The sequence below is a fragment of the Vibrio sp. VB16 genome (genome assembly GCF_015594925.2).
Classification (GTDB): Bacteria; Pseudomonadota; Gammaproteobacteria; order Enterobacterales; family Vibrionaceae; genus Vibrio.
Genome location: NZ_CP087590.1, coordinates 688,166 through 745,836, shown reverse-complemented (window position 1 = coordinate 745,836; position 57,671 = coordinate 688,166). Strand labels below are relative to the sequence as shown.

The window sequence follows — 57,671 nt, the reverse complement described above, 5'->3', positions numbered from 1 at the left end:
CAAGACCAAGATTAACGCATCGATCTTTTGTCATGGTTAGACAGATGAGGCCGCGACCATGTGTCGCCATAAAGTTGATAGCTTCAGGTGTGATATGTTCAGCTGCGATAATAATATCACCTTCATTCTCACGATCCTCGTCATCCATAAGGATAACCATTTTTCCTAAACGAATATCTTCGATAATTTCTTTTGGCGTACTAATTGGCATTGTCGTCGTCCTATCTAATTTCCCATACAAAAAAATGGATTTAAGCAAAACCATTTTGTTGTAAAAATTCCATCGTTATTTTGGATTCAGGTTGCTGCTCAGAGTTTCCCTGAAGTAACCGTTCCATATATCTTGCTAATACATCGACTTCTAAGTTTACTTTTCTACCCACTTGAAAGTTATCCATCGTCGTCTCTTCAGAAGTATGAGGCACAATGGTCAATTTAAAGGCATTTTTTCTCAACTCGTTCACCGTCAGGCTAATACCATCAACGGTAATCGAGCCTTTATAGGCAACGTATTTAGTAATATCGTTTGGTATTTCCACCCAAAATTCTATCGCTCTACCCACTTGATTTCGTTCAACTATCGACCCTACGCCATCCACATGACCAGAGACAATATGTCCACCAAAACGCGTCGTTGGTAACATTGCCTTTTCTAAGTTCACTTTGTCTCCCACTTTATATTGGGTAAAACCTGTCAGATTCAAGGTTTCCAATGAGAGATCGGCGGTATAACTGCGCGAACCAAAAGCAACAACGGTTAAACAGACTCCGTTGGTCGCAATACTGTCGCCAAGTTTCACGTCAGACATATCCAATTTACCAGTATCCACCGTAATGGCGATATCTTCGCCTTTGGCAGTAATAGCCGTTAGCTTTCCTACTGCCTCAATAATTCCTGTAAACATGCTTCTCTAACTTTCCTGTTTGATCGTTGCAATAACTCGAATATCTGACCCAACCATACGAATGTCTTTGATATCCAGATTGATGGCCTGCTCCATGCTCTCTAAACCTAGCATATTAATCAATCCACGCCCGTCTGTTCCCATCAATTTAGGGGCTAAATAGATAATAAGCTCATCGACAAGATTCTGCTTAATAAAACTTGCCGCTAAGGTTGCTCCCGCTTCCACCCAAATATGGTTAACTTGATGCTGTTTATTCAACTGCTTCAATACCATTTCGAGGTCTAATTGTGCCTCTTTGAGAACAACGGACAAACCGGTTGGAGCTGAATTAGATTCTGAATCATAAGCCGAAATCTGGACTATTTCACCGTCGGTCTGAAATAATTTTAGGCGCTTTGTGAGTGCTAGGCCTTTGTCCAATATCGCTCTTATGGGTTGACGTAGATCTTCTTGAGGGTAACTATTTTTAATGGCTTTAGGCAGGTCGTCCCAACGAACATTCAGAGATGCGTTGTCATCGATCACGGTTTTACTCGTTGATAATACGGCCCCCGCCTTCGCTCTAAATGATTGAACATCCTTTCGAGCTTCAGGTGACGTTATCCACTGACTGACACCGTTTTTTAGTGCCGTTTTTCCATCCAAACTTGCCGCTAGTTTAAGCTGTACAAATGGCATTCCCGTTTGCATTTGTTTGACAAAAGCAGGGTTAAGTGCCATTGAGTCAGCTTCTAATAGCCCAACCTGAACCTCAATACCGGCGTCTTGTAAGATCTTAATACCTCGACCAGCAACCTGAGGGTTTGGATCTTGCATTGCACAGATTACTTTCGCGACCTTCGCTTTTACCAGTGCTTCGGCACAAGGTGGTGTACGACCATAGTGAGAACACGGCTCCAAAGTCACATAAGCCGTAGCGCCCTGTGCTTTATCCTGTGCTTCTCGAAGCGCAAACACTTCAGCATGTGGCTCTCCAGCTTTATAATGAAAACCTTCACCAATAATTTCACCATCAAGAACAATCACACAACCAACATTAGGGTTGGGTGCCGTGGTATACAAACCTTTCTTAGCTAACTCGATAGCACGGGACATCATTTGATAATCAAAAAGGCGAAATGATGGGTTCATAATAGAACGTTGATTGGGCATTAATCTTCAAGCCTAGCAATTTCTTCACCAAACTCTCTGATGTCTTCAAAGCTTCTATAAACCGAAGCAAAACGAATATAGGCAACCTTGTCTAATTCTCTAAGCTGCTCCATCACGAAATTACCGATCATTTTACTTGGTACTTCACGCTCGCCAGTGGCTCGGAGTTTAGATTTGATATTGCTAATTGCTAGCTCTATAGAATCGGCGCTAACGGGGCGTTTTTCTAACGCTCGCTGTATACCACCAACCATTTTATCTTCATTGAATGGTTCGCGATTGCCATTAGACTTAATGACTTTAGGCATCACTAACTCAGCGCCTTCAAAGGTTGTAAATCGTTCTTTACAGGCTAAACACTGGCGACGGCGACGAACCTGATGGCCATCTGCCACCAACCTAGAGTCGATAACTTTGGTGTCATTTTCAGAACAAAACGGGCAATGCATACCATCTCCAGAATTTCGTTAAACTATTCAGTATCATGTTAGTTTAACGGAATTAAAAAACAGTGGCGAGAGAAACAAAAAGAGGCTCTGTGATAGAGCCCCTATTTTTCTCATTGTTTAACCTAAACAATGCGCTATTTATTTATAATCAACCATCTATTTAAGACGAGCCGTCCGTCACGGACGAACCAAATAGTTCGCCTTACCAACCCACTTATAACTCGTCAGTTCTACCAGACCCATAGGCCCTCTAGCGTGTAGCTTCTGAGTCGATACCGCCACTTCAGCTCCCAAACCAAATTGAGCTCCGTCAGTAAAGCGAGTGGACGCATTAACATAGACGGCAGCAGAACCAACAGAGTTGATAAATATTTCCGCGTTTTCAATACTGTTCGTCATAATTGCATCCGAGTGACTCGCGTTATGAACACGCATGTGGTCAACGGCTTCATGTACGTCCTTAACCACTTTAACCCCTAATGTGAAGGCAAGCCATTCGGTATCAAAATCACCCTCTTGAGCATCTCTCAATGCGTTGGCATTCGTTAGGTATTTCTTGGCTTTAGCTTCTGCCACTAGCGTCGCTTTGCCATTCAGTTTATCGGCAAGCATTGGTAGAAATTCTTTGGCTATTTTTTCGTGTACTAATAAGGTATCTAAAGCGTTGCACGCTGACGGTCTTTGTACTTTTGAGTTTTCAACAACCAAAAGCGACCTTTTTAAATCCGCACTTTCATCAACAAATATATGGCTGATACCAAAGCCACCAATAATCACAGGGATCGTGCTATTCTCTTTACACATCTTGTGCAAACCAGCACCACCGCGTGGAATAATCATATCCACATAGTCATCGAGCTTAAGCAGTTGAGAGACCAATTCACGATCTGGTTTTTCAATGTACTGCACTGACGCTGCTGGCAGCGCCGCTTTCTCTAGCGCAGACTGAATAACCTTAACCAGTTCCATATTGGAAAAGAAGGTTTCCTTGCCACCACGTAAGATACTTGCATTACCGGTTTTCAGACACAGCGCGGCAATATCAATGGTGACATTCGGACGAGCCTCATAGATCACCCCCACAACACCAAGCGGTACACGACGCCGCGACAATGACATGCCATTATCAAGTACCTTGCTGTCTATCTCACTGCCTACGGGGTCATCAAGACCAATCACGTTTCTTACATCGTTCGCGATACCAGTGAGCCGATCTTTATTAAGCAAAAGGCGATCTAATAGGGCCTCTGTCATCCCAGCCAGACGGCCCTTTTCGATATCCTTTGCATTGGCAGCCAGAATCGTTTCTGCCTTCGCTTCTAGCGCATCTGCAATAAAGCCAAGCGCTCTATTCTTTTGTGCTGTTGGTGTCGTCGCGAGATGAAAAGCAGCATCTTTAGCGGCTTGCCCCATTTGAATTAGTTCCACGCCTTCTTCCTTACTTTTAAACCCTAAATAATTGACGGGTTACTCTTTAATAACCACAAGATCGTCGCGATGAATCACTTCTGAGCCGTATTCATAACCTAGGATCGCATTAATATCTTTACTGTGTTTACCAATTATTTTAACCAAATCTTTATTGGAATAGCTAACGATACCTTTGGCAACAAGCTGACCTGCTTTGTTTTTAACTCTTGCGACTTCACCTCGAGCAAACTGCCCTGTCACCTTCACTATCCCTTTACCAAGCAAGCTGCTACCTCTTTCTACTACCGCTTTCACTGCACCATCGTCAATAATAATATCGCCTAAAGCGGCTGGCCCTGCAAGTATCCAACGTTTACGATTTTCCAACGCGTCTGGTAAGGCAACAAATTTCGTGCCCTGTGGGCTATGACTAATGGACGTCGCGACGACATTATCTGCACTACCTGCCGCAATAATGACTTCAATACCTGCTCTTCGCGCAATATCAGCCGCTTGGAGTTTAGTTGCCATCCCGCCGGTTCCGAGCGTTGTTCCACTTCCACCAGCAATTTTGCGCAGCGTTTCATCTATCGTCGTCACTTCACGAATCAATTTAGCATCCGGATTTGATCGAGGATCCGCGGTAAATAAACCCGGCTGATCCGTCAATAGTAGTAATTTGTCTGCACCACATAAAATCCCCACAAGCGCTGACAGATTGTCGTTGTCACCCACCTTTATTTCAGAAGTTGCCACTGCATCGTTTTCGTTCACTATGGGGATAATATCGTTTTCTATCAATGCATTAATGGTATCCCGGGCATTAAGAAAACGCTCACGGTCATCAAGATCAGCTCGAGTAAGCAGCATCTGACCAATCTTTAAGCCGTAAAGAGCAAACAACGACTCCCAAACCTGAATCAATTGGCTTTGGCCTACCGCAGCAAGCATCTGCTTGCTCGCCATTGAATTGGGGAGTGCGGGGTAACCTAAATGCTCACGACCTGCGGCAATGGCTCCCGAAGAAACCATCACAACGGAATGTCCTTGTTGTTTAAGTTGCGCACATTGGCGGACGAGCTCAACCATATGAGCTTTGTCTAGCGCCAAAGTACCACCAGTGAGTACACTGGTTCCAAGCTTCACCACAATTGTCTTGTGACCCACTACCGTTTTTGGTTGCGATGCTTGCCCGCGTTGTTGAGTTGTCATTTGCCTTACTACATAAAGTTTTAATTCGAAGAGATGTTTTAACAATCCATCTTAATTTGTACAAGCATAAAAGGCGCATAAATGCGCCTTTTTATTATTATTTACGGTGAAAGTGCTTTTTTTACATTAAAAATACAAATTAGACAAACTCTTCAGACTCATCATGAAGGGTAAACTCTAAAGCAAAACGCTCTTCAAGTACTTTGCTTAGTTTTGTCAGAAATTCCTCTTGGGTTCGGGCAACTTCTTGTTTGAATTTTTTCGGTACGTTTGCCGTAACCCAATTACCTTCAGTGTTGTACTTACCAACTTGAAATTTTGCGATGAATCCGTTTACAGCGTCGTCTTCCTTGGAGGAATCGAGTTCCATCCACCACCCCCAAAATTCACGTAACTCTGGAGATTTTGTGTCATCAACACAAACAGAAAGACAGTCAAATATATATTTGCCATCGTGCGACTCAGACTCTCTTAGATAAGGGCCTATTGCTCTTAACGCCGTTATCAGTCGAAAATGAGTTGGGCTAACCACCTTGTTCGCCATACGATACTCCATGTCGATATAATTATTATTTATAACTTCCAGTGCCAAATGTTGCGCAACATTTCTATGCTATACAGAAAACAACGAAACTGCTATCAAATTAACTCATCTTCCAACCACTTAATAGCCAAATCGAGTGATTGCTCATACCCAACGGAAATAGAATCCGATGGTATTTGCTTCGCTTTGCCATAATGGCTAAAAATTGCAGCAAGTCGATTATCTGAGTGAGGAGAAACAGGATCGCCCTCTAATGACAAAGCTAATACCGGTACTTTTGTACGTTTACTAGTCAAAAAACCTTGAACTTTCAACGACCAAGCCATCATTTGTCCGGCTAAGCTGTGCACATCTACCGCTGTTTTTCCTAATCGAGAGGCCAGTACATCCAGATACATCTTGGGCATGTTTTTTACTTTTTCAGGTGACGAGAACGTATCGTGAAGCGGCGCCCCCATGACCACACAGGCTTTGATCTTGTCTTGCTCGATAAATGCAAGCCTTAGCATAGCATTGCCACCAAAGCGATAACCCAACAAGCCGACTTTGTGGTGATCGACCCAAGGCAGGTTAGGCAATTCATTCAGAACCGCACGATGCAGCTTGCAGGAATCTTCGGTTAATTGCCAATGACTACTCGACCCAATAGACGGCATATCAATCGTTAGCATACCAATTCCCATCGGAGCCAAATAGTCTTTAAAGATGCGCCACAGGTCGGTCTTTAGACTGTCCAAACCCGCACTCACCATCACCACAGGTTGAGGCTTATCTGTATTAGGGAGATGCAAGTTGGCTTGTATTTTTTTGCCTTGAAAAGAGACTTCGAACTGACGAGTCACGTATTTGCTCATCTTCATCGCTTCATCGTGCGCGGAGTTCGCTAACACTTGAGCTTGAATAGCGAGGTTGTCCCCCTTCAGATGAGGGTAGCCCGCGATACTGTAGCAGAGGCTAGCGTAGAAAAACTCATCGGAAGCTTCCTCTCCCAATAGAGTGGCAGCAAGCTTTTGATGACGCATTCCTAGCTGTGTCCATTCATAAGCCCAGTTACCGGAACGAAACCCAATAACAGTATCCAACCACTTATCTTCCGTTCTTGAATGTTCGGAAGAAGCGATTTTCGACAATACTTCTTCTTGTTCTATTGGGTCTATCCCTTGCCATATCCACTGATAGCGACGAACATTACGATACCAAGCGTAATGGTCTTTCTCTTTTTTTTCCTCGAGAAACTCCACGCTACTGGGCATATAGTTTATCAAGGCCGATGTTTCTTTAGCTTGCTTGTGCTTTTTGAAAAGCGTTTCAGAAAGATTTACATTGGAATCAGACATAGTTCACTACTGTGTTAGGCCATAATTAATTACATCATATAAAAAAAAATGCTCCTATACAGGAGCATTTTCAAATTTGCATAAATAAATGACTATTTTCTGTTGATTGGGTCAACGTAGGCGATTTCCATATCCCACGGTTGTTCAATCCAGGTATCTTGAGCAATATCGACAATATATTCGTCAACTAAGTGAGCGCCTGCTGGTTTAGCGCTTACGGTTACGAATTTTGCTTTAGGATACATCTCACGAATCTTACGAGCGGTGTCTCCGCTATCCACAAGATCATCCACGATCAGATAACCTTCACCGTCACCTTCTGGCGCTTTAACAACCGTCATATCACGTTGGTGATCATGATCATAGCTAGAGATACAGATAGTATCAACATATCGAATACCTAGTTCTCGGGCTAAAATCGCCGCAGGAACCAAACCACCGCGGCTTACACCGAGAATGCCTTTCCACTGTTCAGCAGGCATCTGCTTCTCAGCGAGTTGACGACAATACATATGCATATTGTCCCAAGTAATGATGAACTTGTTACTCATATTATTATTAACCTGTTTGGACTTTTCACACTTATTCAATAATTAAGCGAAAGCAAATTTTAGTACAAAAACGACAGCAAGAACCCAAACACTCACTGGAACTTCCCGACCTTTACCACTCAAACCTTTGATGGCTGCATAAGAAATAAAGCCAAGTGCAATGCCATCTGCAATAGAGTAAGTAAGCGGCATAAGCAAACAGATAACCACCACAGGGGCCGCTTCTGTTAGATCACGCCAATCGATAGATACCAATCCAGACATCATCAAAATGGCGACATAAAATAGAGCGCCTGATGTCGCATATGCTGGGATCATACCTGCTAATGGCGAGAAGAATAATGCAAGTAGGAATAAAATGCCAACGACAACTGCAGTTAATCCTGTACGACCCCCGGCCGCAACACCAGAAACACTTTCAATATAAGAGGTTGTGTTAGAGGTTCCCAATAACGCACCCACCGATGTTGCTGTAGAGTCCGCAAGTAGAGCACGGTTTAGACGAGGTATTTTACCATCTTCTTTTATAAGGTCAGCTTTTGTCGCGACACCAACTAAAGTGCCCGCAGTATCAAACAGGTCAACAAATAAGAAGGCAAACACTACGGAGATCATACCCACTTCAAATATAGAGCTAAAATCAAGCTGCATAAAAGTAGGCGCGATACTCGGTGGCATAGAGAAAACACCGTGATATTGCACATCACCGAAAATAATACCAAGTACCGTTACAATAAGAATGGCGATCATTACTGCTGCTTTAAAACCTCTGTGTACCAAGGCGATAGTAATGAAGAAGCCTATTGCCGCTAAGATGGCTTGCAGAGAAGTCACTGAACCGATAGAAACTAACGTCGCTGGGTTATCACCAACAATGCCGGATCCTTGCAAGGCAATAAATGCGAGAAACAGACCGATACCAGCAGAGATCCCGGTTCTCAAAGACATTGGGATAGAATTAATTATCCACTCACGAATCTTAAAGATACTTAATAGGATGAACAACAGACCAGAAACAAACACTGCCGCGAGAGCAACTTGCCATGTGTAGCCCATTCCAAAAACAACCGAATAGGTAAAGAATGCATTTAAGCCCATTCCTGGAGCCTGAGCAATTGGATAGTTAGCAACAAACCCCATAATGAAGCAACCAATAGCGGCAGCAAGACAGGTAGCAACAAAAACAGCTCCACGATCCATTCCGGTTTCAGACAGAATCGCAGGGTTTACAAAAATGATGTAAGCCATGGTTAAAAAGGTTGTCACACCTGCGATAACTTCAGTCCGAACATTGGTTTTGTTCTCACTGAGTTTAAACAGCTTTTCCAGCATAATTAGTCCCCAAAAGATAATTCAAAAAATTAAGTAAACGATTGCGTAAACGATTGGCGCGAATTATAAAGTTATCAAATGGCAATTTCCAGCAGGATTCGGATATAAAATGGTTTTTTATTCGCGAGCACGAAGACGAACAAGTTGCGACAGATAGGAAATTAAAGTTAAAGCTATGTTTTAAAAGAATTTATATCGATAAAATATGTAATTGTCAATGTGGTGATTTTTTATCCCATTGACTAATTAACTGCTACTTTTATTGCCCTTTTACGTAAATAAGCTGCGAAAAATAGAGAGTAATAATAGTAATCAATACCAATTGATAAAAACACTAATCAATGTAATGGATTACATTGATTAGACAAAAAAAACGCTACTTCAATAAAAGTAGCGCTTGAATCAGAACAACCTAACGGTTGCCAAAAATTCTAATATTGGGGGCGAACATTTAAGTTCAAATCACAATAGCGCGATTACAATTAGTAACCGAAGCTAATAGGATACTGAAAATTCTGGGTATAAACAGAATGTGAAACCCAAAACGTTGAAGAAACTAAACCTTTCATATCTATCACCTTAATTCAATTAAACAATCTATGTTCTCGGTTCCGTGGAGGCGATATTCGGGCTCATCCTTTGAGCAATATGTCTTCATTTTGGAAGACGGGAGTACTATATCATGATGAAATAAAATTACAACAATAAAGGTGATTTGAATCACATTTATTTGGTTTTCATCTCATTTTACGTTATTAAATTACACAAATAGCACGGCGTATTGAAAACCTCTTTTATCTACGTCATATCTCAGAGTGATTCCACTTCTGTAACCAAAGTCTGGGTGATATGATGCGTGCTTTCTTTACTTCGCCAAAGATTGAATCATTCTATAAGATGATTGTTGAATCCGAGTCACCGATGGATTCAGCTATTAACCATGTCTTTGTAGCGCTATTAAGTTGAATTCAAATTAAAGCTTTGGACAAAAATAGGAGTTACCTGTGTCTAAACATCACTCGGAAATCAGTTCTCTGTCACCGAAACTCATTTGGCAGTTTTTTGATAAAATTTGCTCTATACCTCACCCTTCTAAGCACGAAGAAGAACTTGCCCAATACATTATTAATTGGGCACAGGAGCAAAAGCTCGAAGTAAAAAGAGACCCTACTGGTAACGTATTTATAAAAAAACCAGCAACGGGAGGTATGGAAAACCGGAAAGGTGTTGTGCTTCAGGCTCATATCGATATGGTGCCGCAAAAAAATGACGACACAAAACATAACTTCGAGACCGACGCTATTAAACCCTACATTGACGGTGAATGGGTAACAGCAAAAGGAACCACGCTTGGTGCAGACAACGGCATGGGCATGGCCTCTTGTTTGGCTGTACTGGCTTCAGATGACATAAAACATGGTCCTTTAGAAGTGCTTCTTACTATCGATGAAGAAGCAGGGATGACTGGCGCGTTTGGCTTACAAAATGGTTGGCTAGAAGGCGATATTTTACTCAACACGGATTCCGAACAAGAGGGTGAAGTGTACATGGGTTGCGCCGGTGGTGTAGATGGATCGCTGACCTTTGATATTAAAAGAGAAGAGATACCAACAGGCTACGTTACTCGAGAGCTGTCAATAAAAGGGCTTAAAGGTGGCCACTCAGGCTGTGATATTGATACGGGTCGTGGTAACGCCAACAAGCTACTCGCGAGATTCCTTGCGAGCCATGCCCAAGAACTCGAGCTTCAATTGGTCGAATTCAGAGGCGGTAGCCTTCGCAATGCCATTCCTCGTGAAGCCTTTATTACCGTGGCACTGCCTATGGTTAATGAAGGGCAGTTAAATGAACTATTTACTCAGTTCATCGGCATGCTTAGAGCGGAATTAGGCAAAGTGGAAACGGGAATTCTCTCTTACTACGAAGTCGCCGAGACCAACTCTCTGATGATCAGCGTAGAATCTCAAACACGATTTATTCAGGCACTTAATGCCTGTCCAAACGGTGTTATCCGAATGAGTGATGACATTGAAGGCGTAGTCGAGACCTCTTTAAACGTTGGTGTGATTAACACCAAGAAGAATAAGATCACCGTGCTTTGTCTGGTTCGCTCATTAATCGATTCAGGTCGTAGCCAAGTTGAAGGTATGCTGACATCGATCGCGAAACTTGCTGATGCTAAGATCGAATTTAACGGTAGTTATCCCGGTTGGAAACCCGATGCTAGCTCAGAAATCATGAGCGTGTTTAGAGATACTTACGAAGGTATTTACGGTAGAAAACCAAACATCATGGTTATCCACGCAGGTTTAGAATGTGGCCTATTTAAGGAACCATATCCAAATATGGATATGTTATCTTTTGGCCCAACCATTAAATTTCCTCACTCTCCAGACGAGAAAGTGAAGATTGATACCGTTGCGCTCTATTGGGAGCAAATGGTGGCAATTTTGGAAAATATACCGAAGAAGTAATCATGTAATTGGTTAGTAATTACTATTTACATAAACAAAGGGCAGGCTTTCGTCGATACGAAAGCCTGCCCTTTTTGTCTTTATTTACCTTACCAAAAGATAAATTTTATTCTTTTTCTGCTTTACGCCCTGCAGATTTACGTTTGTTTCTCTCAGCTTGCATTGCGATAAATGCTGGTAACTCTCTTTCGCCCCATGCTATCGCTTCTGCTTCAGTCTCAAAACCCATTTCTCGCTTAGATACCGCCGTGCGTTGAGCGGTGACTTGACGAACGATTTCGGCAGCCCAACCATTTCGTTTTTCAATAACTTTATAGCTAAACTTTTTACTGGCACTCATTTTCTTTCCTACTCACTGTACATAAAAGAGCCACTACTCTTTTCAATCCGCGCATTAAACCATATCAGAAGAACAATTGCTGTAATTTTGGCTTGGTAATCTCCAATAAAAAGCGAAGATAATTTCAATTTTACAACTTAACTGAGATAAAGAGTCTCTATCCCCCACTTTCGTGTAATGCTGTTCGGTTAACGCTAAATACTTCGTCATTCCCGTGCAAACGAGAATTTTGGTGATATTAGATCCCCATTTTCATGGGGATGACGCTGGTTTTCGTGAGGATGATGAAATTCGATTACGTTAATCAAACAATATTATATTTTCACAGAAATATGAGTGTCCTAGGAATGGTTATAGATTTGGTTTAGAAAATGAAAACGCCCTTAGTTTTTTGTAAACTAAGGGCGTTTCAATATCCAGTTAACTCTTATTTAGCCAACGTTCACACGAGCATTACGGAACATTCTCATCCATGGGCTATCTTCGCCCCATGAATCAGGGGCCCAGGAGTTAGCAACCGTGCGGAATACTCGCTCAGGGTGCGGCATCATAATGGTAACTCGACCATCCGTCGTCGTTAAACCAGTAATCGCATTAGGTGAACCGTTCGGGTTATTTGGATATTGCTGAGTTGCATTACCCAAGTTATCAACATAACGAACCGCTACCGTACCTGAGTTTTCGATCGCATTTAGGTGTGCAATATCACGCACTTCTACTTGACCTTCGCCATGAGAAACTGCGATAGGCATACGAGATCCTTCCATACCACTAAAGAAAACTGAATCCGATTTCTGAACCTCAACCAAACTAAAGCGAGCTTCAAAACGCTCAGATTCATTGCGAACAAATCGCGGCCACAGCTCTGCACCTGGAATCAGTTCATGTAAATTAGAGAGCATCTGGCAGCCGTTACAAACCCCTAAAGAGAACGTATCTTCACGCTTAAAGAAGCCTTCAAACTGATCTCTCGCTTGGCTGTTAAACAAGATAGATTTCGCCCAACCTTCACCAGCACCGAGTACATCACCATAAGAGAAGCCACCACAAGCGGCTAAACCATGATACTCGTCGAGTACCACTTGGCCGGTTAAGATATCACTCATGTGTATATCTGTTGCTTCAAAGCCCGCGCGATCAAACGCCGCGGCCATTTCCACATGAGAGTTAACCCCTTGCTCGCGTAAGATGGCCATCTTAGGTTTCGCGCCTTTTAGGATATAAGGTGCGGCAATATCTTGATGCACATCGAAGCTAAGGTCGACATTAAGCCCTATATCGCTGTCATCAGATTTGGCGGCAAATTCTTGGTCGGCACATTTAGGGTTGTCACGTAACCCTTGCATTTTGTGCGTCGTTTCAGCCCAGATAGTACGAAGCTCTGTACGAGAACGCTCAAGCACAACGGTATCGTCATGGTTAATAATAATGCTGTCTGACAGCTCGACTTCGCCAATGACATGGCTAAGCTCAGCTAAACCAAAGGAGGCTAAGGTAACGAGAACCGATTCAACAGATTCACTCTGAACCTGAATGACAGCACCAAGCTCTTCATTAAATAGCGTCGATAACGTATCGCTGCCCAACGACGCAATATCAGCACTCAGACCACAATGCCCAGCAAAGGCCATTTCAGTTAGCGTCACAATAAGACCACCATCGCCTTTATCATGATAAGCCATCACCTTGCCTTCACGAACAAGTGTCTGAATGGCGTCGTAGAAGCCCTTCAACTGTTCTGCGCTGTCAACGTCAGCAGGTTTATCACCCAACGCCTTGTATACCTGAGCAAATGCGGTCGCACCCATACGGTTTTTTCCGTTACCCAAATCGATATAGATTAGGCTGGTTTCACCTTTGTCAGTGCGCAGCTGTGGCGTCACAGTTTTACGTATATCTTCAACTCGAGCGAATGCGGTAATAACCAAACTTAATGGTGATGTTACTTCTTTTTGTTCGCCGTTCTCTTCCCATTTTGTCTTCATTGACATCGAATCTTTGCCAACAGGAATGGTTAGTCCAAGCGCAGGGCATAGCTCTTCGCCCACGGCTTTCACCGCTTCGTATAGACCAGCATCTTCACCGGGATGGCCCGATGGCGACATCCAGTTTGCAGACAATTTAATATGCTTAATGTCACCGATATCCGTTGCGGCGATATTGGTCAGTGATTCACCTACGGCTAAGCGTGCAGAAGCGCCAAAGTCTAGTAAGGCCACTGGGGTACGCTCACCCATCGACATTGCTTCACCGTGGTAGGTATCATAACTGGCTGCAGTTACCGCACAGTTTGCAACAGGAACCTGCCAAGGGCCCACCATTTGGTCACGAGCAACAAGCCCCGTCACTGATCGGTCACCGATGGTAATGAGGAAGGTTTTTTCTGCCACAGTTGGCAATCTCAATACACGGTCTAATGCTTCGTTTACTTCGATACCCGCCGTATCCATTGCAGGGTTATTTACTTTCAGTGTTGTCGCATCGCGATGCATCTTTGGCGCTTTGCCAAGAAGAATATCCAATGGCATGTCGATGGGCGTGTTGTCGAAGTGTGAATCTTCTAACGTTAGATGGCGTTCTTCTGTCGCTTCACCAACCACAGCATAGGGTGCGCGCTCACGCTGACAAATGGCGTCGAAACACGCCATGTTTTCTGGCGCAACAGCCATAACATAGCGCTCTTGAGATTCATTACACCAAATCTCTAATGGGCTCATACCCGGCTCATCATTCGGAACGCTACGCAGTTGGAATTTACCACCACGCTCACCGTCGTCTATTAACTCCGGCAATGCGTTAGAAATACCACCCGCACCAACATCATGAATAAAGGCGATTGGGTTCTCTTCACCCATCTGCCAACAGCGATCAATCACTTCCTGACAGCGGCGCTCCATCTCTGGGTTTTCACGCTGAACAGAAGCGAAATCCAAGTCTTCAGCGGACTGGCCAGAAGCCATAGAAGACGCAGCACCGCCCCCCAGACCAATATTCATCGCCGGACCACCGAGAACAATTAAGCTTGCACCAACGGGGATCTCTTTTTTCTGTACATGTTCATCACGAATGTTGCCTAAGCCACCAGCGATCATGATTGGTTTGTGGTACCCACGAACCTCTTCACCATTGTGAGAGTTCACTTTTTCTTCATAGGTACGGAAATAACCAAGCAGGTTTGGTCGGCCAAATTCGTTATTAAAAGCCGCGCCACCGAGAGGACCTTCAAGCATAATATCTAAGGCGTTAACGATACGACCTGGCTTGCCAAAGTCTGTTTCCCAAGGTTGTTCAAAGCCAGGGATACGCAGGTTAGAGACAGCAAAACCCACCAAGCCCGCTTTAGGCTTTCCACCAATGCCCGTCGCTCCTTCATCTCGAATCTCACCACCAGAACCAGTCGCGGCACCCGGCCAAGGAGAAATCGCTGTTGGGTGGTTATGTGTCTCCACCTTTATCAGAATATGCGCGAGTTCTTGATGATAATCATATTGACGGCTATCAGGGTTAGGGAAGAAACGACCGACATGAGAGCCGGTCATAACTGCGGCATTATCTTTATAAGCAGAAAGAACATATTCGCTGTTGGTTTCATACGTATTCTTAATCATTTTGAACAATGATTTTTCTTGTTCTACACCATCAATAGTCCAATCTGCATTGAAAATCTTGTGACGACAGTGCTCAGAGTTTGCCTGAGCAAACATCATCAATTCAATATCATTTGGATTGCGACCTAGCTTTGTAAAGCTCTCGACTAGATAATCAATCTCGTCGTCGGCCAACGCTAGGCCTAGCGCGATATTTGCTTCTTCTAATGCTTGTTGACCACCAGACAAGATATCGACATCGGCAACCGGAGCAGGAACCGCAACCTTAAATAACTGCGCGGCGCTGTCCGTATCGGTAAACACCACTTCCATCATTCGATCGTGAATCAGTGCATGAATTTGAACAAGTTGTGAAGGCGAAAGCGTTGTCGATGACTCAACATAATAAGCGGTACCACGCTCCAATCGCTTAACCTTACTTAGACCACAATTGCGCGCAATATCGGTTGCCTTTGAAGACCAAGGTGAAATCGTACCCGGACGTGGTGTCACCAACAGTAGGTTTCCTGCTGGTTCGTGTTCTTGAATAGTTGGACCGTAAGTAAGTAATTTTTCTACTTTTTCAACCTCTTCGCTATTTAAGTCAGCGGTTAAGTCGGCAAAGTGCATAAACTCGGCGTAAATATCTGTAATTGGCAGATCTTGTTCACGGCAAAGTTCTAGTAACTTGTTAACTCGAAACTCAGATAGAGCTGGGGAGCCACGCAAAATTCTCATGTGCTTAGGTCTCTTATGCAATTGATTTAGGTGATATTGGAATAAATTCAATATGTTACAACAAAAAATCGAACTTATACCAATTTCACCTACCTGTTGCGGCCGTATTATAGAGGAAAAAGTTTTGTGACGTAACACCAAAAGCAACCGTTTGCGCCATTTTCTGATAATCTAGCCAATAAAGCTAGAAATAGCTTATAACCTGCAAATAGTCACTGTTTTCTTTAATGATTCTTTGCCGAACATTGCAGCTCTGCTATAAAGAGCATAGTCAATCTATAAAGAACCCCTTTTAATGCGTAATTTTTTTAACCGTTACTGGCACAAAACATCTCTTATACTTATTTTGGGGCTTTTCTTAGCTGGCTGTCAGATCGAATCTGATCCAAAAAGTGAATTGGATAAAGTTCGTGAAAGAGGCGTATTAAGAGTTGGAACACTGAATAATCAACTCGCCTATTATATTGGTCCCGATGGCCCTACTGGCTTAGATTATGAGCTTGCAAAACGCTTTGCCGACGAACTCGGTGTAAGACTGGAAATGAAACCCGCTTATCGTTTGTCCGGGTTATTCCCTGCATTAAAAAACAGTGAAATCGATATTATTGCGGCAGGTATTAGCCAAACTCCAGACCGCATACAGTCATTTCGTGCTGCACCTGCGTACTATTATGTTAGCCAACAGCTTGTTTACAAGGCCGGAAGTTGGAAACCAAGAAGTATTAAAAACTTGGTCGAAAGACAACAAAAGAACCCTCAAGAAATCTTAACGATCGTTTCAGACTCTCACTTCGTGCCAACATTAGAAAATCTTAAGATTGAATACCCTACGTTGCAATACTCCACCAGTAAGGACTCGGATGTAAAAGACCTACTTCGACAGGTTTCTACCGGGGAGCTTGCTTATACGATTGCCGATTCAGTGGAGATCTCTTTAACCCAACGTTTATACCCAGATATTGCACTCGCACTCGAACTGACCGAAGACCAACCTATTTCTTGGTATATGAGGAAAGCGGATGATGAAAGCCTTTATGCCTTGTTGATAGAATTTTTTGGAGAGATGAAGCAATCGGGTGATCTCGCCACACTCGAAGAAAAGTACTTTGGCCACGTAGAATCCTTTGATTACGTCGATACCCGCGCCTTCGTTCGGGCATTGGATAGCAAGTTGCCGAAATGGGAACCCCTCTTTAAAGAACACGCAGGTAAGTTTGATTGGCGCTTAATAGCCGCCCTCTCTTATCAGGAGTCACACTGGAACCCTAGAGCAACATCACCGACAGGGGTTCGTGGCATGATGATGCTCACGCTGCCTACAGCGAAGCTCGTGGGCGTCAAGAATCGCTTAGACCCAGAGCAAGCGATCATAGGTGGGGTTAAATATTTGCAGCGTATTGTTGAACGGGTACCTGATTCCATACCAGAGCACGAGAAAATTTGGTTCGCCCTCGCCTCTTATAACGTTGGTTACGGACATATGATGGATGCTCGTCGCCTAACACGTTCACAAAAAGGCAACCCCGACTCTTGGGCGGATGTAAAAGAGCGATTACCACTGCTTAAAAAACGAAAATACTATAGTAAAACTCGATACGGCTATGCCCGAGGGGATGAAGCCAGAAACTATGTCGAGAATATTCGACGCTATTATCAATCTATTATTGGTCATGTTGAAGAACAGCTGGCCTTAAGCGCCGATATAGATATTGAGGGCATTCAGGTTATTGACGTTCCGTTGCCTCCAGAAGAGAACGGGGAACTTGTGGGCCCACCAGAGAAGGGGCAATCAATCCTTCTGCCCGCGACAACAGAGAAAGAGTCAACATCAGAACAGAAAGCATCAACACAGGAAGAACCAAAGCAAGAAAAGTCGGTACAGCAATAATCGAAAAGCAGATAATTATTTATCTGCTTTTTTTTCATCTGCGCTATTCATCATTTGGTAATAAACTATCTTTATAAAGAACGCTTACATAAAATGATAAAACGACATAACCTAGATTAGGGTTACATAAAAAGGAGAGTGACAATGCACTCTATTAGAAAGCAGTCAAAAAGCCTCGCGACGAAAACGTCATCGGCGAATCGTCGAAAAAGAATGTTAGCCAACAATAAAAAGAAGGTGATCTGGCGTCACAGAGCTTATGTTCATTGCGAAACATTTGACTAGTTTCTCTACTCCATAAGAAACTCAAACGGTTTGATTTGTTTTTGACTCTTTCTTCTCTTTGCGTCTTCGTTTAAAGAAAGATTGCAGCTGAATTCGGCACTCATCTTCCAACAATCCAGCCTCTACATCGGCATAATGGTAAGCCGCTTGGGTATCAAACAGATTTAGCACGGTTCCGGCAGCCCCAGACTTTAGATCTGGCGCGCCATAAACAATGCGCTTTACTCGACTATGCAACAACGCCCCTGCGCACATAGGGCATGGTTCCAAAGTGACATATAAAGTGGTATCGACTAAACGGTAGTTCTCTAGTACCTTCCCAGCCTGCCTTAACACCTGTATTTCAGCGTGAGCGGTAGCATCGTGTTCACAAATAGAACGATTAAAACCTCGAGCAATAATCTCCCCGTCCTTAACTAAAACAGCACCGACGGGTACTTCTCCTGCCAATTCGGCTTCATGAGCAAGCGATATAGCTTGGCGCATAAAATACGCATCTTGTTCAGAAAATGTTTTCGTGTCGGTCGTCAATGGGGAAGCCCTGTCGCAGTCAATATTGATAACGTATTGTAGCGTAGCTAAGCGTCAAAAAGGAACCTGTTAACGTGATTCATCATCCTTATATCAATTTCATTAATTACGTTATTAAAACCAGTTCATTTGACCCGTTATTTAGTGGCATCGGTATTATATCGCGCACTCTTTAAGATTAAACGACGAATTTCACCCGAGACACCGCGCCAATTGACCTCTACTTCAAGCAGTTTGAGGCCTGGAATGCTCCCCAGGTCCGTAATTGTTGACGTCACCGTAAATCGATGGCTCTCCCTCGTTTTTTGTACTTCGACCATTATTGGAGACTTGGTCATTTTCGCGAATTGAACACGGCTTTCTAAGTCACCACCCTTTAAACGCAATTGCTCTAACGTAGATTCAGCTAGGTACAATGCCTCTTGCTGTCGTTGGGCTAGCCGAGCACTTCTCAGTGTATCGATTTGAAGTTGGGCTAAGCCTAAAATAGAGAAAGAAATAAGGGACATAACGATAAGTACTTCCATCAGCCCAAACCCACGAACCTGCTTAATTAAAATCACGCCAGCTCCCTGCCACCCACTCAACCCGATACTTAGGTTTTTCACTAATCAGTAATTGACGATAAAGTGACAGACTTCCTACCGTCGACGTTATCGAGTACTGTTTTTCACTTTTTCTCATGTCCAAAACCCATGTCACCTCAACAGTAAGTGGTAGGCTGCATTCGCTTACCTGTTTATCCATCGCCATTGATTTCGTTACCAACTGACTCGCGAACAGGGCAAAAGCGCATTCTAGCCCCGCCTCGGCCAGCCAAAACCTTTTACGATACTCAATCTCACTCTGTCCCCTTTTATACTGCGTAAACACACCAGAATAGCCAGCCATAGACAAAGCGAGCGCCGCTAATAGAAAAAAGTGACACAGTATCAATATCACTATTCCTTTCTGTTTCGTTCTCATCGCATTGCCACGCTTATCGTCAGGTTAAATTGCGCCTCTATATCAACCAAGGAAGCCGTCAGCGATAGTTCAAATAGGGCGGGCTCAACACCGCTCATCTGCGTCTCTTTAACCGTAAAGCTAACCAGACGTATCTGAGTCTGATCAAACACCGAATAGAAGGGATGACACTGTCTATTGATGGATGGGTCCGTTACCTTGTAGGAACAATATTTAAGTTTTTGCTCTTTGCTATCGGCTTTAAACACGGAATAGATAACCTCGTCACCCTCTCGATAGGTGTAACTCAGTTCTGACTCTGAACTTATTATCTTACTCGCTCTTCTAAGATCATCCTGAATAAAGCGCAATGAATCAGAAACCGCACTGTGCAGAAGAAGCAATCGAATCTCCTTCTGAGCGGCAGAACTACTCGCAATCGTGATGGAGGTTAAAGTGGTCATCGCTAACGCCGTTAGCGCACTCGTCACAAGCATCTCAACTAAGGTGAACCCACCTACATTGGCGCGTTTTAGTGCCCTTATCCCACTAACATTCTGAATAGCCATAAAATTGCTCCCCAATAGCGCATATCCTCACTCGCCCGGTAACATGGTGTGTGATCAGTTTCAATGAGGTGCCACTCGTCGCTTTATCGCCTATCAACAGATAACCGTTTTCTAATACCCGTCCTGTTCTTCCATCCAGTTTTATTGATGTCCAAGAAGGAGAAAGCGGGGTGCCCTTTCCCACAGTCGACGCAATTTCATTATCGTCACCGGTCACTCGATTTTGCTGCACCAAAGACAAGCGCCAACCATTCACACTCCCTCCTTCACTCACCGAATACCGTATCCAGAGATCTTGCCGTCTTGTCAGTGCTTCTACTCGTGCTTGACTGAAAAACCTTTTCAGCTCCACAGCCAACTGCCTGAGTTGATAGTTTTGATAAAACAGTTGAACGTTAGGCAAGGCGACAAACAACAAAACACTCGATACAGAAAGAACAACAAGAAGTTCGATTAAGGTAAACCCTCGGTTCATCAATAACCCCTAATACTAAGCGAGAAAAGTCGTCGTTCACAAACTGACTTCACTTAGTATGACAATGTGTATGGAGTGATGCTAACAACTAAATTTGAGACGTTAAAACAAAGAAAGCACAATCTGGAGGGAGGTCAGAACTATAGCTGGAACCACTGTATTGTTATCTTAAGGGGTAGAGATTTCACCCGCAAATTCTTACCGAAATTTAGGCACAAAAAAACCACTGCTATGAGTGGCTTTTATCGCGAGTCTTAACGTGATGGTACCTATTGAACCCGGTACCAATGTTAATCTCATTTATTAACCTAGTGGGTTAAGTCATCAAAAAACTTCTTAACACCGTTGAAGAAACCTTCTGATTTAGGCTTGTGCTTATTGGCTGCATCACCAGCACACGTCTCTTCGAACTCTTTTAACAGCTCTTTTTGACGCGAACTGAGTTTCACTGGCGTTTCAATAACCAGCTTAACAATAAGGTCACCAATACCGCCGCCACGAACGCCTTTCACACCTTTTCCACGCATGCGGAATAAGCGATCCGTTTGTGTCTCTTCTGGCACCTTAAGGTTTACACGGCCATCGAGTGTAGGTACTTCAACTTCACCACCGAGTGCGGCTTGAGCAAAACTCACTGGTACTTCGCAATAAAGGTTGTTGCCTTCACGTTCAAAGATGTTGTGCTCGCGTACATGAACCTGAACGTACAAATCACCTGTTGGCGCACCTTGTTCTCCAGCTTCACCTTCGCCTGATAGACGAATGCGATCACCTGTGTCCACACCAGCCGGGATCTTAACGTTAAGTGTTTTAGTTTTCTGCTTACGGCCTTGACCATGACATGAATTACATGGGTCTTTGATTGTTTTGCCTTTACCGTTACAGGTTGGGCACGTTTGTTGAACAGCAAAGAAACCTTGGCGCATCTGCACTTGGCCGTGACCATGACAGGTTGCACATGTATGCGCGCTAGAACCTTTCTTCGCGCCAGAACCATCACAAACTTCACACTCTACAAGAGTAGGAACTTCAATCTCTTTTTCACAACCTCGAACCGCATCTTCTAAAGAGAGTTCCATATTATAGCGAAGATCAGCACCACGTTGAGCGCGCGCTTGACCACCACCACGACGGCCTCCGCCGAAAATGTCACCAAACACATCACCAAAGATATCGCCGAAATCACCACCTTGGCCGCCACCGCCACCCATACCACCTTGTTCAAAAGCAGCATGGCCATATTGATCATAGGCTGCTTTTTTCTGGGGATCGGTTAAGATTTCATACGCTTCTTTTACTTCTTTAAACTTTTCGCCAGCCTGGTCATCATCCTGATTTCTATCGGGATGGAATTTCATCGCAAGACGCTTATACGCCTTTTTAATATCTCGCTCTGAGGCTTCACGGCTTACGCCTAAGACTTCGTAAAGATCACGTTTTGACATGTTTTCAAATACCGTTTACTTGCTTCAAATCTAACTAGAAAATGGTCATATACCATTATCTAGTTAGATTCATTATTTACAAATTTACGGGCGAAAGAGAAAACTCCAACGCCCGCAACATATATTGAGACTACAAATAATCCATTGATTTCTTCCTCCTTACAAGGGGAAGAAATCACTTCAATTATTTTTTGTCGTCTTCTTTAACTTCTTCAAACTCGGCGTCAACAACGTCGTCATCTTGCGCTTGTTGTTGGCCTGCTTCTTCGCCTTCACCAGCTTGCGCTTGTGCTTGCTGTTGAGCGATTTCCATCAGTTTTTGAGCCGCGGTCATTAGGGCTTGAACTTTCGTGTCGATAGCTTCTTTATCGTCGCCATTCTTCACGTCTTCTAGCTCTTTAATTGCCGCTTCAATCTTCTCTTTCTCTTCAGCTGGAAGTGCTTCGCCTGCTTCTTCGATTTGCTTACGAGTACCGTGGATCATTTGATCAGCTTGGTTACGAGTCGTTACAAGCTCTTCAAACTTCTTATCGGCTTCTTTGTTCGCTTCTGCTTCTTGTACCATTTTTTCGATATCTTCGTCGCTTAGGCCACCAGAAGCTTGGATAGTAATCTTCTGCTCTTTACCTGTTGACTTATCTTTCGCAGATACGTGAAGGATACCATCAGCATCAAGGTCAAAGGTAACCTCTACTTGAGGCATACCACGTGGCGCAGGCTGAATACCTTCTAGGTTAAATTGACCTAGAGATTTGTTGTATGTCGCTTGCTTACGCTCACCTTGAAGAACGTGAATGGTTACCGCGTTTTGGTTATCTTCAGCCGTTGAGAATACTTGATTCGCTTTTGTTGGGATAGTCGTGTTCTTTTCAACAAGCTTAGTCATTACACCGCCCATTGTCTCAATACCAAGAGACAGAGGAGTAACGTCTAGAAGTAGAACGTCTTTAACTTCACCAGCAAGTACACCACCTTGAACTGCTGCACCCATGGCAACGGCTTCATCAGGGTTTACATCGCGACGCGCTTCTTTTCCGAAGAACTCAGCAACCTTAGCTTGAACCATAGGCATACGAGTCTGGCCACCAACGATGATTACGTCGTTGATGTCACCAACAGAAAGGTCTGCATCTGCTAGAGCAACTTTTAGAGGCTCCAGAGTACGTTGAACTAGGTCTTCTACTAATGATTCTAGTTTCGCACGAGTCACTTTAATGTTCATGTGCTTAGGACCAGTCGCATCCGCAGTAACGTAAGGTAGGTTTACGTCAGTTTGTTGCGTTGAAGACAGTTCGATCTTCGCTTTTTCAGCCGCTTCTTTAACACGCTGCATTGCAAGTGGATCGTTTTTAAGGTCGATACCTTGGTCTGCTTTAAATTCGTCTACTAAGTAGTTGATCATGCGGTTATCAAAGTCTTCGCCACCTAGGTGAGTATCACCATTCGTTGCCAGTACTTCGAACGTTTTCTCGCCTTCAACTTCATCAATTTCGATGATAGAGATATCAAATGTACCACCACCAAGGTCATAAACAGCAATAGTGCGGTCGCCGCCTTTTTTGTCTAGGCCATAGGCTAGAGCAGCTGCAGTTGGTTCGTTGATGATACGTTTAACTTCTAGACCAGCAATACGGCCTGCGTCTTTTGTCGCTTGACGCTGAGCATCATTAAAGTAAGCAGGAACAGTAATAACCGCGCCAGTAACTTCTTCGCCGAGGAAATCTTCAGCTGTCTTTTTCATTTTCTTCAGAATTTCTGCAGAAATTTGCGGTGCAGCCATTTTTTGGCCTTGCGCTTCAACCCAAGCATCACCGTTATCAGCCTTAACAATCTTAAATGGCATGATTTTGATATCACGCTGAACTTCTTCATCTTCAAAACGACGACCGATCAAACGTTTGATCGCAAATACTGTATTTTGCGGGTTAGTAACCGCTTGACGCTTAGCAGGTTGACCTACTAACGTTTCGCCATCTGTATAAGCGATAACGGAAGCCGTTGTACGCTCACCTTCAGCATTTTCTATTACGCGTGGTGCGTCGCCATCTAATACAGCAACACATGAATTAGTAGTACCTAAATCAATACCAATGATCTTACCCATCAGACTCTCTCCGAAAATTCAGTTATTCAATTTCTATATCCCATTAAATGGGGACGGAGAATAAGGATTCAACCCCCTATCTCCAAATGTTTGTTTTGTGTCTGCACCTTAGATAAGGGCATTGAATCGCTTTTCAAGGGATAGAATAAAAAAAACATCACCATTTTCTATTATTCAAAAAAACGGGTTGCTCAAAAGCACCCCGTTCATCCATTGATTACTATCCAGCTTATCTAAGCTGTATTCAGGACAAGTTGCATCCCGAAGGTAGGTTATTTAGAAACCATGACCATTGCAGGACGAATAACTCGTCCGTTTAACTCGTAACCTTTTTGCATCACAAACATAACGCTGTTTGGTTCATGGTCGGCGCTCTCTTGAATCGACATCGCTTGATGGAATTCAGGGTTAAACGCCTCACCTTCTGGGTTAATCTCTTTAAGACCAAACTTAGCCACAGTGTCAGTAAATGTCTTATGCGTAAGCTCAACACCTTCAACTAAAGGTTTCACCGCTTCATTCTCAACATCGGCGGCTTGAATAGCACGTTCTAGGTTATCGATAACCGGTAATAGTTCTTCAGCAAACTTATTCAAAGCGTATTTACGTGCTTTATCCATTTCCTGTTCAGAACGGCGACGCATGTTCTCTACTTCTGCTTTTGCGCGTAGAACGGATTCTTGCTGTTCTTTCACTCGCATTTCACTTTGAAGTAGTGCGGCTTCTAACTGTGCAATCTTTGATTCTTCTTCATCAATTGCATCGGTTTCATTCCAATCAATATCGCCATCGGTACCCACTGCATCCACATCGGAGTCGAGTTCTTGCTCTACTGCTTCTTGGTTTAGTTCTTCTTGCTCAATTTTGCTTTCTTTGTTACTCATGCTTTCTCCAAACTTCGGAATTTAGTTTCTAACGCAAGTCTTGTTATCAATTTAAGAGACGCGGACATCTAAACTTAAATAAAACACTCGCGTATTTGATTTAGTTGCCTTTATTATGGGGATTGATATTAATGATTCAAGCGCTAAACGCGTCCTTTCATCTTTAATTGGATTATCTTCATGAAAAAGCCTTTTAAAACCATTGGCATAATTGGAAAACCAAGAGATCACAAAGCGGTACAAACTCATAAAGATTTGTTCCATTGGCTTGCCTCTGAGGGTTATAACGCCGTTATTGATGATCGTCTTCGTGATATTCTTGATGATATCGAAGACCATTTTTTTACAAGCTTAGTCGATATTGGGTCAAAAGCGGACCTCGCCATTGCCGTAGGTGGTGACGGAAATATGCTTGGTGCCGCAAGACTTCTCTCCCGTTTTGATATCTCTGTCATCGGTGTCAACCGTGGTAATCTCGGTTTTCTGACCGATCTTGATCCTGAAGAATTTAAAGAACCGTTGCAAAAGGTACTTAACGGACAGTTCGTTGAAGAAGAGCGTTTTCTTCTTGAAGCAGAAGTCTATCGAGATGGTCAACTGAAAAGCCATAATACTGCGTTAAATGAAGTGGTTCTTCACCCGGGTAAGATTGCTCGCATGATAGAATTTGAAGTCTATATCGATGATACCTTTGCCTTTTCTCAGCGTTCTGACGGCCTGATTGTTTCTACACCAACTGGTTCAACAGCCTATTCCCTTTCTGGTGGTGGCCCTATTCTCTCGCCTAGTCTCAACGCCATCTCTATTGTGCCTATGTTTCCACATACTCTGTCTAGCCGCCCCTTGGTTGTCGACGGCAATAGCAAGGTGAAATTGATGGTATCTCCAGACAACAGAGGCATTCAAGAAATAAGCTGTGATGGACAAGTCTCCTTGCCTGTGTCACCGGGTGACGAAGTGATCATATTTCAAAGCCCTGATAAGTTGCGGCTGATACACCCCGAAGACTACAGCTATTACCACGTCCTACGGAATAAACTGGGGTGGTCTAGTAAACTGTTCTAAGGTCTAACGAACAGTTAACACACAATTCAGATCTCAAAAACACAGAATCGCTCACAAAAAAGTCACCTTGATAACTTTACTGTATAAAGAAACAGTATATACTGTTTCTTTATACAGTGTTGTTCATTCATACAGGGTTACTAAAATGCTGGCTCATTTAAGTGTTAATAATTTTGCGATCGTTAAGTCTCTTCAGCTAGAGCTTTCTACTGGAATGACAACCATTACTGGTGAAACAGGCGCAGGTAAATCCATCGCGATTGATGCTCTCGGCTTATGCCTTGGTGACCGAGCAGAAACCGGGATGGTACGTCAAGGTGAAGAAAAAACCGAGGTGTGCGCATCCTTTCAACTCGACAATAACCTTCACGCAACGCGCTGGTTAGAAGACAATGAATTGCTTGACGGAAGTGAGTGCATACTTCGTCGTATTATCACTAAAGACGGTCGATCAAGGGCCTTTATTAACGGCAGCCCTGTCCCCCTTTCTCAGTTAAAATCTCTTGGACAAAACCTGATCAACATCCATGGCCAGCATGCGCATCATCAATTGATGAAGAGCGATTATCAACTGTCTATGTTGGATCAATATGCCGGGCATTCAGAATTAATCAATAAGTCTCGTAGCCATTATCAGGCGTGGCGTCTGGTTAAAAATCAATTAGATGAACTAACACAGAACAGCCAAGAAAACCAAGCGCAGAAACTGCTTTTGGAATACCAAATCAAAGAGTTGAATGAGCTCTCTCTTGGCGAAAATGAGTTTGTAGAACTCGAACAAGAACACAAACGTCTATCCAACAGCGGCGAGCTCGCCTCTAATTGCCAATCGGCGATCCATACGTTATACGAGGGTGAAGAGGTAAATGCGTTACAACTTCTCCAATCAACAAACCAAGTTCTCATCAATCTGGCGGATCTAGATAGCTCATTGAGCGCGCTGCCTTCCATGCTGAACGAGGCCATTATTCAGGTTGAGGAAGCCAGCAGCGAACTACGCCACTACCTAGAAACCGTCGACATCAACCCCGAAAGAATGGTCTATGTTGAAGAGCGCTTTTCAAAAGTGATGTCTATTTCTCGTAAGCACCACGTGTTGGCCGATGACTTATATGCCCACCATCAAGACCTGCTTAAACAGATAGACGATCTTGACTGCTCGGATGAAAAACTAGAAGCCGTAGCAAAAGAAGTAGAGGCTATGCACCAAAGGTTCATTACTAGTGCAGAAAAGCTGAGCAAGTCTAGAAGCCGTTATGCAAAAGAACTCAACAAGCTCATTAGCCATAGCATGCATGAACTCAGTATGGAAAAAGCCAAATTCAATATCAACATAGAGCAAGATCATAGCCGCACCACGCCACTTGGCATCGACTACGTGACATTCTTGGTTTCTACCAACCCAGGTCAACCATTGCAACCTATTGCTAAAGTGGCCTCTGGTGGTGAGTTATCCCGCATTTCATTGGCGATTCAGGTTATCACGGCTCAAAAAGTGGATACACCAAGCCTGATATTTGATGAAGTGGATGTCGGTATAAGCGGACCAACAGCAGCGGTAGTAGGCAAGATGCTGCGTACATTAGGTGAGTCGACCCAAGTCCTTTGTGTTACGCATCTACCGCAGGTCGCCGGTTGTGGTCATCAACAGCTGTTTGTAGCCAAACAGACCAAAGCAGGCAAAACGGAGACGCAGATGAATTCACTCAACGAAGAACAACGCGTCTCTGAATTAGCGCGCTTGCTTGGTGGCAGCCAGATTACAGAATCCACCATTGCAAATGCAAAAGAACTATTAGCGGCTTAATATGCAATGTGATCATTTGTCTGTTTCGTTGCGACCACTTTTTTTGCAACCAATCGCAAATTTCGCGGTCTTATATTCAACTTGAGGTAATACCTCTTTTACTTCTCGGCCAACCTTGTTTATCATCTGGCGAGTTTTAGCGAATATATTTATTAATAAAGAATTTCCCACTATGCGATTTAAGAAATGGTTAGTTGCCGTTCCTCTAGCCTTAACAATGCTTACAGGCTGTTCTCTGGCAGAAAAATTGGTTTACCGGATAGATATCAATCAAGGTAACTACATTGAGCAACAAGCAGTCGATCAATTAAAGTTTGGCATGACGAAAGAACAAGTTCGTTATGTGATGGGCTCACCTATGCTGGTAGAAAATGGATACCCAAATACGTGGTATTACATTTATCACCATCAAAAAGGCCATAGTGATCCTATTCAGAAAAACCTTTTTGTTAACTTTAGTGACACTGGAACTTTGCTTGGCGTTGAAGGAGACTTCCCTACTGGTGAAAAGTTTTTCGAAGGCTTGAACTAGACAATCGGCTACTCATATAAAAAATAATCCCCGCGCAAGTGTAATACCGTTTGGTCATTACTCTAACCTCTCGTCATTCCCGTGCAAACGTAATGTTGTTCGGTTAGTGCTAAATACTTCGTCATTCCCGTGAAAACGGGAATCTGGGTGATTTTAGATCCCCATTTTCATGGGGATGACGTTGATTTTCGTGGAGATGACGTTGGTCTCGTGGAAATGACGTTGGTCTCGTGGAGATGACGCCAGCTTTCGTTAGGGCAACAACTATAAATAACCTTAACCGAACAGCACTACGCGCAAGTGGTTTTTATTTATATCTTCACATCTATCGTAAAATAGCGGTTAGAAGGATTTGCTTACACTGCTTTTTTTCGAGACTCATTTGGCTTACCACCGGTCACAGTATCCGCATTACCTTTCGCTTTTGCCTGTTCAGCCCTTTTACGCCGAATCTCTTTAGGGTCGGCCAATAATGGTCGGTAGATCTCTATTCGGTCCTTATCTCGAACGGTGGCATCCAGTTTTACATTGCGACTATATACGCCCACTTTATTCTTCTTAAGATCGATCTCGGGATACAGCTCCAATATTCCAGAATGATTTATTATCTCTTCTACCGTTAGCTCTTTACTCACTAGTTGAGTAAACACACGCTGTTCGTCTGGTAGGGCATACACCACTTCTACATGAATCACTCGGGATATCTCCTTTTTTAGGTCGACTAATAAACCTGTTTGGCTCTTTGAGTAAAAGAGTTGACCATATTATTCGTTAAATCATTAAATATTTTACCAAATGCGATTTCAATAAGACGACTAGAAAACTCAAAATCCAGCTTAAGCTCTACTTTACAAGCGCACTCATCTAGCATGGTAAAATACCAACCACCTTTTAAAGATTTAAATGGCCCATCGACCAGTTCCATCATAATGACGGTATCCTTGGTTAAACGGTTAATAGTAGTAAAGGTTTTACTAATACCGGCTTTCGATACATCGACCGATGCTTTCATTGCGTCGTCACTCTTCTCAAGTATTTTTGAGCCTGAGCAACCGGGCAAAAACTCTGGGTACCTGTCTACGTCATTGACGAGATCGTACATCTGCTTTGCACTAAAAGAGACTAGTGCTGAGCGTCTAACTTGTGGCATAAATTTTCTCGTAACATCTATTGCTCATCTAACGACAAGGATTATTATTATTTATCAACGCGGAAAGTAAAAATAAGGTTTCCCCAATAGAGGGTCAATCCGTATAATAGCGCCATTATGGCAAAGAAAAATTCAAAATCCAAAACTACGAGCAATACAATTGCTCAAAATAAGAAAGTTCGCCACGAATACTTTATCGATGATGAAGTAGAAGCTGGCTTGGAGCTTCAAGGCTGGGAAGTAAAATCACTCCGTCAAGGTAAAGTTAATATCGCAGAAAGCTATGTCTTTATGCGAGACGGCGAAGCCTTTATCAGCGGAATGACCATTACCCCTTTAAATCAGGCATCAACGCATGTTGTTGCTAACCCGACTCGTGTCCGCAAACTTTTGCTTTCTAGGAAAGAGCTGGACAACCTGTTTGGACGAATCAACAGAGAAGGCATGACACTTGCCGCGTTAACACTCTATTGGTCGCGTTCTTGGGTCAAAATCAAAGTTGGTGTGGCGAAGGGTAAAAAACTTCACGATAAACGCACTGATATGAGAGAAAAAGATTGGGCACGCGATAAAGCTCGGATTATGAAGAGCAAGCTGCGTTAACCATTCTCGTTTTGACGTGAAATAGAGTACCACTCTCCAAGAGCGGCACTCTATTTTTATTCATGCACGTGAATGATTTTTTGATCGCAAATCATGTTCACACATGCACTTATTTTAACCTCGTTCTTATACTCAGCAAGAACGAGTTTATTCTTAAAATACGGTTGATGGTTAACAAACCACCGAACCTCTTTCCTTTCACTGTTTACGGTTAACGGCAAAGACTCCAATTGCGATTGATAATAATGTTGACCCGTTCGCAGGCTGGTAATGGCAATTTTAGCTTGTTGAACGCTATCTACGAGTATTGAGTGCTGCTTTTGCCATGTATTCAGCGCTTCTGGCCACCGATCACCTATAACAAAACTTCCATTAGTCTGCATACTAGGTGGTGTTAAACGATCTATGGTTAAACTTTGCGTCTTTCTTAGACAAGACCCATTCAAATTACTGGCAAAAGACCGTCCACCTGGCCAGCAAGTTAGCACCTTACTCACTAAAGCGGGTTGTTTAATCTTGCTTCTATCCCTTGGTAATAAATCAAACACATCAAACATTATTGGTGCCGCTTGAGTGGCTCCGAGATAGCCAACTAACGGGCTAGCATCAGGTCGCCCAACCCATACCGCCACGGTGTAATCAGAGCTAACCCCTACAGACCAAAAGTCGCGATAACCGTAACTGGTTCCTGTTTTCCATGCTATTTTTCTTCTCGCGCTTGGCACCACTCTATCCGGAGCGCTGAGGTCACTTAACGTATCAAAGATAATCCAACTGCTTGCATCACTGAGTAATGGTTTTGAAATACTCAATGGCTGACCCTTCATCAATCTCAAATCATTCACTTGCCCATGATTGGCTAACGAACGGTACAAGCTCGCTAAGACCATTAAGTTGGTCCCTGTGCCGCCAAGGCCAACACTCAGGTTCGCTTTCTTATGCCTAAGGTGAATACCAGCTTGAGCCAGTCTTTCATCAAACACTTCTGGAGTAACACGGTTGAACACTTGAATCGCCGGAACATTAAGAGAAAGTTTTAGTGCATTACTTACACTCACAGCACCAATAAATTCGCCACTTAAATTGTTCGGTTTATAGCCAGAAAACGACGATGGGATATCACTAAGTAAGCTCTCACTGTGAATAATGCCAAGGTCTAACGCGAGGCCGTAGATAAAAGGTTTGAGTGTTGAGCCCGGTGAACGAATGGCTTGTACCATATCTACGTGTGCGAATCGTTGCTGGTCGGTAAAGTCCACCGAACCTTGATAGGCAATAATCTCTGCGTTCTTATTGTTTACAATCACAACCGCCGATGATGTTTTTCTTGGTAGGCTATGCTTTAAACGTGACATTAACTTGGTCACTTTTTGTTGAAGTTCATAGTCTATGGTTGTCGTGATCACGGTACTTTTTGGGTTTTCTCTTTGCAACTTCCTGCTTAGCAAAGGCGCAAGTAAAGGCAACACATCTTCCTTTACCTCTACCGATTCTTTCGCTAATAGTTGAAATTCCTTTTCCGATATAAGGCCATTTTTAGTCAGGCGCGCAAGCACTTTATTTCTCATTGCTTTAGCGCGCTCAGCGTATTTGTCTGGTCGGTTTAGGGAAGGACGTTGTGGTAATACGACCAAAAGAGCCGCTTCGTTTTTGGTGAGCTTTCTTGCCGATTTATTGAAATAGCGTAGCGATGCTGCCTCTACACCTTGAATATTTCCTCCAAACGGCGCTAGGTTAAGATAGTAATTAAGTATCTCTTCTTTGCTATAGCGCCACTCTATTTGAAAGGCTCGCCATACCTGCTTTATTTTCCCCAAAATAGAACGCGAATGAGGGTCGATGAGTCGCGCGACCTGCATGGTAATGGTTGAACCGCCAGAGACAACATATCCATTGTCAATCCATTGCCATGTCGCTCTAATAAGTGACAATGGATTAACACCTGGATGATAGTAAAACCAGCGGTCTTCGTAATTTAGCAAAGCATCAAGGTAAAACCGATCCACATGATCGGAGGATACTTGATAACTGTGTATACCTTCTCGGTTAGCAAATGACCGCAGTACCTCACCATGTCGAGAAGTCACCACCGTTGAATGGCCGTTGGGATATAACTCTGGCAACGGATACCGTTGGTTCAACATTCTCACCATGACGGTAAATAACACTAGGCCAATAACCAAGCCGTAATATAGGTGCCGTAAACGTGGCATATCCTATTGCGACACCTTAATGCTGACTCTGTGCTGCTGGTGCGAAATGGAAGCGGCTCGCCCACCTATATAATGTTTCTCTGGTTGGTACATAGATTCGATATAAATAGGTGGCACGGTGTATTCCCCCTGCACTTCAGCTCGCATGGTGTAGGCATATCGATACTGTTTCCCTTTAATTAAATGCGTAGAGACAACAAATCGGTCGTGCCTATATTCAGTATGAAGACTATCGCTATGTCGCTCTTGTTCATCCTCTTCGAAAATAGCAATACCTTGTCCAAGGTTTGGGTTCTCTAACACAAAACCAGCGGGGATTCGGTCCACTATCAACGCATTATTGATGGTTTCATCTAGCGTTAACCAAAGGTTGACCGTAACTCTATCGCCTATATTCACTACCTTGTGAAACGGTTTATCTGAATCAGAATCAGCATCATCAACCAAATTGTCATTCACTCGCCAACTTCTGTTCACTTTGTCACTTTGCGTTACCTTGATGGTATTGAACGAATGATCTGGTTCTATAAACTTGATGTTTTGCATATAACCTTGAGCCAACACCTTAAGATAGATAGGATCTTCACCCTGATTAGTTATTTCCATATTTTCGTCAAGCATCTGGCTGATTTTACCGCTTTTTTGTTGTACTTTTTCATCAATTGAAACGGATAATAGCTGGCTGCTGTTTTCTTGTTCTGTAAGCACTGCAGCTCTTAATAACGCCGCACGCTCTTGGGTGCTTAACCAGTTCTTTTCTGCAGAACTCGCGGCAACTTCTTCAATGTAGTCCGCCTGAAGCGCGAGTGCTAGACTCCTTAATTCCTCATTTTTAGCGATGTTATTTAGCAGCAATATCGCTAAGGATAAGTCTCTAATATCGGAACCATAATCATTATAATAGAGAGTGTTATTTCGCGACGCTCTGACACTTTCTAATTCAAGTTTGGCGGTATTCGTCGCCCCTACATTATTGAAAGTAGCAATGAGCTGAAGACGAGATAGCTCGGTGTTATATACACTCGTATTGTGCCCGTAGTTTATATCGCTATAGCTGATTAACCCTTGCTCACTCAGTAGATACGCAGCATAAACTTTGGAAAGTAAGTTCGACTCATCATCGTCATCATTAAGGTATTGTTGAATACGTCTGTAGGCATCTTCTAACATCCCTTGTGGCGCAATATTAGGGTAAAGACGCTCGGCTTCTGTCAAAAACTCGGTGATGTAAAGAGTAAGCCAATACTCTTCAGGCCCGTAGCGATCCCACAGCCCAAATCCCCCGTTTTCTTTTTGCATATTCTTCAAACGCCTAATCGCATCGGCAATGAGCTCTCGCTTATCACCCACTTTATTAACCGAGTTCGATTGCTGCTGTAATGCGCTATTTTGAAGGGTTTTCAGCTCAGGGTGATCAAGTAAAAATGGCCATGCTTTACTCGTTGTTTGTTCCGCGCAACCATAAGGGTAACGTAATAGCCCTTTAGCATGTTCTGTCACGCTTAATATGGGTTTCGCACTGATATGAACTTCCCCACTTAGACCTTGGACAACGGACATACCATTCCATAAAGAGGCCGGCACACGGTACGATTGATTGGCAGATAACATCACTGATTTCGCCTGACTCACCCAAGGCATAGCGGCACGAATCGGTATACTCCACTGCCGATCTATATTCGTTGATTGTGATGAATCGCTCACCTTGAGTTGCAGTATCGCTCTCTCTGTTAAATTGTCAGAATCAAGAATAAAGGCGACATTTTGGCTCCATCGTTCACCGTTCTCTAAGCGGAGTTTTTTCTTAAATAACGAACCGTCCGAAAACAAGGAGGTGATATACGACGGAGTGGCTTCACTTACATTTTCGCTTGCCTCAAGCGCCAACGTAAACGTTTTATCTTTGCCACTGTTATTGAAAATATCGATAGTTGTTGTCGTGATATCACCCGGTACCACAAAGCGAGGAACACTCAGCTCGGCAACCACAGGCATACTAATGGTGTTATCTTGAACCAGTTGTCCAACTTGTTCATCGTTAAACGCCGTCACCACGACTTGAGCCTCGCCGTTATAGTCGGGGATGTCTAGCTCAATAACAACTTTGCCGCCGACAAGTTTGTGGGGCTGAGACATTAATACAATGGTTTTACTATCGACTAAATCGTCATTACTATTCTCTAATCTTTTATTGAGATCGCTACCAAAACGAGATTGAGCAAAGGGATCTGGCCTTAACTCGTATAGCCTTGAATAAAGATCCACAATATCAGCACTGTATCGACGCTGGTCAAAAAAGTAATGGTACGGGTCGGTTGGCATAAACCGAGTAAGGTTGGTGATGCCTTTATCAACCAACGAGACAGTTACCCATGTATCACTTAGAGTATCAATGGATAAATTTGTCGCTTCGATAGGGATTGAGAGCTTTTTCATCGGCTCTATGCGCTCTGGCAGATCAATAGAAAGGGCTATTTCTCGCTGATTACGATCTAACTTTAAAGGCACAATACCAAGGTAGCGCTTAGGTATTTCTCCAGAGATTCCGGTTAACGTAGCCGTAAGAAAAATATCGTGTCGCTCAAGTGGCCGACCTTCAATATCTACTAACGGCACTTTTATTTTCACATCGCCTTTTTTAACCTGAACCCGCTGCGACCACAGCATCGTATCGCCTTCAAGGGTGAGCAGTAACGAACCGGCCATTGGACTATTAACCGTGACGTTTGAATACCCATCGCCTTTACTATATACACGTTTATCCGTAGTGATATTGAGATGACCCGGTTTCATTTTAATCTGGCGATGACCCTGATACCAACCCGCGTAAAAGGGATATATCGATTCAGTACCTTGAGCCAGTTCGACCACTTTTAACCGGTAGTCTCCCCACTCCACACCATAATTCACTTTCTGTGCTTCTTGTGCCAACTCTAGTGTTTTCTTAGAAATGTTTACCCATTCTTGCTGTTCTTCACGGCTCCAACCGCTGCCCTCTTCATACACCCAGTAATACGGCCCTTGGTTGTACTCTAAGCTTACCTCTACCCTTCCCTCTCTAAGGCTCTGCCCATCGGCAGCAAGCAAAGCAATTTCAAACTCAGCTTCACTTTGATAAGCGAAAGAATCTGAGGCAGGTTTAATCGCAGGGATAAGGCCATCTCGCCATGTGGTAAAGCGCACTTTTCTCTGTATTGCGGCCCCACCCGACTCTTGTAAAGCAAAATTCACTTCAACTTCAACGGGCCCTTTCAAGGTATATTGCTTTGGTGTTGGCAGATCAACCGTTAACGTACCTTGGTCTGACAGTTTGTTATCATCAAGCTCTTGATAATAATGGTCGAGGCTAAAGCGCTTCCCTACATAAAAATCGCGGTATTTGCCGTTAAAATGTTGTACCGGCTGATACGTTATTTCTGTTTTCAATACATTACCGGCCGCTGGGGTTCCAAACAGATAACGACCTTCTAAGTTCACAGAGTTACTCTGCCCAGCTACAACAAATGGCGCGAAATCAGAGACAAGCAAATCCATTCTCTCTGGCACAAATTCTTCTAGTTGAAAATGGTATTGGCTAATAGGCTTAGGATCACTTGGGTCTATACGCACCTCTACGGTATACCTACCCATTTGCCAATTGGTTGATGTTTGGAGATTATAAGTATAATAACCAGAAAACGTGGATAGTAATGCTTGCTGCAATAACGCATTTTTTTCTGGGTCAATGACGGTTAAAAACAGTTGATCCACGCGCTCTTCAGACGAAACCACTCGCCCGTCACTATCTCTTAATAAGATATTTATCGGTAGGCTCTCACCCGGTTTAACAAGATCTCGGTTACTGTATAAATAGGCTTCGTAATCTCTGTATTGGCGACCACCAATATCGAACTCAGAAAGGTCAAGCGGCACCTCTCGCATAGGCAGCATTGAATACTCTTCGCCTTTAGAAACAATCACCATATCGGTATCGATGATCTCTTTCGAAAAGTGAACGAGCCCTTTCTCGTCCGTCTGTTTTGATTCTATCCATTCACCGGCTTGCATTAGACCAACATCGGCGCCTTCGACTGCTTCTCCAGTTGATAGACGAGTCACACTCAATGTACCTTCATGCTGATTGAGTCTTGCTTGTATGCCAATATCGGTAAGCAACATATGTTTTACTTGAAGGTTACTATAGTCACCTGGCGCTTTGACGACCACCAGATACCACCCGGATGAGAGTGTATGGGGAATAGGGAGCCTTGCGGAAGTTAATACATCTTGTTCTGCTTTTGGTAACTCATAACGATCGGAAAATACGCTGCTATACGCATGCTGAACTTCTCGCAATTCCCATGCGGAGAGACGATCAAGCAGGTAATAGTTTTGTAATAACTCATTAGGGTCGGTCACTTTCAGAATTTCAATATCAACGACGTTCATATTCATGTAACTGATCGGAATGGATTGCCGTGCCGATTGAGGCACTAAAGGGCCATTTCCCACAACCGTAATGCTTGGCGTTTGCTGCGCATAAGATGGCAAAGAAAAAAGAGTAGTGAGCACTATAAGTATAGCAACGAGCCCAGTATTAAATACCTGCTGCAAAGACATAAGCGTTGTGAATAAGGAGCGAAAACGACACCATTTTACATTACTCATTTATTCCTTTCCTTCTGTTATCAATTTTTCAGCTAACCAATGGTTATCTATACGTCCAGTATTGATTATCTGCTTCAACTTTCAAGTATTTATCAAATACTTGAACAATAAGTGCTACACAGTGTTGAATATTTAGCCCACATATACAGGCAGACCGACTGCGTCAATCTGAAATACGAACAAACATTCGACACTTAACCACTGGAAACTAGACAGTGCGTACTTTTCTGTTACTATGCACGTGAACCACTTGGGGCTGATCCAGGATTCGACGGGAATTCTGAAGTCTGAGGTGCATGCCGTGGTGCGGTTTGCCACGTTAAAAAGCCGCAAAAAAATAGTCGCAAACGACGAAAACTACGCACTAGCAGCTTAATAACCTGCCAAGAGCTCTCTTGCCCTAGCTTCCGCTTGTAAGACGGGGAACAACAAGGGATCAAACCCAAACTAGCTAGCCCGGATTTTCCCTCCTGAGAGGAAAAGGGCGAATACTAATTCAGGATAGTCAGTTACTAGCGTGTCGGTTCGCAGGTAGTTGGTGAATTTAAAGATCGACTAAGCATGTAGTACCAATGATGAATGATTTTCGGACGCGGGTTCAACTCCCGCCAGCTCCACCAATCATGATAAAGGCTTGATTTCACTAGAGATTAAGCCTTTTTTCATTTTAGGGAATTGAACGCAAGTGTCACGATTGAGTGTCACGATCATGCACAGATTTCCCCACATCAAGAAGAATCGACACGGCGTTTACTACTTTCGCCTCATTTTTACACATATCGTTCGTTCCATTTCTAACGCTCCACAGGAAATTTCCCTTTCATTAGAGACCAAAGATTTTGCGATTGCCCAAGAGCGATACATGATTTTGTATCCGTGTGCGCGTGCATTTCGTTGGTCATTGCATGAATTCGTAATGAAAGGAAACACTGACGTGAGCACGATGAAGTTAAAGGTAGCGCACTGGAGAAAGACCAACCAACTTCGAGAGTTGATGGAAAAACAAGATGAAAAACTCTTTGAAGCGCGTCGTGAGTTATTGCGTGTCAATAACACCAACAAAGAATTGTCGGAGCACGCTGACCGTATGCGTAGCAGTAACCAACGTCTCAAAGGGGCGTTGAAATCGACAAAAGTGATGATGAACACAACAGCACCAATCAGTGGTTCATCTGTCGCATCTCGCGAAACATTGATTGAAGACGCAGTGATCTCAAACGTATCACCAGACGCGACGAGAGCACGACCAGAAGACGAAGTCGTTTCAACAGTAACAACTGCACCCAAAGCCAAAACTCGCACCAGAAAGCGTGTCAGTAAGAACCAGACACTGCTCGCTTATGTAGAGAAGTTCTTGGCCTACGAGCACTCTCATAGTACGAACGGTAAACACTCTAAAGAAGCGCGTCATACCAATCTGATGCGATTTCTAGATATCGTTGGTTACGGTGTCGCAATCAATGCCCTTAATGCGGATCATGTTCGTCATTACCGCGACATGATGCATGCCATCCCTGCAAACTTTGAGAAACAAGGATTCAACAAGCCGTCTGCTCTATCCTCACGCCCTAAATGGTTTACGAAAACCATCGAAGAGTGGGATGGTAAAACCCTCTCCGGCCCTGGTATTGATACGCACTTTAAGCATGTGCGTATGTTTCTAACATGGGCGCATAATGAACACTATATAAAGCAGAACTTTGTTCCGATGCTCACGGTATCAAAAAAGCGCACATTAGATACGAAAACAGAAGTCGTTAACTTCATGCCTCATGATCTCCAGAAGCTGTTCATTGATGGCTACCTGTACGGCGACATCAAAGCGCCAAGAGATAACGGCCGAGATTGGCAGTTCTGGATACCCTTTATTGCGCTTACTACCGGTATGCGTTCTGAAGAGATTGGGTCTTTGCGCATCAACAGCTTTGTTGAACAGCAAGGCTTGTGGTGTATTAAAGTCATGACCAGTAAGACAAAGGCCGGAACCCGCACCTTCCCTATCCCACAACGACTATTGGATGCAGGACTGCTGCACTATCGACAATCGATATTGGACAAGCATGACGGTGACATGACAGTGAGCCTGTTTCCGGATCTCAATACCAAAGGTGGGGAATACAGCAATCGTATCGGCCAGTTTTTCAATCGGAATCGCAACGGTAAATTAACAGACGGTAGCCCGCGTATCGAAGGGTATATGTTCAAGTGTGGTGTAGAGAATCCATCGGACAAGGAGACGCTCAAGTTCCATAGTTTTCGTCATGGCTTTATTACCTTAATGCGGGATACCAAGTTACTGAACTCTGACGAGCGACTGGCGTTAGATCTGCTCAAGAACATCGTTGGCCACAAAGGTGACTTTACCAAGTATGGGATTGCCGCAGACAACTGGAACGACGTAACTAAGATGACTTACAACCACCACGAGCGTATTTCGTTGATGTCACTTAAGGAGCGGTTTGGTTTAATGAAACAAGCCATGGATGCAATGGACTTTGGCGTGGATTTAAGCGGTATTTCGTATACACGTTTCTTAGAGAGAAAGTAGTGAATAGATAGTATCTAAAACGCGCTGTACGCTATACACAGCGCGTTTTGAGTGTAAATACTAGATGTCATAACCATATCAAAGCTATTGACTCTATAAGCTTAAGAACTGACTATTTTACAACTCATATTTGGACAATTCCGTTTTAGCATGATTGCTAATTTAGCTACTCATGAATTATTCAAAGTATGGAAAAAATCGTTTATGGGAGTGTCCAGTGCCACCGGAGCGGATCAATCAGCGCCTACCACCCTACCTAAACCATTGTGACATAGACACTTAACCCAAAGTAAACTGAAAACGCCATGCATTGCGAATCACTCTTAAGAAAATTGTTATTGGAACTGGTTGAATAGTTCCAATAACTTCATGCACTTACACTTTGTATCTAGTTCATCAAATCGACGAGTAAACCTTTTGTCATTAGTTACAATATAGTCAGCTTCAAGAGCTGCTAAGTCTGCAATTAAAGCGTCAATCGCGTTTTTAGCCTTCGAATTCCCCAAATGCTGTGTATAGAACTTACCACTACCAACTCTAGACACATCAGTAGGTGAGATATCCGCAACAAAAGCACTATTATGAACTCGACGAACCATTAGATCCGCAGGCTCTTTACGATAAGGGCTTTTCTGTAACTCTCGTTCTATAGCAATAGGCATTAAGACTTCAATTTGTTTTTTATTTACAAGTGACACAAGTGAATTTAGCTTTCTTATGTCTTGATGAAGCTCATCATATACATTGTTATCTAAAACTACTTTCTTCATTAACTCTCTCGTTCGCATATCAACTCCCAATTAAGTTGTGAGCAATATTACCACCTTGCCTAAACCATTGTGCCGTAAACACTAAAGCTGAATCAAAACCAAGATTCCAAGCGTTGCGAATTCGTCTTAAACGCTTTTTATAAGCCCATTTCTGTAGTGATATAGCTTACGGTATGACCACCGCTATACATAGACTTAATTAGGTCGTTCATTAACGACAGTTCTACTGGAGATGAGAATCGCTTTGATTCAAAAACTGACAGTACTTCAGTATTAAACGGATCTTCCTTGACCAGAAGTTCAGGGTATCGATCTGCAAACCAGAAGTAGTAGCACATCGTTTCTGGTACCCATTTACCTTTAAACTGATGATACATATACAGCCCTTCAAGTATCGACAGGTGATTAAATAACACTTTAAACTCTAAAATGTCGTCAATATCTTTGGCTGCATGCTTGAAAAAATTTCTACTTTTAAATACGTGATTTCGCCATTCTTTTTTCTTTTCAGGTTTAATCCAATCACTTTCCCTAATTGGACCTTTAATACCTTGTTTCTTACCTAAATCACTGAAAACTTGATTAGCAGCCTCAACAAGCGTATGAACAGATACCTCATCGCCTTCATCAAAGAAAAGTCGAATTGCCTGACGAAACTGACGTTCAGCCGCATCAAATTTACTTAGTCTTATAGTATCCATATTTCCTCGGACTTGGTTGGGCTTATAACGCTTTCTATACGCCGATTAGCCGTACTTCATGGAAATATAATGCGGTTTTTCTTTTAAGCCTTCAACTTTAAATCAATAGCTTAGCGAAAAAGAGATAAGTTAAGTTGCAACGTGAGTCATAACTTTTTGATTTGTTGCACTCGGATAATTTTTAGTAGGGAAAAAGCCCATTAATAGGGTGTGAGTGAGTAAAAGATCTAAGCAACAAAGGGGCATAAACTTCTTAGCCGTACTTCTCATACAACTCGTCTATGGACAAAACCGAGTCAGTTATATTACTGAATTAGGATGTAACGGATTAGCTCGCGTATGGAAAAGTAACGCCTTGCTAAAGTGCAGCTACCCCCTACATAGACCAAGCAAAGCCCCGTAGACACTAAAGCCGACCAAATCAAATATGCCAAAGGTTAGCTGTCACTCTTAAGCAATTTGTTAGCACTTTAACTCTCGACGTGCAAAAAGAACGAATGCTTGATGCAACTGATAACATTCCGCGGCTTTCTCATTGAGCTCTGAAAGTTGTTCATCTACGTGTTTCGGATAGTCCCAAGCTCCCCTGTATGCATCAGGTACACATGAAAACATCGAGCTGCTATTTAAACTATATGAACGAGACGCAAGTAGGTAAACAAAAGCGTGACACTTACTCCACAGTTCAGCTCTCTTCTCTTCAAGCTCACCATTTAAAAAATGACACTCAACGTTATCCCATTCATTTACAAACTTATTGATGTCGTTGAGACTATTATTGTGGTATGAACCACCAAGGTCATGGTCTTTTAGAAATGGTACAGAATAACCATCTGATGGAAAGTCAACGAGAAAGCGGTTAAACAACTCTACATCGACTTGCCTGAGTTTTTGCTTATCTTTTGATGCAAACTCCTGAGACTTACAAGTTAAAAACTTATTTGCCAAATTATGAGCAAGTGCAAATACTATTAAACCAAGCCCAACCACTGGATCGACTGAACCAGATTGAAGCTCTGCAAGTGAGTAGTGCTCTCCACTATTAAGGTTGATCGTATCAACTAAGAAGTTATACACAATTTCTTTCAACGGGGTGGGCGTTGCCAAAATCACGCCACCAAGAGATGCAACAAACCACGTTAATTTGTTTGTAAAATCAGGAAATAGCCAATGGTTTGCGGCTTTTTCAACAAACTTTTTAATTTCTTTTTTTGTAAACACGTACTTAATTACTCCCAATGAGTGCTAACATTCTTAATAACAAGAAGTCTCGTTTTTCTGCCTGCGTAACTTTCCGCCAAGCTACCATAACCCTCTAAAAAATAAAGCATAAACATCGTATTTCGCATTCTGCTATCACATTAAAACAAGATGGCGTGTTATCACTTTTTAAAAAATCGCGTTATCTTAGGGATGAGTAACGCAAACCTTTTGATTACCAATTGATTATCAATTCTTCTACCGACAAAACGAGCCAGTTCTCTCGGTAAAACAAGCTATTTTCATGCTTTACGACCACATAAATCCGACAAACTGTACGCATGAGTAGGTAAAAGGGCTGACATAGCTGCTCCCACACATTAGAAAAGTTTACCTAAATTTGGAGGTATCAAATATGTGGAACAAATGTTCTAAATGGTTTTGAGGCAGAACTTTCTTAGCCAACTTCTCGATACTCACCATTTGCAAACGTTCAACCTACAACCCTAGCTTCGCTTTCACAACAACATTGCATTAAATGACACCTACGAATCGCAATTGCTGTTTTAATGCTATAAAACGATACCACAATGCTACGCTCGATTAGAGGTCATTACTCGGCAGTCAATACACGTTGCTTATGAACGACTAGTTATACCAAGGCTTAATGTTCTAGTTAAGAATTTTTATTCAATAAATTTGGCTAAGTATAAGGGCAAACTCAAAAGCAGACTTACTCAGTGTGAACATCATATAGACCTTACACTTATCTCTAGGACTTCCGTATATAGCATTAGCCCCTGAACATCATCAGGAGCTGCTTTGTCATTATTCAGCTAACAACTCACGCGCAAGACGAGACAACTCTGAGCGTCGTTCTCTGTAACCTTCTAGCCCTATTAATGTATAGTTATTCCCCCGACCAATCGATTTTTGAATCCCCTTGGACATGTAATCAACTCCACGTAAACAAACCGGAAACTCACGGCAGACTTCTTTATAAACCTCACCGGTCGCTCTACTAACCTTCTCTTCTACAAACGCATTCAACCAATACTCAGCACCTGGATCAATCGAATCGATAGGGATGGGACCAAAGTCTTCTTCTTCCCATTCATCATCACTCGTGTATGGCCTTCTATGAAGCCAAGTGTCTTTAACTTGTATTTGCTGACACTTATCTTTCAATAACCCAACCTCAGCCATCCGACGCTCATTTTCGTTCAACGTAGTAACGATATGCAGATGCAAACGACGGTAGGTATCGTTCTCATGCTTTACAACGGATACCGGACACTCTTCTATCACTACAATAGCGTCTGTCATGTAATTATAAGCTCTAAACCATCTAGAGACCGTGCGTATCATCGTTTCTTTATTAACGTCCTTGTCTTGCTTTCTTAGCTTCAGGTTGGTTTCATCGTCCAATGTCACTGTAATGAATAAAGCATCCTTTCTTGTCGCAGCACCTTTCTCTTTAAGAAGGATAAAGGCAGTAGTTAAGGCATCATTGTGTTGATACGCTTTCTTACCAAACGTATCTTTAATCTTATGCTGTCCATTACCCTTCTTAGGGTCTATTAAAGGAGTATCTATAGTAGGTCTATTTGAGGTAATAGTTCGGTACGTAGAGCCATTCAACGCCATCATACGTAATCCCTTGGCTAGCATGGGCTCAACCTTTCCTTCCACCATGGAAACTGAAGCGCCTTCATGGTCAAAGTGCGCCACATCTATTCCCGCTTCTTCTTTGTCACTTTTTAATGGTTCAGGCTCTTTTTCAAGCATGGTAGATTCTCAATTTATCGACAGTAAGAACTAGATTCCGGTTTGAATGAGCATTTTCAACAGTGAAGCAGGGATAGTTAGAGAGGCAGTTTGAATTTATCAGCATTCCGTCACATTTATCTAAACTGCCTACAAAATAAAAATAAGGTGCATATTGACATATGCCCTTAGGTGAAACCCTCATTTTTACATAGCATTAGCATAGCGTTTAAACAGCGTTAGAAATCGATATCAATATGAAATTAAAGGAATAATTGGCATTTACTTTTTATTCCACCAAACGCTGTTTTTTACTCACCAAAAACATCTTATATTCTGTTCGATTAGTCCAAAATCTTCCGAATTCTCTCCCGACTCTCGTACGCATTTAAGTACACTCTAAAGCATACTTGTGACAGACCCCATATCCTGTGTGCATTAGACCCGATTTCCCTTTTTGCACACGCTAGTATGACTACTGTCTAGAGTCAAAAGCATACAGAGAGGGCAACATGGCCGAACTAGCGTACATCAGAGTAAGCAGCGTTGAGCAAAACACAGACCGACAATTAGCCGATTGCAAAATAGGTTTTGATAAGGTCTTTGAAGACAAAGCAAGTGGAGGTAGCACAGATCGTCCTGAGCTTGCCAGATTGATCGAGTACGCACGAGAAGGCGATATTGTTCATGTTCATTCTATCGACCGTCTAGCACGCTCTCTGGACGATTTGAGAAAGCTTGTTACGGATTGGAACAGTGGCGGTGTTACCGTGCGCTTCCACAAAGAGGGACTAAACTTCACCTCAGGAGAAAGCACTCCCATAGCTGAGCTGATGCTGAACATGCTTGGTGCTGTAGCTCAATTCGAACGCTCTATTATTCGAGAACGACAAGCCGAAGGGATTGCAAAGGCTGTATCGAATGGAAAATACAAAGGACGGACACCAAATAGCATTCGAAACAGTAAGATCCTAGAACTTAGAGAAGCAGGTCTTTCCATACGAAAAATAGCCACAGAAGTAGAATGTAATCCATCAACTGTTCAGCGTGTTCTCAAATAGGTTAATACTTAGTACTATACTAATACCTTAGCCAATTGCTTCTAGATTGGTCTGTTATTCATTTTTATCTTAAAAGGTGCAGTCATGTCAAAAAGTCGACCACTCTCTGAGCTTGATAAACTTTTTTCAGAAGAAGAGTTGAAATTATGTGAATCAAAAACATCCCATATGTTGTTTAGCATACAGCTAATGAAATTGATGGAGCACAGCGGAAAAACCAAGGAACAGCTACTTGCTGAGTCGACGCTGACTCAAGACGATTTCGAGCAAATTGAGCACTCAGGATTAGATATTACCGTTTCAGTGCTTAGCCGATATATACAGGCATTGGGTGGCAAATTGACATTGTCTGCAATGAACTCAAATGGTGACAAAGTCTTAAGTTGTAAGCTTTAGAATAGCTGCACACCTTGTTAAACACAGGCTAATAACATCGTTCATGTATAGTTATTCTAGCTAGCAAAACTATTTTTCTTATCCTGATAAATGCACCAAAACTCCACTCAAGAAACAATTATTATTGCGTGTTTTTAAGGAGTATTTGTAACGGTTATCTCTGGGCGGAACTGTAGCCCACCGATGAATAAGCTCGCAAGGGTATAAAGTTTCTATCGGTGCAATTATTTCACAGGAAAAATCATCTTCAGTTTTTCGATACCATGGGCTAATTTTATATTCCATACAATCCGGGACATATAATGAAATCCCTTCTTGAAACAGAATCGACTCTTTCCCATAAAAAAATAGCCCTACCCCCTCTCTTACATTGGCTCTACCTAAACCTAGCTCGTCGATCTTGTCAGCAATCAAAGTCAGGTTTTTTTTGGTTAATTTTTTTGCCGCAATAGAACATCCCCCTGCTCCATATTTTTTTGCTCTCACATGATGTCCATCATCCATGTACCAAATAGCGATGCATATGGGGGTTAATAGCTCAATATATTTCAATGGCAAATCTAGTATTGCTTTATGCTTTGAAATATCGCTATATCTAGAAAATTCTTCACATCTCTCTGAATCTGCGTAGGTAACGCCATTAGGTCGAAGTTTTACATCTAAATTAAGCAACTCCGCCTTATACTTCATGTACTCGGCTTGTTTATAACCATGAGCAAACCTCACGTGACCTCTAGGGCTTTTTTCAAAACGTAAGCTACTATCACCCAATATTCCACCTAAAATAATTTGATGTTGTAGATCTGTATAATACGTTTTTTCTATGCGCGAAACTGTATCACCTAGATCTAATTCAATGACAGTTTTTTCATTTATTCCATCAAACAATTTTTGGGAAGATAAACACTTAAAACCACTTCGACCATTTCTTCCTCCTCTAAATAATACGTGTAACCAATTCTCTTCAACCGGCATCCTATACCAACCTTCTATCAACTGAGATTCGATTTTTTGTGTCTGAAAATTATAAGTTTTGACTGCAAGTTTCTTCCTATTTGAAATAACCCGACCAAGAAGATCAGTAGAGCCATCAGCGAGAAGTAACCTTGCATGATAATCAAAACCACTTTCAGGAAATTTTTTCATCAATCGCTCACCTTAATCTTATTACTTAACAAAAATAGCTCAGATTAAAAATAGATCAATTTCTTTTTTATCAACTAGTTAGTAGTTAGTACTCACTAAAGATCTTTGCTTTTTATTAGTTAGCTCTCACTATTTTCACACTATTAGTTAACATGATATTTATGATAAGTTGATTTAATAAGGAGTTGAACTGGCGTCCGCATTTCGTAATAGGGAGTTGAACCGGCGTCCAACTTTTACTTGAAGACTCCCACAGATTTAGCGTATTTTAATTGCAATAACAATCAAGTAGCGGCTACGCTATGAAATAATGAATTACGAGTAGGTGTCACGATTTTTACGACATTGAACGGATCATTAAAATAGCCCACAGAGCAGTCAGGGCAAGGCTTTTATCTAGATTATCGTGTCACTGGGTTCAATTTTTGGCAGCTCCACCAATGCATTGGAAAGGCCACCTTCGGGTGGCCTTTTTATTGCATGTAACAACCATAAATCAATGATGACAAGCCACATTACCTGAACAACCTACACGCCCTAAATATTATAGGCATTTGTATGTTAGTGAGATTATACCTTAGTGGGGATATACGAACCTTTACCCCCTTGTGAGGATATGCTACCTTATATACCCACTAGGGGATACTTCAACTTATCGAAGGCTGAAACAAATGATATATAGTCCAAAACAGCTAGCAGACATGATGCTCCTGATACGCCAAAAGAACGGCTGGACTCAATCAGAGCTGGCGAAAAAGGTTGGTATAAAGCAAGCAACCATCTCAAACTTTGAGAACAACCCCAACAAAACAACACTTTCGACCTTCTTTAAGCTTATTCAAGCAATGGATCTGACACTTAGCATTCAAGAAAAAACTCTGGTGGCTTCGCTAGATGAAAATGATGAGAGTTGGTAATGCAAAAGCTAATAGCATACATGAATGGTGAACTTGTTGGTGCTTTGGAGAAACGTAAGAATGGAGCCCATACTTTTCAATATGATAAGAGCTGGGTAAATAACGTTAAGACTCGCCCATTATCATTATCTTTAAAGCTTCAATTGCCCCCAATAACTTCAGATGCCGTTATAAACTATTTTGATAACCTCTTGCCAGATAGCCCACAGGTCAGAGATAGGATCGTTTCTAGGTACAAAACTTCATCCAAACAACCCTTCGACCTCCTTAAAGAAGTTGGTAAGGATAGCGTAGGTGCAATTACATTGCTTCCACCCGAGCTTCCCTACAAAAAAGAACCACTCAACTATGAAGTATTGGATGATAAGAAGCTAGAAGCCGTGCTCTCTGGATATAAGTCAGATATTCCACTCGGGATGCTTGAAGAAGAAGAAGACTTTAGAATATCGGTAGCAGGTGCTCAAGAGAAAACTGCGCTCCTGTTCGTAGACGGACAATGGTGTATACCGAAAGGAAACACGCCAACAACCCATATTATCAAACTGCCAATTGGTGAGATACAACAGGCCAATGCAACACTGGATCTCAAAGACAGTGTAGAGAACGAATACCTTTGCATTGAGCTAGCCAGAGCTCTGGGGTTTATAGTTCCCAACGTTAGTATAATCGAAACAGATAGCCTTAAAGCTCTAGCAGTAGAACGATTTGACCGACGCTGGACGAAAGACAAGTCAGGTTTGATTCGCCTTCCTCAAGAAGATATTTGCCAGGTGTTTGGCATGCCATCATCAATCAAATACGAATCTCAGGGTGGCCCTAGCATCGCCCAGATCATGGCGTTACTAATGGGCTCAAGCAATGCCCTAGAAGATCGGTATAACTTCATGAGATTCCAAGTGTTTCAATGGATTATAGGCGCTACAGACGGACACGCTAAAAACTTCTCTATCTACATTGATAAAGGTGGTAGCTATAGCCTAACTCCGTTCTACGATATTTTATCAGCTTACCCACTCTTAGGGGGCAAAGGGCTCAATATTAGAAAGTTAAAACTAGCTATGGGACTAAAAGCGACGAAAGGCAAAAAGTATGAGGTGAATAAAATCTTACCTCGTCACTTTTTAGATACGGCGAAAGCTGTAAACTTTAATCAAGACAAGATGCAAAAGATAATGGATGAAATGAAAGATGCGCTACCTAAAGCGATCTTACAAGTAAAAGCTAATCTACCAAAGGATTTTCCTGAACACATCTCAGACTCAATTTTTGAGAATGCTAAGAAAATAATTAAGAAAATTTAGCTATATAAATGCTCAGATTTTGGATTACCTTATAGACGCGAGTTCAGTTCCTTTTTAGCTAAAACAATGAGGGCACACACCATAAGAAAAGCGCTATAGTCCATTCCAGGTACGAGTAAATCCATTCGCCCAAAACTTGACAAGATAATCGGATTGAATCCCTAATAATTGCGCATCCACCCAAACTTTCTTTTTAAAAGTAGTGACTAACTTACCCATAGCTTCTTGGGTATCTGGAATAGCATATAAGTAGGTCATTTGAAATGCAGCATCTTCTGCACATACATAGGTAAATGATAAAGACAGGCCATCTATAACCGTGGCTTTGTTTTGCGCTTTGACACCTGGAGTACACGACTCACCATATTGAAAATACACTCGTTTATTTTTGTCAGCGTCTCTATCGAGAATAACAAGAAATGTTTTCTTAAATTCCATCAACTCATTTCGAGCTTGTATCGAAAACTCTCTGGCAGCGCTAACTTGCGTCGGGTTCAGTTCTACTCCACCACGTAAAAGATCATGAGTAAGCTCAAGAGGAAAATCATCACGATTTTGTTGATAAAGTTCTTCTATTATTGTCGCTGAAGTATTGGGCCCTAGATTCAAGTGATTAGACTCACCATCTATAATTTTAGTAAAGCCAGCAATTAAAAGGTTAAGGGCATCGCCTAGCTTACTAACGTACTCCGCCTTCTCGGCATTGTTTACATCGAAATATTCAGATTTTGCCGCCGATATTGGACGAAGGTTTAACGAGTGACGACTATTAGAATGATGCTCTGACTCAAGAAAATTTTGGAAATAACTAAAGGAGTCATCAGTCTTTTCAATGTGATTCGTTTTTTGCCATGCTTCATTGCAAGTAAGTTCACTTCCAACTTGTTGTTCAACAAAAACAACACTCTGAATAGAAGTGATCTCTCTGTTATATTTCTTTTTGAACCTTTGAATTTTCTCATTGAAGTCGTCAATGTCCTCTTTCATACCAATAGAAATTCTCATATTATCTCGACCCGATTTATAATCATCATATCGGTCTTCGTCGTAACAATACTCAGCTAATTTACTCCACATATTTTTTGATTTCACCGTGGTTCTTCTAATTTCTATTAGCTTTATCCGAATTACCTCCAAAGCATTACTATTCGACTCTGCGACATATTTTTTTGTTTGTAGTTGTCGATATAACTTCTCATTAGTGGTGCTTTCTGGAATTTGGGAATATATAAAGTCGAATGAATTGTAAATATAAACCTGTTCATTAAACTCGTTGACTTGAACATTGTAGCGATCTTCGACTTTTTTATAGAGTTTTTGGGCTCTGTCCCAATTACTATCTGTACAATACTCAGCATTTGCCGGGGCAATTTGTAACGCGACACATACCAACACAAAGAGAAGTTTGTAAACTATTTTCATCATAATCAATACGCAGCAGCAATGGTTTTATACAGTTTATATATTGATCACCTCTCTTACCCTGTTTTCTATCAATAATACGTTGCGTTATTATCGTGATCCCGTAAACACGCCTACTCGACCTTCTTAAATAAGTGGGTAAAGATAACGTCGGCGCGGTTACTGAAACGAGAATACCTTAGCGTTTCTGCTAGGGTTTTGAATATGACTGTGAATGAAGAGTTTACACAGAGAGCTTACTCCGAACCTTACCCGGTGTAATACCAAAGCGCTTCTTAAAAGCTCGGCTGAAAGCAGCTTCAGATCGATAACCAACCACTTCAGCCACCAGAGCAACGCTGGCGCCTCTGTCTAGCTGGCTCCATGCCAGTTGCATCCGCCACCACGTTATATATTCCATTACCGTCCAGCCACTGATCTGCTTGAAGTTTTGTGCCAACTTAGTTCGTGACATAGCCACCTGCTTTGCCAGCCCTTCCAGTGACCAGTCTGTGTCTGGTTTTTCATGAATAGCAGCCAACGCTTTAGCGAGCCGCGGGTGAGTATAAAGTGCCAAAATACCAACCTTCTCTGGATTTTCCTCTAAGTACTGACGTAAAGCATAAATAAACAACAGCTCAGATAGGCGGCTCATTACAGCCTCTGAGCCCATGCTCCACTCCATACCCTCTTGCATTATCATAGCCATTAACGAATCGCTCCACAGGCTGTTATGGCTCGCCTTTACTATAAATACTCTAGGCAAAGCATCTAACACAAAGTGGCTACCAAAATGCTGGAACTCGACATTGGCACATAACAAACCCGTTGCGGGGCTGCTTGGTTTTGCATTGTATGGCAGATGCTGTTGCTCGCCGCCTTCGGGGCTAATGGGGCGTAACGAATGCGGCAATAAGCGGGGAAAGATAACCAAATCGCCGGGAGCAAGCTCCGTTGTAAGGTGATTTGGTACCTCTAGCCGACACTGGCCTTTCGTTACCATATGAAAGCTGGTTTTACGGGATTCCTGCTTATTAATAAGCCAGTTCCCGCACACTTGAGCATTATGGTATACCTCAACATCCAGCTTAAGCTGCTGTATCAAACTCGAAAATGCTTCCATTTTTGTACTCTGGGGCTGTTTTTATGCACTATTGACTATTCATCGTACTGGCATTAGCCATTACTGTATATGGGTAATTCAATACCACTTCTCAAAACAGTAAAGAGCCCGACTATGAGTACAAACATGAGTGAAAAAGTCACGATTAGAGATGTCCTGAACACAGCCAAGCAGCCGTCTATTCTGAAACGCTCTACTAAAGTTGCTATGATTGTCGGAACCATACTGATGTTTATCAACCACGGCGATGCCATTTTCGCTGGCGAGCTAGAGTCCGCCCGTTTGGGAAAAATAATTATCACCTACTTTGTTCCTTTTCTTGTATCCACTCAGGCCAGTGTGACCGCAACTCTCCATGCAATGAAGCAGCCATCAGCAACACTGCCATCAAATAAAGAGATATTATGATTCGTTTATTTAAGAAAGCCCCTCAACCGGATCAGGTGTTGGTAGAAAAAGAACGCATCCATCAGCTTGAAGCAATTGAAATAAAATATCAGCAGTTACTCAAAAACAACCCCCTACCGCACGCTGAGCAGATAGTTGGCAATGCGCGTAATGTAAATAAAGCCGCCTCAAATCGAATGGATTCCATTACCGAGAGTTCTGAGCTTATAGGACACTTTATTAGTCAGTCGAGTGGTATTGAAACTCTCTCAAATGCCTCTTTTGAATCTGCAAGTATTACCGCAGATACCGCTACTCTTTCCATCGATAAGATGCACGAGCTGCTTAATCAAATTCAGGATTCAAAACTTCAGATATGTGAGTTCACTAAGCTGCTTAATTCACTGGAAGAGAACAACCAAAATATTGACCAATTGGTGGGTTCTATCAAGGGCATTGCATCCCAAACAAACCTGTTAGCACTTAATGCTGCTATTGAAGCGGCCAGAGCTGGTGAACACGGACGCGGTTTTGCCGTAGTAGCCGATGAAGTGAGAACCCTAGCGACAACAGCGACGCATTCTGCTGACAGTATTAGCCATGAAATGAAAAGTATTATGGATACCTCTGCACAGATCATGGGTAAACAGAAAGAAGTTTCTGATGTGATTAATTTCAGCGCAGAAATTGCTGATAAAACAGTAGAGGATATGGAAGGTTTAGTGGCGAAATCACGCGAAAGCCAGTCGTCTGTTGAAGAGGTGATTCAAAGTGTTCGTCGGCAGTTACAAGATTCACATACCATACAAAGTAATATGGAACAGCTGGTTGAAGATACACGAATAGCCACTTCACTTTCTGGTTCAAACTTCGAACTTGCTACGTTGATTACGAAAAAACTGGCCGTATTGAGGTAGATAAGACTATGAGGACACACATCATAAGAAAAGTAAAATAATCAAATTAAAAGACTATGAGGACACACACCATAAGAAAAGCAAAATAATCAAATTTCCCAAATCAAAAAATGCCGTGAAATTAGTTGGTTTTGAAAGAAATGTTCGTATCTCTACGGTTTTAATCGAGCTTTTACTATTGTAAAACCACTATGAGTACAGACGAGAGGCAGAGCGTCTAGTTTGTTTCTGGTTGTTGCGTTCATGTAGGGGAAACGTTCGTCAGTTTAATTGATATCCTCGTATCCGACTTCGTTTAAATTGAGGTAAAGCGCTGTAGAAACTCTTTTTGCAACCAACTAACAAAGCGCGTTTTCTTTCCAGTTGAGTGCAAACTGCTAACCAATCCTTCTGGGTCAGATTAAGCCGCTCTAAGATGGGTGGCAATTGGCTCTTTAGGTTAGCTTTACCATCTCTCAATGTTTTTCCTGTCCAGTCTACCAATTCTATATAGTCTATCAATCTAAACGGTATGCCACAGAGCATCTCGTTGGCTGGGTTCCCAATAAAAGGTAACAAATTAGGTGCGGTTGATTGCTGGTTATTGAGCGCAGTTACACGGTCTTTGAATGAGGTATACTCTGACGATTCTGGTGTCTTCGCTATCCCAGCGCGTACTGGATTAAGGTCGGTATACGCCATAGCCGAAAGTAACGCTTTTTCGTCCAATAAGGCCTGGCTTTTGTAACGGCTTTCCCAAAAATGCCCTTTGCAGTTGTCCTCTTTATTCGCCTTTAACGCTATCTCAAAATTCAACTCACGCATAAACCAACTCAAGCTGTACAAGCGTTCTCGCCATTGTTCGATAATATCGAAAGCGACCTTGAGTTCAGCTTTACTCTTTAATTGACTGGCTAAGAATCGCTGTATGATGACAGGTTTTAAGTGTAATAGAGCCCAACGTTCGATAACTTCCGAATCAGTCAGTAAATCCAACTTACCCTTATTAATATAAACAACTAAATGATAATGGTTGCTCATCACCGCATAGGCGCAGATATCAATACAGTAAATAGCACTAAGTGTTTTGATACGAGCTTCTATCCACCCTCTTCTATGCTCATAGTTTGTATTCGAAAACTTATCATATCCACATAAATATGAGCGACGAACGCACCGAGATACGCAGTGATAATAAGGTGTTGCTTCGATACAAATTTGTTGATTTCGAGCGGTGGTCATAGCTGCCTCCATTTCATATTAGATGCCCTCCTAATATAACGGGATAAATGCTATGGCACTCATGGGATACTTTGTTTTACGAGGCATTAGTGGGTTTTATGTAAACCGACACTATTTTTCATAAGATGACTGTCCTTGTTACTCTTTACTCTTCTTAGATGACTATCCTTGTTACTCTTGTTACTTCTTGATATTCCCGCTACGAAACACCTGTCGTGATACGCCATATTGTGAGTAATATAGTGCACGCCAAAAAATACTACGAATATAACGAGCAACAAAATACGCATTAATTGCATAAAATCAGCTTTAAGTGTAAAGTACTACACATAAAATAATCAGCGGTGCTCAAAATGGAAGAACTGATTTTACAGGCATTTACCAAAGAACAATGGCTAGATGTTGCTACCATCTCATTCCCCAATAGTAGTAAACACAACTTCCGAATTACTGAACTCAATTACCTCGGTAACTATGCTCTAGAGCACCATGACAAAGACGATCTTCACGCAGTTTCCATCAATCATCCTGTATCTTTCTTCTTTGATGATATAGGTAAACCAGGATGGTTAACGTTTCTAGACGATATTATGCCTAGTGGAGCAAGTAGACGATATTGGGTTAAACACCTGGATATTGAGGATCTTACCTATGATGAGCAAGATTATATTTTGCTTAGATTTGGCACCATGTCGCCCGTGGGTAACTTACGGGTAAAAGATTCACTGCCCGAACGTCACGAGGTTTCAGATACCCTCTATTTCTCTGTAGGCGATGTAATAAACAGAGCGGGTGATTTTTTAGACTATGCCCAGCAACGCGGTGCCATCGCAGGTGGTGCAACTGGCGCTGGCGGTGAAGCACCAAAATTGCTTCTACGCTGCTCTGTCGAGAAGGACGCTAGTGATAACAAGATATGGATAGACCCATACCAAGATGATAATACCAACCAAGACTTACACTACTTAGTAAAATACCCCAGAGGTTCAAGAACCACAATTGACTGTAATATTTTACGAGCAGAGTTTTATTTCTACCACGAGTTAACAGAGATGGGATTTGAAACAATTTCTATCGAAAATATGCGTCTAGAAGAAGGGATAAACTACCCTTCTTTATGGCTACCTAGGTTTGATATCAAATTTAACAATCAACAGCATATCGAAAGATTTGGTATGGAGTCTGTTTATTCCATCTTAGGTAAAGGGGCTGGTGTTACTCTCGATCATGAAGCTACGATTAGAGCATTGATAGAAAAAATCACGCAGAGTCACATGGTTAGACGTCAGGGATACGATTTTGATATTCAGGATTTTGTCATCGAGTGGGTAAAACGAGATCTACTCAATATCCTATTTGGTAATAGTGATAATCATGGTCGAAATACATCATTTTTGAAAGGAGATGGCTTTATCAAACTAGCACCCATCTACGACTTTGCTCCAATGAAAGCCGATCCAGAAGGTATACCTAGAACCACAAAATGGCGGGCACCTTTAGAAGTTGGCGGAACCTATGATTTCATCGGAATAGCGGATTTGTTATCCGATCTCGTCGCAAGTGAGATCTTACTTGAAGAGCTTAGGAGTACCGCTAAGCAGTGTATTGATCTTAAAAAAAGACTGGCAGACAAAGGAGTACCAGAACAGATCCTGGAAATGCCTGCAACTGGGCTAAATCATATCTCAGACAAGGTCACTAAATGGGGACTGTTATGATCACAAACAAAACAGTATCTAAGGAATCGATTAAAGGCACAATAGATCGCCTTAGAGCCAGCCGAGAGAAAGCATCAACGACTCGCAGCACGACGACTGAAGCTATTGAAAAAACAGATCAAAGCGTTCAAACGACACAAAGAGTGTCAAAGAATACAACGTCTGTCAGTACAGCCGATCGTAAAAAAGCAGCAAACCACATAATTAAACGCTTATTGTTTAGCGAACTCACTGAAGGTCAAGCCTTAAAAGAACTGCGAATCAATGTGCTGGGGCTCAAGCAAGATGTTTACGCTAAGCTAGTGAACGTCTCACGCAAAACATTATCAGACATAGAAAATGATCGCGGTAACTACAAAACAGATATTTTGAACAAAGTCTTTAAACCTTTCGGTTTGAAAGTCGGCTTACTCCCCTCATCACCTAGTATGTTAAACGCTCTATTAAGAGGCAGTGATACAGAGTAAAAAACCACTATGGTAGATTCTTTAATTAGAACAATTAGATATAGACTCCAAATCAAACTACATTGGAATATCCAGACGCGGGGTCAATTCCTTTTTAAGTAGGACTTCAATGTAACACTGAAGGTAATGCCAAATTCAAAAATCAACTTTAACCAATTGATTAAATTTAATTTGATACACTTAGGTCGACTCCACCAATACATTAAAAAGGCCACATTCATCTACGCCAACGATAATCCACCGTCAACAACGAGCGTATGGTATAAGTCATCCACCGCTATCTTTGAAAATACCCCTCCAGACTTTATCTTTGGTTAGGCATTATTAACGGCAATATCCGCTTCCATGCGATTAAGATTACTTGTGTCCATACTCGACATTATTTTCAACTGAATTTCAGGGTGTGCATCGACAAAAGGCTTTAAAAATGGCGTAAGGTTAAAAACACCGGCGTCTGGTACGCTGATTGTAAGTGGTCCCGTCAATAAAGGCTCTTCTTTTGCTCCTAGAGCCAAATCATGAATACTTTCTTCCACCTTCCGTGTTTTCTCATAAACCGTTTTTCCGATCGTCGTTAAGGTGTACAACCACAACTATATTCCAAATAAGTGAGTACGTAATGATACATCTAATCTGTGGTCCTATTGGCGCGGGAAAGACAACCATCGCACATCAAATCGCTGAACAATATGGTGCCATTCGATTCTCTGAAGATGAATGGTTGAGTAAATTGTTTATACCAGATGCCCCTCAAGATTTGATGTCGTGTTCCGATGACATTATTTCAGCATGGGCGACAGAAAAGTATCAACGTTGCAGGGGTCAAATTTGGCTTTTATGCGAAAGGTTATTATCACTTGAGGTGCCGGTTGTATTAGATGGTGCGGCGGCCACTAAAGAACAACGAGATGCCTTTAGAAAAAAAGCGTCTAAATGTAGTGTTGACTTCCAACTCCACTATGTCACTTCTGATTCAGAGACGAGAAAAAAGAGAGTATTTGAAAGAAACAATGAAAAAGGTAAGACGTATTCTATAGAAGTGACGCTTGGTATGTTCAATATGATGGAAACGTTTTTCCAGCCTCCAGTGTCCGATGAGCTGGCAGAGGCGCGAGTTGTCCACACGTAAATTACTCTCGTAAAAATGTCCACTTCTATACCCTGAAATTTCGCGCGAAGCTTAACGTCGGCGATTATGATATGTTGTCTTTCGTAAGGAAGGGGGCATTGCTCGCTGACTATCAAGGTGTTAATACAAGGGGACAAAATGATAAGTCATATTGATCATGTGGTTCTGACTGTTTCTGATATTGAATTTTCGGTGAAGTTTTATCGCCAAGTTTTGCTTATGGATGAGATTACATTTGCAAACGGGCGCAAGGCACTAAGATTTGGAAACCAGAAAATCAATCTTCAAACGTTAGGGCAAGAACCAAGAAATAATGCTCTCGTT

At 42.4% G+C, this 57,671-nt stretch carries 51 protein-coding genes and 1 other RNA gene (2 of these 52 running past the window's edge); 19 read left to right on the top strand and 33 right to left on the bottom strand.

All coding sequences use genetic code 11. The features are described from left to right. From ribBA to IUZ65_RS03580, 10 genes are all read right to left on the bottom strand, one after another. Nucleotides 1–211: the beginning of a bifunctional 3,4-dihydroxy-2-butanone-4-phosphate synthase/GTP cyclohydrolase II gene (ribBA, locus tag IUZ65_RS03625; RefSeq protein WP_195702439.1), read on the bottom strand. 902 nt of this gene lie to the left of the window's left edge; 211 of the gene's 1,113 nt are visible here — the first part of the coding sequence; it begins with the start codon at nucleotides 209–211; its stop codon lies beyond the left edge, outside the window. A gap of 40 nt (nucleotides 212–251) precedes the next feature. Further along, complete coding sequence (locus IUZ65_RS03620; RefSeq protein WP_195702438.1) at nucleotides 252–905, bottom strand: riboflavin synthase; 654 nt, start codon at nucleotides 903–905, stop codon at nucleotides 252–254. A gap of 6 nt (nucleotides 906–911) precedes the next feature. Beyond that, nucleotides 912–2,060, bottom strand: a complete 1,149-nt coding sequence (gene ribD / locus IUZ65_RS03615) for a bifunctional diaminohydroxyphosphoribosylaminopyrimidine deaminase/5-amino-6-(5-phosphoribosylamino)uracil reductase RibD (RefSeq protein WP_229637973.1) — start codon at nucleotides 2,058–2,060, stop codon at nucleotides 912–914. Beyond that, complete coding sequence (gene nrdR / locus IUZ65_RS03610) at nucleotides 2,060–2,509, bottom strand: transcriptional regulator NrdR (protein WP_195702437.1); 450 nt, start codon at nucleotides 2,507–2,509, stop codon at nucleotides 2,060–2,062. Before nrdR ends, ribD begins: the two co-directional genes overlap by 1 nt. 177 nt (nucleotides 2,510–2,686) lie before the next feature. Next, nucleotides 2,687–3,937, bottom strand: coding sequence for a glutamate-5-semialdehyde dehydrogenase (locus IUZ65_RS03605; protein ID WP_195702436.1), 1,251 nt, complete (start codon nucleotides 3,935–3,937; stop codon nucleotides 2,687–2,689). A gap of 39 nt (nucleotides 3,938–3,976) precedes the next feature. Next, a complete protein-coding gene (gene proB / locus IUZ65_RS03600; protein ID WP_195702435.1) occupies nucleotides 3,977–5,131 on the bottom strand; it encodes a glutamate 5-kinase in 1,155 nt (384 codons plus the stop codon). 139 nt (nucleotides 5,132–5,270) lie between these two features. Then, entirely contained in the window at nucleotides 5,271–5,675 is a 405-nt protein-coding gene (gene crl, locus IUZ65_RS03595) for a sigma factor-binding protein Crl (RefSeq protein ID WP_195702434.1), read from the bottom strand. A 95-nt stretch (nucleotides 5,676–5,770) separates the two neighbouring features. Continuing rightward, nucleotides 5,771–7,012 (bottom strand): esterase FrsA, encoded by a 1,242-nt coding sequence (frsA, locus tag IUZ65_RS03590; protein ID WP_195702433.1) that lies wholly within the window; start codon nucleotides 7,010–7,012, stop codon nucleotides 5,771–5,773. A 92-nt stretch (nucleotides 7,013–7,104) separates the two neighbouring features. Then, nucleotides 7,105–7,563, bottom strand: coding sequence for a xanthine phosphoribosyltransferase (gene gpt, locus IUZ65_RS03585; protein ID WP_195702432.1), 459 nt, complete (start codon nucleotides 7,561–7,563; stop codon nucleotides 7,105–7,107). Between the two features lie 42 nt (nucleotides 7,564–7,605). After that, the gene (locus tag IUZ65_RS03580; RefSeq protein ID WP_195702431.1) at nucleotides 7,606–8,895 is read right to left on the bottom strand and encodes an NCS2 family permease; all 1,290 of its coding nucleotides are present in this window, start codon (nucleotides 8,893–8,895) and stop codon (nucleotides 7,606–7,608) included. A 1,004-nt stretch (nucleotides 8,896–9,899) separates the two neighbouring features. Here IUZ65_RS03580 and IUZ65_RS03575 point away from each other — a divergent pair. After that, entirely contained in the window at nucleotides 9,900–11,369 is a 1,470-nt protein-coding gene (locus IUZ65_RS03575; RefSeq protein ID WP_195702430.1) for an aminoacyl-histidine dipeptidase, read from the top strand. Nucleotides 11,370–11,475: 106 nt separating this feature from the next. Here the strand turns inward: IUZ65_RS03575 and IUZ65_RS03570 are convergent, their stop codons facing one another. After that, entirely contained in the window at nucleotides 11,476–11,709 is a 234-nt protein-coding gene (locus tag IUZ65_RS03570) for a DUF3622 domain-containing protein (protein WP_195702429.1), read from the bottom strand. A gap of 431 nt (nucleotides 11,710–12,140) precedes the next feature. Then, nucleotides 12,141–16,034 (bottom strand): phosphoribosylformylglycinamidine synthase, encoded by a 3,894-nt coding sequence (gene purL / locus IUZ65_RS03565; protein WP_195702428.1) that lies wholly within the window; start codon nucleotides 16,032–16,034, stop codon nucleotides 12,141–12,143. Nucleotides 16,035–16,329: 295 nt separating this feature from the next. Here purL and mltF point away from each other — a divergent pair, with 295 nt between their 5' ends. After that, the gene (gene mltF, locus IUZ65_RS03560; RefSeq protein WP_195702427.1) at nucleotides 16,330–17,922 is read left to right on the top strand and encodes a membrane-bound lytic murein transglycosylase MltF; all 1,593 of its coding nucleotides are present in this window, start codon (nucleotides 16,330–16,332) and stop codon (nucleotides 17,920–17,922) included. A gap of 144 nt (nucleotides 17,923–18,066) precedes the next feature. Then, nucleotides 18,067–18,207 carry a hypothetical protein gene (locus IUZ65_RS03555; protein ID WP_195702426.1) on the top strand — a complete coding sequence of 47 codons (141 nt, stop codon included), beginning with the start codon at nucleotides 18,067–18,069 and terminating at the stop codon, nucleotides 18,205–18,207. Between the two features lie 21 nt (nucleotides 18,208–18,228). On the opposite strand, the gene tadA is transcribed toward IUZ65_RS03555, so the two are convergent. The 8 genes from tadA to grpE all read right to left on the bottom strand — a co-directional run bounded on the left by tadA (nucleotide 18,229) and on the right by grpE (nucleotide 25,160). Then, entirely contained in the window at nucleotides 18,229–18,693 is a 465-nt protein-coding gene (tadA, locus tag IUZ65_RS03550) for a tRNA adenosine(34) deaminase TadA (RefSeq protein ID WP_195704982.1), read from the bottom strand. A gap of 182 nt (nucleotides 18,694–18,875) precedes the next feature. Next, on the bottom strand, nucleotides 18,876–19,301 hold the full coding sequence (locus IUZ65_RS03545; RefSeq protein WP_195702425.1) for a type IV pilus modification PilV family protein: 426 nt from the start codon (nucleotides 19,299–19,301) through the stop codon (nucleotides 18,876–18,878). Next, on the bottom strand, nucleotides 19,288–19,704 hold the full coding sequence (locus IUZ65_RS03540) for a hypothetical protein (RefSeq protein WP_195702424.1): 417 nt from the start codon (nucleotides 19,702–19,704) through the stop codon (nucleotides 19,288–19,290). Before IUZ65_RS03540 ends, IUZ65_RS03545 begins: the two co-directional genes overlap by 14 nt. Then, complete coding sequence (locus IUZ65_RS03535) at nucleotides 19,701–20,252, bottom strand: prepilin-type N-terminal cleavage/methylation domain-containing protein (RefSeq protein WP_195702423.1); 552 nt, start codon at nucleotides 20,250–20,252, stop codon at nucleotides 19,701–19,703. Before IUZ65_RS03535 ends, IUZ65_RS03540 begins: the two co-directional genes overlap by 4 nt. Then, nucleotides 20,233–20,727, bottom strand: coding sequence for a pilus assembly FimT family protein (locus IUZ65_RS03530; RefSeq protein WP_195702422.1), 495 nt, complete (start codon nucleotides 20,725–20,727; stop codon nucleotides 20,233–20,235). The genes IUZ65_RS03535 and IUZ65_RS03530 overlap by 20 nt, the downstream gene beginning before the upstream one ends. Before the next feature lie 308 nt (nucleotides 20,728–21,035). Next, entirely contained in the window at nucleotides 21,036–22,172 is a 1,137-nt protein-coding gene (gene dnaJ, locus IUZ65_RS03525) for a molecular chaperone DnaJ (protein WP_195702421.1), read from the bottom strand. A 184-nt stretch (nucleotides 22,173–22,356) separates the two neighbouring features. Next, on the bottom strand, nucleotides 22,357–24,276 hold the full coding sequence (gene dnaK / locus IUZ65_RS03520) for a molecular chaperone DnaK (RefSeq protein ID WP_195702420.1): 1,920 nt from the start codon (nucleotides 24,274–24,276) through the stop codon (nucleotides 22,357–22,359). 272 nt (nucleotides 24,277–24,548) lie between these two features. Then, the gene (gene grpE / locus IUZ65_RS03515) at nucleotides 24,549–25,160 is read right to left on the bottom strand and encodes a nucleotide exchange factor GrpE (RefSeq protein ID WP_195702419.1); all 612 of its coding nucleotides are present in this window, start codon (nucleotides 25,158–25,160) and stop codon (nucleotides 24,549–24,551) included. 180 nt (nucleotides 25,161–25,340) lie between these two features. Between grpE and nadK the strand changes: the two genes are divergently transcribed. The 3 genes from nadK to bamE all read left to right on the top strand — a co-directional run bounded on the left by nadK (nucleotide 25,341) and on the right by bamE (nucleotide 28,564). Then, complete coding sequence (nadK, locus tag IUZ65_RS03510) at nucleotides 25,341–26,225, top strand: NAD(+) kinase (RefSeq protein WP_195702418.1); 885 nt, start codon at nucleotides 25,341–25,343, stop codon at nucleotides 26,223–26,225. Nucleotides 26,226–26,370: 145 nt separating this feature from the next. Beyond that, entirely contained in the window at nucleotides 26,371–28,032 is a 1,662-nt protein-coding gene (gene recN / locus IUZ65_RS03505) for a DNA repair protein RecN (protein ID WP_195702417.1), read from the top strand. 172 nt (nucleotides 28,033–28,204) lie between these two features. Beyond that, nucleotides 28,205–28,564: an outer membrane protein assembly factor BamE gene (bamE, locus tag IUZ65_RS03500; RefSeq protein ID WP_195702416.1), complete on the top strand. Its 360-nt coding sequence runs from the start codon at nucleotides 28,205–28,207 to the stop codon at nucleotides 28,562–28,564. 356 nt (nucleotides 28,565–28,920) lie between these two features. Here bamE and IUZ65_RS03495 read toward each other — a convergent pair whose 3' ends face one another. Together IUZ65_RS03495 and IUZ65_RS03490 are read right to left on the bottom strand one after the other, a co-directional pair. Next, complete coding sequence (locus IUZ65_RS03495) at nucleotides 28,921–29,268, bottom strand: RnfH family protein (protein WP_195704981.1); 348 nt, start codon at nucleotides 29,266–29,268, stop codon at nucleotides 28,921–28,923. A 17-nt stretch (nucleotides 29,269–29,285) separates the two neighbouring features. Beyond that, nucleotides 29,286–29,714: an SRPBCC family protein gene (locus IUZ65_RS03490; RefSeq protein ID WP_195702415.1), complete on the bottom strand. Its 429-nt coding sequence runs from the start codon at nucleotides 29,712–29,714 to the stop codon at nucleotides 29,286–29,288. Nucleotides 29,715–29,831: 117 nt separating this feature from the next. Between IUZ65_RS03490 and smpB the strand changes: the two genes are divergently transcribed. Beyond that, nucleotides 29,832–30,317, top strand: coding sequence for an SsrA-binding protein SmpB (gene smpB / locus IUZ65_RS03485; protein WP_195702414.1), 486 nt, complete (start codon nucleotides 29,832–29,834; stop codon nucleotides 30,315–30,317). Nucleotides 30,318–30,373: 56 nt separating this feature from the next. Here smpB and pbpC read toward each other — a convergent pair whose 3' ends face one another. Next, entirely contained in the window at nucleotides 30,374–32,530 is a 2,157-nt protein-coding gene (gene pbpC / locus IUZ65_RS03480) for a penicillin-binding protein 1C (protein ID WP_229637972.1), read from the bottom strand. Nucleotides 32,531–32,533: 3 nt separating this feature from the next. Further along, a complete protein-coding gene (locus IUZ65_RS03475) occupies nucleotides 32,534–37,177 on the bottom strand; it encodes an alpha-2-macroglobulin family protein (protein WP_195702413.1) in 4,644 nt (1,547 codons plus the stop codon). Between the two features lie 252 nt (nucleotides 37,178–37,429). On the opposite strand from IUZ65_RS03475, the gene ssrA reads away from it, so the two are divergent. Next, nucleotides 37,430–37,797: a transfer-messenger RNA gene (ssrA, locus tag IUZ65_RS03470) on the top strand. Nucleotides 37,798–37,886: 89 nt separating this feature from the next. Beyond that, a complete protein-coding gene (locus tag IUZ65_RS03465; RefSeq protein WP_195702412.1) occupies nucleotides 37,887–39,725 on the top strand; it encodes a hypothetical protein in 1,839 nt (612 codons plus the stop codon). 335 nt (nucleotides 39,726–40,060) lie between these two features. On the opposite strand, the gene IUZ65_RS03460 is transcribed toward IUZ65_RS03465, so the two are convergent. The 4 genes from IUZ65_RS03460 to IUZ65_RS03445 form a co-directional block, all read right to left on the bottom strand. Then, nucleotides 40,061–40,495: a hypothetical protein gene (locus IUZ65_RS03460; RefSeq protein WP_195702411.1), complete on the bottom strand. Its 435-nt coding sequence runs from the start codon at nucleotides 40,493–40,495 to the stop codon at nucleotides 40,061–40,063. A 137-nt stretch (nucleotides 40,496–40,632) separates the two neighbouring features. Beyond that, nucleotides 40,633–41,196: a hypothetical protein gene (locus IUZ65_RS03455; RefSeq protein WP_195702410.1), complete on the bottom strand. Its 564-nt coding sequence runs from the start codon at nucleotides 41,194–41,196 to the stop codon at nucleotides 40,633–40,635. A gap of 462 nt (nucleotides 41,197–41,658) precedes the next feature. Next, on the bottom strand, nucleotides 41,659–42,417 hold the full coding sequence (locus IUZ65_RS03450; protein WP_195702409.1) for a hypothetical protein: 759 nt from the start codon (nucleotides 42,415–42,417) through the stop codon (nucleotides 41,659–41,661). 807 nt (nucleotides 42,418–43,224) lie between these two features. Further along, entirely contained in the window at nucleotides 43,225–44,184 is a 960-nt protein-coding gene (locus IUZ65_RS03445) for a hypothetical protein (RefSeq protein WP_195702408.1), read from the bottom strand. Nucleotides 44,185–44,675: 491 nt separating this feature from the next. Here IUZ65_RS03445 and IUZ65_RS03440 point away from each other — a divergent pair, with 491 nt between their 5' ends. Next, nucleotides 44,676–45,224, top strand: a complete 549-nt coding sequence (locus IUZ65_RS03440; RefSeq protein WP_195702407.1) for a recombinase family protein — start codon at nucleotides 44,676–44,678, stop codon at nucleotides 45,222–45,224. Between the two features lie 84 nt (nucleotides 45,225–45,308). Continuing rightward, nucleotides 45,309–45,620 (top strand): hypothetical protein, encoded by a 312-nt coding sequence (locus tag IUZ65_RS03435; protein WP_195702406.1) that lies wholly within the window; start codon nucleotides 45,309–45,311, stop codon nucleotides 45,618–45,620. 78 nt (nucleotides 45,621–45,698) lie between these two features. Here the strand turns inward: IUZ65_RS03435 and IUZ65_RS03430 are convergent, their stop codons facing one another. Then, nucleotides 45,699–46,766: a hypothetical protein gene (locus tag IUZ65_RS03430; RefSeq protein ID WP_195702405.1), complete on the bottom strand. Its 1,068-nt coding sequence runs from the start codon at nucleotides 46,764–46,766 to the stop codon at nucleotides 45,699–45,701. A 671-nt stretch (nucleotides 46,767–47,437) separates the two neighbouring features. Here IUZ65_RS03430 and hipB point away from each other — a divergent pair. Both hipB and IUZ65_RS03420 read left to right on the top strand, forming a co-directional pair. Further along, a complete protein-coding gene (hipB, locus tag IUZ65_RS03425) occupies nucleotides 47,438–47,683 on the top strand; it encodes a type II toxin-antitoxin system antitoxin HipB (RefSeq protein WP_195702404.1) in 246 nt (81 codons plus the stop codon). Beyond that, nucleotides 47,683–48,984 (top strand): type II toxin-antitoxin system HipA family toxin, encoded by a 1,302-nt coding sequence (locus tag IUZ65_RS03420; protein WP_195702403.1) that lies wholly within the window; start codon nucleotides 47,683–47,685, stop codon nucleotides 48,982–48,984. Before hipB ends, IUZ65_RS03420 begins: the two co-directional genes overlap by 1 nt. A 93-nt stretch (nucleotides 48,985–49,077) precedes the next feature. Here IUZ65_RS03420 and IUZ65_RS03415 read toward each other — a convergent pair whose 3' ends face one another. Further along, on the bottom strand, nucleotides 49,078–50,409 hold the full coding sequence (locus IUZ65_RS03415; RefSeq protein WP_195702402.1) for a hypothetical protein: 1,332 nt from the start codon (nucleotides 50,407–50,409) through the stop codon (nucleotides 49,078–49,080). 220 nt (nucleotides 50,410–50,629) lie between these two features. Then, entirely contained in the window at nucleotides 50,630–51,508 is an 879-nt protein-coding gene (locus tag IUZ65_RS03410; protein WP_195702401.1) for an AraC family transcriptional regulator, read from the bottom strand. Nucleotides 51,509–51,622: 114 nt separating this feature from the next. On the opposite strand from IUZ65_RS03410, the gene nrtS reads away from it, so the two are divergent. Continuing rightward, a complete protein-coding gene (gene nrtS / locus IUZ65_RS03405; protein WP_195702400.1) occupies nucleotides 51,623–51,916 on the top strand; it encodes a nitrate/nitrite transporter NrtS in 294 nt (97 codons plus the stop codon). Continuing rightward, entirely contained in the window at nucleotides 51,910–52,812 is a 903-nt protein-coding gene (locus tag IUZ65_RS03400; RefSeq protein WP_443083731.1) for a methyl-accepting chemotaxis protein, read from the top strand. The genes nrtS and IUZ65_RS03400 overlap by 7 nt, the downstream gene beginning before the upstream one ends. 261 nt (nucleotides 52,813–53,073) lie before the next feature. Here the strand turns inward: IUZ65_RS03400 and IUZ65_RS03395 are convergent, their stop codons facing one another. Beyond that, complete coding sequence (locus tag IUZ65_RS03395) at nucleotides 53,074–54,033, bottom strand: transposase (RefSeq protein WP_195702398.1); 960 nt, start codon at nucleotides 54,031–54,033, stop codon at nucleotides 53,074–53,076. 353 nt (nucleotides 54,034–54,386) lie between these two features. On the opposite strand from IUZ65_RS03395, the gene IUZ65_RS03390 reads away from it, so the two are divergent. After that, nucleotides 54,387–55,751, top strand: coding sequence for a type II toxin-antitoxin system HipA family toxin (locus tag IUZ65_RS03390; protein WP_195702397.1), 1,365 nt, complete (start codon nucleotides 54,387–54,389; stop codon nucleotides 55,749–55,751). Next, the gene (locus IUZ65_RS03385) at nucleotides 55,736–56,218 is read left to right on the top strand and encodes a helix-turn-helix domain-containing protein (RefSeq protein WP_195702396.1); all 483 of its coding nucleotides are present in this window, start codon (nucleotides 55,736–55,738) and stop codon (nucleotides 56,216–56,218) included. Before IUZ65_RS03390 ends, IUZ65_RS03385 begins: the two co-directional genes overlap by 16 nt. Before the next feature lie 314 nt (nucleotides 56,219–56,532). Here the strand turns inward: IUZ65_RS03385 and IUZ65_RS03380 are convergent, their stop codons facing one another. Further along, entirely contained in the window at nucleotides 56,533–56,811 is a 279-nt protein-coding gene (locus tag IUZ65_RS03380) for a LysR family transcriptional regulator (RefSeq protein ID WP_195702395.1), read from the bottom strand. 26 nt (nucleotides 56,812–56,837) lie between these two features. On the opposite strand from IUZ65_RS03380, the gene IUZ65_RS03375 reads away from it, so the two are divergent. Both IUZ65_RS03375 and IUZ65_RS03370 read left to right on the top strand, forming a co-directional pair. Then, nucleotides 56,838–57,347: an AAA family ATPase gene (locus IUZ65_RS03375; RefSeq protein ID WP_195702394.1), complete on the top strand. Its 510-nt coding sequence runs from the start codon at nucleotides 56,838–56,840 to the stop codon at nucleotides 57,345–57,347. Nucleotides 57,348–57,485: 138 nt separating this feature from the next. Next, on the top strand, nucleotides 57,486–57,671 hold the 5' portion of the coding sequence (locus IUZ65_RS03370) for a VOC family protein (RefSeq protein WP_195702393.1). Its footprint extends 183 nt past the window's final position; the window shows 186 of its 369 coding nt (coding positions 1–186); it begins with the start codon at nucleotides 57,486–57,488; its stop codon lies beyond the right edge, outside the window.

Excerpts from the sequence above, each read along its gene's own strand:
- dnaJ (WP_195702421.1), bottom strand. The coding sequence starts at position 22,172 with ATGTCAAAACGTGATCTTTACGAAGTCTTAGGCGTAAGCCGTGAAGCC.
- pbpC (WP_229637972.1), bottom strand. The coding sequence starts at position 32,530 with ATGCCACGTTTACGGCACCTATATTACGGCTTGGTTATTGGCCTAGTG.
- IUZ65_RS03460 (WP_195702411.1), bottom strand. The coding sequence starts at position 40,495 with ATGAAGAAAGTAGTTTTAGATAACAATGTATATGATGAGCTTCATCAA.
- IUZ65_RS03435 (WP_195702406.1), top strand. The coding sequence starts at position 45,309 with ATGTCAAAAAGTCGACCACTCTCTGAGCTTGATAAACTTTTTTCAGAA.
- crl (WP_195702434.1), bottom strand. The coding sequence starts at position 5,675 with ATGGCGAACAAGGTGGTTAGCCCAACTCATTTTCGACTGATAACGGCG.
- IUZ65_RS03620 (WP_195702438.1), bottom strand. The coding sequence starts at position 905 with ATGTTTACAGGAATTATTGAGGCAGTAGGAAAGCTAACGGCTATTACT.
- IUZ65_RS03475 (WP_195702413.1), bottom strand. The coding sequence starts at position 37,177 with ATGAGTAATGTAAAATGGTGTCGTTTTCGCTCCTTATTCACAACGCTT.
- recN (WP_195702417.1), top strand. The coding sequence starts at position 26,371 with ATGCTGGCTCATTTAAGTGTTAATAATTTTGCGATCGTTAAGTCTCTT.
- frsA (WP_195702433.1), bottom strand. The coding sequence starts at position 7,012 with ATGTCTGATTCCAATGTAAATCTTTCTGAAACGCTTTTCAAAAAGCAC.
- gpt (WP_195702432.1), bottom strand. The coding sequence starts at position 7,563 with ATGAGTAACAAGTTCATCATTACTTGGGACAATATGCATATGTATTGT.
- ribD (WP_229637973.1), bottom strand. The coding sequence starts at position 2,060 with ATGCCCAATCAACGTTCTATTATGAACCCATCATTTCGCCTTTTTGAT.
- tadA (WP_195704982.1), bottom strand. The coding sequence starts at position 18,693 with ATGCGCCAAGCTATATCGCTTGCTCATGAAGCCGAATTGGCAGGAGAA.
- IUZ65_RS03490 (WP_195702415.1), bottom strand. The coding sequence starts at position 29,714 with ATGCCACAAGTTAGACGCTCAGCACTAGTCTCTTTTAGTGCAAAGCAG.
- nadK (WP_195702418.1), top strand. The coding sequence starts at position 25,341 with ATGAAAAAGCCTTTTAAAACCATTGGCATAATTGGAAAACCAAGAGAT.
- IUZ65_RS03440 (WP_195702407.1), top strand. The coding sequence starts at position 44,676 with ATGGCCGAACTAGCGTACATCAGAGTAAGCAGCGTTGAGCAAAACACA.
- dnaK (WP_195702420.1), bottom strand. The coding sequence starts at position 24,276 with ATGGGTAAGATCATTGGTATTGATTTAGGTACTACTAATTCATGTGTT.
- nrtS (WP_195702400.1), top strand. The coding sequence starts at position 51,623 with ATGAGTACAAACATGAGTGAAAAAGTCACGATTAGAGATGTCCTGAAC.
- hipB (WP_195702404.1), top strand. The coding sequence starts at position 47,438 with ATGATATATAGTCCAAAACAGCTAGCAGACATGATGCTCCTGATACGC.
- IUZ65_RS03535 (WP_195702423.1), bottom strand. The coding sequence starts at position 20,252 with ATGGCTATTCAGAATGTTAGTGGGATAAGGGCACTAAAACGCGCCAAT.
- IUZ65_RS03390 (WP_195702397.1), top strand. The coding sequence starts at position 54,387 with ATGGAAGAACTGATTTTACAGGCATTTACCAAAGAACAATGGCTAGAT.
- mltF (WP_195702427.1), top strand. The coding sequence starts at position 16,330 with ATGCGTAATTTTTTTAACCGTTACTGGCACAAAACATCTCTTATACTT.
- IUZ65_RS03445 (WP_195702408.1), bottom strand. The coding sequence starts at position 44,184 with ATGCTTGAAAAAGAGCCTGAACCATTAAAAAGTGACAAAGAAGAAGCG.
- proB (WP_195702435.1), bottom strand. The coding sequence starts at position 5,131 with ATGACAACTCAACAACGCGGGCAAGCATCGCAACCAAAAACGGTAGTG.
- IUZ65_RS03410 (WP_195702401.1), bottom strand. The coding sequence starts at position 51,508 with ATGGAAGCATTTTCGAGTTTGATACAGCAGCTTAAGCTGGATGTTGAG.
- IUZ65_RS03530 (WP_195702422.1), bottom strand. The coding sequence starts at position 20,727 with ATGAACCGAGGGTTTACCTTAATCGAACTTCTTGTTGTTCTTTCTGTA.
- purL (WP_195702428.1), bottom strand. The coding sequence starts at position 16,034 with ATGAGAATTTTGCGTGGCTCCCCAGCTCTATCTGAGTTTCGAGTTAAC.
- smpB (WP_195702414.1), top strand. The coding sequence starts at position 29,832 with ATGGCAAAGAAAAATTCAAAATCCAAAACTACGAGCAATACAATTGCT.
- IUZ65_RS03555 (WP_195702426.1), top strand. The coding sequence starts at position 18,067 with ATGCACTCTATTAGAAAGCAGTCAAAAAGCCTCGCGACGAAAACGTCA.
- IUZ65_RS03395 (WP_195702398.1), bottom strand. The coding sequence starts at position 54,033 with ATGACCACCGCTCGAAATCAACAAATTTGTATCGAAGCAACACCTTAT.
- IUZ65_RS03420 (WP_195702403.1), top strand. The coding sequence starts at position 47,683 with ATGCAAAAGCTAATAGCATACATGAATGGTGAACTTGTTGGTGCTTTG.
- grpE (WP_195702419.1), bottom strand. The coding sequence starts at position 25,160 with ATGAGTAACAAAGAAAGCAAAATTGAGCAAGAAGAACTAAACCAAGAA.
- IUZ65_RS03375 (WP_195702394.1), top strand. The coding sequence starts at position 56,838 with ATGATACATCTAATCTGTGGTCCTATTGGCGCGGGAAAGACAACCATC.
- IUZ65_RS03465 (WP_195702412.1), top strand. The coding sequence starts at position 37,887 with ATGCACAGATTTCCCCACATCAAGAAGAATCGACACGGCGTTTACTAC.
- IUZ65_RS03385 (WP_195702396.1), top strand. The coding sequence starts at position 55,736 with ATGGGGACTGTTATGATCACAAACAAAACAGTATCTAAGGAATCGATT.
- bamE (WP_195702416.1), top strand. The coding sequence starts at position 28,205 with ATGCGATTTAAGAAATGGTTAGTTGCCGTTCCTCTAGCCTTAACAATG.
- IUZ65_RS03540 (WP_195702424.1), bottom strand. The coding sequence starts at position 19,704 with ATGAGAACGAAACAGAAAGGAATAGTGATATTGATACTGTGTCACTTT.
- IUZ65_RS03455 (WP_195702410.1), bottom strand. The coding sequence starts at position 41,196 with ATGGATACTATAAGACTAAGTAAATTTGATGCGGCTGAACGTCAGTTT.
- IUZ65_RS03415 (WP_195702402.1), bottom strand. The coding sequence starts at position 50,409 with ATGATGAAAATAGTTTACAAACTTCTCTTTGTGTTGGTATGTGTCGCG.
- IUZ65_RS03570 (WP_195702429.1), bottom strand. The coding sequence starts at position 11,709 with ATGAGTGCCAGTAAAAAGTTTAGCTATAAAGTTATTGAAAAACGAAAT.
- IUZ65_RS03580 (WP_195702431.1), bottom strand. The coding sequence starts at position 8,895 with ATGCTGGAAAAGCTGTTTAAACTCAGTGAGAACAAAACCAATGTTCGG.
- nrdR (WP_195702437.1), bottom strand. The coding sequence starts at position 2,509 with ATGCATTGCCCGTTTTGTTCTGAAAATGACACCAAAGTTATCGACTCT.
- IUZ65_RS03430 (WP_195702405.1), bottom strand. The coding sequence starts at position 46,766 with ATGAAAAAATTTCCTGAAAGTGGTTTTGATTATCATGCAAGGTTACTT.